Origin of the sequence: Phenylobacterium sp. LH3H17, assembly GCF_024298925.1 — a bacterium.
Lineage (GTDB): Bacteria > Pseudomonadota > Alphaproteobacteria > Caulobacterales > Caulobacteraceae > Phenylobacterium.
Genome location: NZ_CP101283.1, coordinates 1,937,222 through 1,992,319, shown reverse-complemented (window position 1 = coordinate 1,992,319; position 55,098 = coordinate 1,937,222). Strand labels below are relative to the sequence as shown.

Here is a 55,098-nt window from a genome sequence, read left to right as displayed (position 1 = left end):
CCCAGGTTGGCGACGTGCTGTTTCAGGGCTCGATCGGCCGCACCGACTTCCCGCGCGGCAATCACCAACAGCTGATCGAGTCCATCACCGGCCGGCTGTGGCCGCTGGGCGACGACGTCGCCTTCGTGCCGGGCCACGGCCCGATGTCGACGTTCGGAGCCGAACGGCGCACCAATCCCTTCGTCGCCGACGAGGTGCTGGCCGAGGCATGATGCTTTCAAGCGTGAAATCCGCGCGTTACGGGAGGACGTAAGGATGACGCGAATGGACACCTCGACAGACCAGCCGCACCAGGCCGCGCGCATCCTGATGGTCGACGACGACCCGGGCATCCGCGACGTCGTTTCGGACTTCCTCGGCAAGCACGGCTACGCCGTGGATACGGCCGGCGACGCGCGCGAGATGGAACAGGCCCTGGAACGCGGCCCGGTCGACCTCATCGTGCTGGACGTCATGCTGCCCGGAGAGGACGGCCTGGCCATCTGCCGCCGCCTGGCGGTGGGCGACGGGCCGCCGATCATCATGCTGTCGGCCATGGGCGAGGACACCGACCGCATCGTCGGTCTCGAACTGGGCGCCGACGACTACCTCTCCAAGCCCTGCAATCCGCGGGAACTACTGGCCCGGGTGCGCGCGGTGCTGCGCCGCGCCGAGCAGCGCGGCCAGGCCTCCAGCGCCACCGCCGGCTGCGAGTTCGCCGGCTGGCGTCTCGACCTGGTGCGCCGCGAACTTCGATCGCCCCAGGGCGTGGTGGTCAACCTGTCGTCCGGCGAGTTCTCGCTGCTCCGCACCTTCGTGGAGCGGCCCCAACGGGTCCTGACCCGCGACCAGCTGCTGGAATTCGCACGCGGGCCGGATTCCGAGGCCTTCGACCGTGCCATCGACGTCCAGATCAGCCGGCTGCGGCGCAAGCTGGACGATGGCGGCGGCCAGGACCTGATCCGCACGATCCGCAACGAGGGCTACATGTTCACCGCCAAGGTGAAACGGGGATGAGACTTCCCTGGTCGGGACGGCCGACGGCCTCGCTGTTCGCCCAGCTCCTGGCCCTGATCGGCATCAGCCTGGTGGCCGCCCAGACCATCAGCCTGGTCATGCTGTTCAATCTTCCGCCGCCCGCGCCGGACTTCTACCGGGTGAGCGAGCTCATCGCGACGTTCCGAGGCGCCCCGCCCACCTTTACCGAGCGCAGGCCGCTGACCGTCAAGCTGGTCGACGACCCACCCCAACAGCCGATGGAAGGCCGCATGGCGCCGATCATCCGCCATCAGTTGGCCGCGGCGCTCGGCGTCCCGGACGAGCGCGTGGTGATCGCCGCGACATCGCGCTTCCCGGTCTCCGATCGGCGGGTGTTCCGCATCGTCCGCGACCGCATGGCGCGTGAGGGCGGCGCCGCGGAGCGCGAGGAGCACTTCCTGATCGCGCCCTTCGACGTGGCGGTCCGCCAGCCGGACGGCAGGTGGATGGTCGTACGGCCCGAGCCCGCGATCGGGCTCGATCCCTGGCAGCAGCGGATCATCCTGTGGTTCCTGCTCTCTGGCCTGGCCATGGCGCCCGTGGCCTATGTGTTCGCGCGCCGGCTGTCGGCGCCCATCGGCCTGTTCGCCGACGCCGCCGAGCGGCTGGGGCGCGATCCGCGCGCCGCGCCGCTGTCGTTGAAGGGCCCGGCCGAGGTGGCCATCGCCGCGCGGGCCTTCAACGACATGCAGGAGCGCCTGCGCCGGTATGTGGAGGACCGCACCGCCATGGTCGGCGCCATCGCCCATGACCTGCGCACGCCGCTCACCCGCCTGCGGTTCCGTATCGAGAGCGCGCCCGAGGACAGCCGCGCCAAGATGGCCGCCGACATCGACCAGATGGAGGAGATGATCTCCGCGGCCCTGACCTTCGTGCGCGACGCCACCCGCGCCGGCGAGCGTACGCCCCTGGAGCTCTCCTCGCTGCTGGAGAGCGTCTGCGACGAGATGGCCGAGACCGGCGCCGACACCGAGGTCGAGCGGGGTGAGAAGGTGGTCCTGCACGGCGATCCGGTGGCCCTGCGCCGTATGTTCACCAACCTGCTGGACAACGCCGTGAAATATGGCGGCCGGGCCCGGGCGCGGGTCTTCCTCGACGCCGCGAGCGCCGTGGTCGAGATCGAGGACGACGGTCCCGGTATCCCGAACGAGGATCGCGAACGGGTCTTCGAACCCTTCTACCGCCGCGAACCCTCGCGCAGCCGCCAGACCGGCGGGATAGGTCTCGGCCTCGCCGTCGTGCGCTCCGTGGCCCGCGGTCACGGCGGGGACGTCTCGCTGATCAACCGCGGCGGCGGCGGACTGACCGCCCGGGTCCAGCTGCCGCTCTAGGCGATTGTTGCCACGCCGACATTGCCGCGTAACGCCGGTTTGCTCTTGAGGCGCCAGCCTGCGCGGCCCCTGAACCGACGGTTGCCTGCGGTTCAGGTAGGGCGGGCTAAGCCATTGGGCGAAATTCGGAGATCCCCCGTCGCATGAGCCGCTCCCCCGTCCGTTCCGCCAAGCGCCTGCCTCGCGCCGCCTGGATCGCGCTGGCCGTCGTGGCCCTGTTGGCCGCGGTGCTGGTCGGCTGGCAGGTGATGAAGCCCAAGGCCCCGAAGGATCCCTACCGGACGGCGGCGGTGGAGACCGGCGCGATCACCAGGGCGGTCTCGGCCTCCGGAACACTGGAGGCCCTGGTGACGGTCGACGTGGGCTCGCAGATCTCGGGCCAGATCACCCGGGTGATGGTCGACTTCAACGACGAGGTGAAGCGGGGCCAGGTGATGGCCGTGCTCGATCCTCAGACCTATGAGAGCCGGGTCCAGCAGGGCCAGGCCGACGTGGTGGCCGGCCAGGCGGCCCTGCGCCAGGCCCAGGCGGGGCTGGCCTCGGCCCAAGCCGACTACAATCGCAAAAGGTCCCTGGTGAGCCAGGGCATCTATGCGCCCTCGACCCTGGACGTTTCCCAGGCCGCCTTCCGCCAGGCCCAGGCCGGGGTGGACAGCGCCCGCGCCCGCATCGCCCAGAGCCAGGCCGCCCTGCGCAGCCAGCGCGTGGACCTGGGCCGCACGACCATCGTCGCGCCCATTGATGGGGTGATCGTCGACCGCCAGATCGAGCCCGGCCAGACCGTCGCCGCCAGCCTGCAGGCCCCGATCCTGTTCCGCATCGCCCAGGACCTGTCGAAGGTGGAGGTGAAGATCTCCGTGGACGAGGCCGACATCGGCCAGGTGCAGGAGGGCCAGTCGGTGAAGTTCACCGTCGACGCCTTCCCGGACGAGAACTTCACCGGGATCGTCACCCAGGTCCGCAAGCAGCCGGTCACCGAGCAGAACGTGGTGGCCTACGTCGTCATGGCCGAGGCCGACAATCCACGCGGCAACCTGCTGCCCGGCATGACCGCCAACGCCGACATCGTCATCCAGCAGAAGCCCAATGTCATGAAGGTCCCGGTCGCGGCCCTGCGCTGGACCCCGGCCAGCGAGAACGGCCAGACCGTGCGCGCGCCGGCCTTCGGGCCGCCCGGCGTGGGCGCCCCTGGAGGGGGTCAGCGCCAGCAAGGCGCCGGCGGCCGGCGCCAGGGCGGCGGGATGGGCGCTCAGCGGATCATCGCCCAGCTCGACCTCGACGCCGAGCAGCAGAAGAAATGGGAAGCCATCCAGACCGAGCTGCGCCAGAAGTCGGCGGCGGCGTTCGCCTCGGCCGGCGGCGACCGCGCCGCCGCGCGCGAGGCCATGCGCAAGAACATGACCGAGGCCCTCGCCAAGCTGGAACCCTCGCTGATGCCAGGCCAGAAAACCAAGCTCGTCGCCCTGCGCGCCACCATCGGCCAGGGCGGCCGCGGCGACCGATCGGGCTTCACGGGCGGGGTGGTCTATGTGCTGCGCGACGACAAGCCGGTTCCGATTCCGGTGCGGGTGGGCGCCACCGACGGCTCGTTCACCGAGATCCGCGGCGCGCTCAAGGCCGGCGATCAGGTGATCACCGGCGGCGGACCGAAGGCCAAGATCAAGGCGACCTCGCCCATGGCCGGCCCCTCGGGCGGCGGTGGCGGCGGCCGGGTGCGGATGTGACGCCGTGATCGAGATCTCCGATCTCCGGAAGCTCTATGTAATGGGCGAGGAACAGGTTGCGGCCCTGGCGGGCGTCACCCTCTCCATCGGCCGCGGAGAGAACGTGGCGATCATCGGGCCGTCGGGGTCGGGCAAGTCGTCCCTGATGAACATCCTGGGCGGCCTCGATCGTCCTTCCTCCGGCGTCTACCGCTTCGAAGGCGAGGACGTGGGGGCGTTCAGCGACGACGAACTGGCCGAGTTCCGCCGCCGGCGGATCGGTTTCGTGTTCCAGTCCTTCCAGCTCCTGCCGCGGCTGACCGCTCTGCAGAATGTCGAACTGCCCATGATCTATGCGGGCCTGGCCCCTCGCGAGCGCCGCGAGCGCGCCGCCGAGATGCTGGAACGCGTCGGCCTGGGTCCGCGCATGGGCCACAAACCGACCCAGCTCTCCGGCGGTCAGCAGCAGCGGGTGGCCATCGCCCGATCCCTGGCCAACTCCCCCGACCTGCTGCTCGCCGACGAGCCCACCGGGGCGCTTGACACCCAGACCGGTCAGGATGTGCTGGCCCTGTTCAAGCAGCTCAACAGCGAAGGTCTGACCCTGATCCTGGTCACGCACGACCACGATGTGGCGGCCTCCACCGATCGGCGCATCTCGTTCCGCGACGGCCTGGTGGTCTCCGACGAGCGGGGAGCCTGACCATGCGCTCCATCGAGATACTGCGCTTCGCCATCGGCGCCATCGTCGCCCACCCCATGCGTTCGGCCCTCACCTCGCTGGGCGTGGTGATCGGGGTGGCCGCCGTGGTGATGATGACCTCCATCGGCCTGGGCGCGCAGCAGCGGGTGACCTCGACCATCGCCGGCCTGGGCTCCAACCTGATCATCGTCTCGCCTGGCGCCTCGCGCGGCGGCGGCGGAGGCGGTGGCGGAGGCTTCGTCATGGGGGCCGCCGGTTCGGGTCAGTCCCTGAAGGACGCCGACGCCGAAGCCATCGCCAAGCAAGTGGAGAACGTCGCAGCCGTCGCCCCCGTGGTGCGCGGCCAGGCCCAGCTCACCGCCGACGGCGCCAACTGGAACAGCCGCATCGAGGGCGTGACCCCGGACTATCTTGTCGCCCGTGACCTCGCCATCGCCTCGGGCCGCATGTTCGACGAGCGGGAGGCGCGCCAGGGCCGCAAGGTGGTGGTGATCGGCCAGACCGTGGCCCGCGAGCTGTGGGGCGATCTCGACCCCGTCGGCCGCCGGGTGCGGGTGCGCAGCGTGCCCTTCGAAGTGATTGGGGTGCTGGAGAGCAAGGGCCAGTCCAGCTTCGGTCAGGACCAGGACGACGTCCTGCTGGGCCCGCTGGAGGCCGTGCGCTCGCGCATCGTCGGCCGCCGGGCCCGCGGCGACACCGTCCAGACCATCTACGTGAAGGCCGTCGACGCCGACAGCCTGGACCGGGTGCAGGAGGACGTCGTCAACGTGCTGCGCGAGCAGCATCGCATCCGGGCCGGCGACGACGACGACTTCCAGACCCAGAACATGGCCTCGATCCTCCAGGCCTCCCAGGCGGCCGTGGCCACCTTCACCATCCTGCTGGCCGCGGTGGCCGGGGTGTCGCTCGTGGTGGGCGGGGTCGGGATCATGAACATCATGCTGGTGGCCGTCACCGAGCGGACCCGGGAGATCGGCCTGCGTATGGCGGTCGGGGCGAAGCGCTCCCAGGTCCTGATTCAATTCGCGCTCGAGGCGATCACGCTTTCGTTGGCAGGCGGCCTGATCGGCCTGCTGATCGGGGTGCTGGGCGCCATCGCGGTCGCCAGGCTGGGCTCCTGGCCAGTGGCGATTCCCCCGTGGGCGGGCCCTATTGCACTAGGGTTTTCCAGCATCGTGGGCCTGGTGTTCGGAGCCTATCCGTCCTGGCGAGCGGCGCGCCTCGACCCCATCGAGGCGCTGAGGCGCGAATAGGTCGCAGGCGACGACTGCACTTTCCTCGCAACCTCAGCCGCATCTGGCGAGTTTGCTTGACCGTAACGGAAGTCGTGGCGTCGCCGCTCCCCCCCAACGGTCGACGCATTAGAGGAGTCGCTCATGGACCTTGATCCGAACGCCAAGCCGAAATCCCGCCGAGGGTTCGCCGCTATGAATCCCGAACGCCGACGCGAGATCGCCCGCAAGGGCGGCGCCAGCGTCCCGGGTGAGAAACGTAGTTTTGCCAAGGACCGCGACCTCGCGGCTTCGGCGGGTCGTAAGGGCGGTGAATCGTCGCGCGGGGGCGGACGAACGCGCGGCGATCGCCTGGAGAGCTAGGCTCTCAGCAGGACCACCGCGAAGCTCGGAGCGGGGCTTTCCCAGCGCCGCTCCAGCTTCCATCCCGCCTGTTCCGCCAGCCTCTCGAAGCCGTCCACGGTGAACTTGTAAGAGTTCTCCGTATGGATGGTCTCGCCGGCCCTGAAGTGGAACCTGGCCCCAGCCGCGCGGACGCTTTGGTCTCGCAGGCTCACCAGATGCATTTCCATCCGGCTCTCCTCCGCGTTCCACACCGCGCGGTGTGCGAAGGCCGAGAGATCGAAGTCCCCCTCCAGCTCCCGATTGATCCGCGCCAGCAGGTTCAGGTTGAAGGCGGCCGTGACTCCCTGGGCGTCGTCATAGGCGGCCACCAGGGTGGCGGCTTCCTTGACCAGGTCGATCCCCACCAGGAAGCCCGCGCCTTCGCCCAGCAGATGCTTGGCCGCGGTGAGGAAGGCGACCACCTCCTGCGGCCGGAAGTTGCCGATGGTCGAGCCTGGGAAGAAGCCGACCCGCGGCCGAGCCCCCACTTCGCCCGGCAGGTCCAGCGCCGTGGTGAAGTCGTCCACGAGCGGCGCCACCTCCAGGCCCGGATAGGCGCGGCCGATGGCCTCGGCGGCGGCGTCCAGGGCCGAGCGGCTGATGTCGATGGGGACATAGACCCCGGTCTGCGGGGCCGCGTCGAGCAGGATGCGTGTCTTGGTGCTGGCGCCGCTGCCGAACTCCACCAGGGCCGCGCCGTCCGGAATGTGGGCGGCCATGTCCGCCGCCGTCTCGCGCAGCAGGGCGATTTCGGTGCGGGTCGGATAGTACTCCGGCAGGTCGGTGATCGCCTCGAACAGCGCCGACCCCTCGGCGTCGTAGAAGTACTTGGCCGGCAGTTCCTTGCGGCGCTTGGACAGGCCCCGGCGCACGTCGTCGGCGAAGGCGCTCCCTTCTTCCTCGACCCTGACCACGGCGTCCCAGGCCAGGCGCAGGCCTGAGAACATCCAGCGCTGCTGCGGCTGGAAGAAGTTGCGATAGCTGGCCCGCGCGTGGCCCTGCGGCGTCACGCAGCTGCCGCCGCGCAGCACGATCTGGCCGATCATGAACTTGCCGTTGTACTCGCCCACCGCCCCGTCGGCCGGATGGAATCCGGGATAGGGGGCATAGGCGCTGCGGGTCCACTCCCAGGCGTCGCCGAACATCTGCCGCAGGCCGGACGTCCCGGCGAGCGTCGCGGCCGGGCCGAACTGGCCGCTGCCCAGGAAGTTGCCGTACGCCGGCAGATCGCGGGCGGCGTGCTCCCACTCCGCCTCTGTGGGCAGGCGCGCCCCGGCCCAAGTGGCGTAGGCGTCGGCCTCGTAGAAACTGATGTGGGTCACCGGGGCGTGCGGGGCGATGGCGCGCAGACCCTGCAGGGTCATGGCCCGCCAGCCGGACTGCGCTTCCTCCCAATAGAGCGGCGCGGTCCAGCCCTCGGCCTGGACCTTCGCCCAACCTTCCGAGAGCCAGAGTTCGGGGCGCGCGTAGCCGCCGTCGGCCATGAAGGCCAGCCACTCGCTGTTCGTCACCAGCCGGTCGGCCAGGCGATAGGGCTGCAGATAGACCTTGTGGCGCGGCCCCTCGTTGTCGAAAGCGAAACCCGCGCCCGAGTGGCCGATCTCCACCAGGCCGCCGGCGAAATCGACGGGCCGCGCGGGACCGGGATCGGCGCCGACCGGCAGGGCCGGAGCGGGGGCGTAGGCCGGTTTCAGCGGCGATTGGGCGAACAGGTGCAGGATGTCCATCAGGATCAGCTCCTGATGCTGCTCTTCATGGGCCAGGCCCAGGTCCAGCAGGTCGGCGCACGCGTCCTGGCGCAGCACGCGGGCCATGCCGTCATCCACATGGGCGCGATAGGCCTTGACCTCGTCCAGCGACGGACGGGTCAGCAGTCCCCGCTCCGGCCGCGGCTGACGGGGCCCCAGCGCTTCGTAATACGAATTGAACAGGTAGGCGAAGCTGGGGTTGAACGGTCGATAGCCGGCCAGCCTCGGGATCAGCAGGAACGTCTCGAAGAACCAGGTCGTATGGGCCAGGTGCCACTTGGTCGGGCTGGCGTCGGGCATCGACTGGGCCAGCTGGTCCTCGGCCGACAGATGCGCGGTCATGGCCAGGCTGGCCTGGCGCACCCGCCGGTAGCGCGCGGCGGCCTCCGCCTGGGCGGCCCGATGGAGGGCAGGCGCGGCGGCAGTCTCGTCGGTTGGCGCCATGGGACTGCTCCTGTCACCGCGTCGAAGGGAGGGCTGCGGCGGACCGAGTCGCCAAACGCCGCCGCCCCTGGGGAGTTCCGGTAACGTGGGTATTCGTCGGCCATCCGCAAGGCGGAACACGCGGAACACATGGAGTCCGGACGCGTTCACCTGCCACGAGAAGTCGGCCCCTGGCCGCGCTCGATGGCCCGGGGCGTTTCGAGGACATCATGAGCGGAGAGAGCGACTGGCGTGATGACGTCGTCGGCATGATCCCGGCGCTGCGGGCGTTCGCCTGGTCACTGAGCCACAACGGTTCGGACGCCGACGACCTGGTTCAGGATACGCTGATCAAGGCCTGGACCAATCGCGAGAAGTTCGAACCCGGCACCAACCTGCGGGCCTGGCTGTTCACGATCCTACGCAACACCTACTACACCCAGGTGATCCGCCGCCGCCGCGAGGTGCGCGACGAGACTGGGGAATATGCCGGCGCCCTACGCAGCCCACCGACCCAGGACTGGAGCGTGGCCATGCACGCCCTGCAGGACGCCCTGGCCCAACTGCCCCCCGAACACCGCGAGGCCCTGGTGCTGGTGGGCGCCGCGGGCCTCTCCTACGAGGAGGCCGCGGAGATCTGCGGTTGCGCGCTCGGCACCATCAAGAGCCGGGTCAACCGCGCCCGCGCCCGGCTGCTGAAGATCATGGACGCCGAGGACGCCACCGACGTCATGGCCCTGGAACATACGGCCGGCGCCAACCGCGCCTAGGCGGGGCGTGTCGGGCCGCTAGTATGGCGCCGACTCGCAGCCACGACCGGATCTTCCATGCGCCGCATCTGCCTCTCCGCCGCCCTCTCCGTCCTGGTCGCCGGCCCCGCTCTCGCCGCCCCCAAGGACGACGTGATCAGGATCGTGGGGAGCACGGCCTTCAAGACGGCCGCCGCGACCTTGGCAGCCGACCACGACCGCACGGTCGCCGACATCATCACCCTGACGGAAATCCCCGCGCCGCCCTTCAAGGAAGCCGACCGGGCCAGGGCCTATCGCGCCATGTTCGAGGCCCATGGTCTGAAGGACGTGGAGATCGATCCCGAGGGCAATGTCCTGGGCCTGCGCAAGGGGACCAAGGCCGGGCCGGTCCTGGTGGTCTCGGCCCACCTGGACACCGTCTTCCCGGAGGGCACGAACGTGAAGGTTCGCCGCGAGGGAACCAAGCTCTACGCCCCGGGGGTCGCCGATGACTCCCGCAGCCTGGCCGTGCTGCTGGCCTGGATCCGCGCCCTGGACGCCGCCAAGATCAAGACCCGCAGCGACATCCTGTTCGTCGGCACGGTGGGCGAGGAAGGCGCGGGCGACCTGCGCGGGGTCCGCTATTTCTTCGGCACTGGGAAGTACAAGGACCGGACCAAGGCCTTCTTCTCGGTCGACGGGATCGACCCGGCCCACGTCACCCATGTCGGCGTCGGCTCGAAGCGCTACCGGGTCACCTTCAAGGGACCGGGCGGCCACAGCTACGGCGCTTTCGGGATCGTCAATCCGATGGCGGCCATGGGCAAGGCCATCGCCGACCTCTACGCGATCCAGCCGCCTGTCGAGCCCAAGGTCACCTATTCGGCCTCGGTCACCGGCGGGGGAACCTCGGTCAACGCCATCCCCGCCAAGGTCTTCACCGAGTTCGACATGCGCTCGGCCGACGCCGCCGAACTCGCCAAGCTGGAAGCCCAGTTCAAGGCGGTGATTGAAGGCGCCGTCACCGCCGAGAACGCCGCCCGTTCCACCCGGGTCGGCGCGGTCAGCGCTGAGCTGACGCCCATTGGCGACCGCCCGGCCGGCAATACGCCCAAGGACGCCGCCATCGTGGCCAACACCATCGCCGCCATCACCGCCTTCGGCTACACGCCCAGTTTCGAGGCCTCATCCACCGACGCCAACGCGCCGATGGCCAAGGGCGTCCCGGCCATCACCATCGGCTCGGGCGGGACCGGCGGCCGCGCCCATTCCACCGATGAGTGGATCGACGTGGAGAAGGGTCCCAGCGTGCGCGGCATGACCGTCGGCCTGGCCGCGATCCTGGCCACCGCGGGCGTCGACTGACGAGCCGAGGTTATTTCCTCCTCTCCCCCCGAAAGGCGGGTGGAGAGGAGCAAGTGGGTCACAGCACTGATCAAGCCCTCAGGCCTCAGTCCTCCGGATAGATCACCGGCAGCACCAGGGCCGAGGGGTGGGCGGCGTCGTGATAGACGCTGTTGACCGCCACGCGAGGCTTCAGCCTGGCCCCCTTCGGCGCCTCGCCGGTATTGGGGTTCACCTCGAAGCGCGGGCTGTTGGACGAGGTGATGTGCAGGGCGATGCGGTGTCCCTTCTCGAAGGTGATCGCCGTCCCCCACAGGTCGATGACCAGCTCTTCCGGCGCGTTCGGCGTCATCGGCTTGATGTCGTCGGTCATGCGCCCGTTGCGGAACCGGGCGCGGACCGGGGCGTCCAGAACAATGGCCTCGTAGCCGTCGGGATAGACGTCGACCAGCTTGGCCATGAAGTCGGTGTCGGCGCCGTCGGTGGCGGCGTTGAGTTCCACCCTCACGGGCCCGGCGATCACCAGGTCCTTGTCCAGCACGGGGGTCTGGAAGCGCAGATAGTCCTGGCGCTCCGGGATGGCCCGCTGGTCCATCGGGCCGCGGTCGAAGGTCAGATTTGCGCCGCCCACGGTCTCGACAGGCTTGGCGGGATCGAAGCGATAGGTGGTCTTCGAGGCCTCCGCGGTCGGCGGCGCAGGGCTCAGGCCCTTGTCGGCGGTGAGGTAGTAGCGGATCTCGCGGTGGGCCGGCGGCCAGTTGGCCGAGGTCATCATCCGGTTCTTCGGCGAGGGAGCGCCCTTCCGGGCCGAGGCCATCATGAAGTAGCTGACCGGGGGCTCGTCCATGATCCCGTTCGGCGCGCCCTTCAGCCAATGGTCGAACCAGCGGAGTTCCTGGTCGCCGGCGCTCTTGAGCGCCTGCTCATAGGCCGGATAGGCAAGGTCGCCGGAGAGCTCGCCGTGACCGAAGGGGCCCATCAGGACCTTCTGATTGCCCCGGGCGCCCTTGGCGCCATGGTTCTGCAGCCAGGCGAAGTTGCCCGTCGCGCCTTCGCTGAAGATGTCGTACCAGCCGCCGACATTGAACATCGGGATGCGGATGTACTTGCGTTTGGCGCTCATCGAACCGCGGTTCCAGAACACGTCGTCGCCGATCCGCGCGCGGCTGGCCTCGATGACCTTGTCCTCGACGCCCTGCTCCCTCAGCCAGCCGCTGGTGTCCTTCTCCTTCGGGACGCCGCCCGGCGCGCGGTACTCGCCCAGGTCGCTCGGCGCGACCACGACATAGGCCGCCTTGAGGGCCGGGTGCGCCGCCATGGCGGCGGCGTTGCCGGTGATGCCGAGCGCCGAGCCGCCGGTGATCCCCACCTTGCCGTTGCTCCAGGGCTGGGCGGCGATCCACTCCAGGGTGTCGTAGCCGTCCTCGATGTCGTTCTCGAAGGCGAGATACGCGCCTTCCGAACGTCCCTTGCCGCGCGTGTCCTGGACGACGAACACGTAGCCGGCGTCGGTGTAGCGCTTGGCCTGGCTGGCCAGTTGGGCTGGGGCGTTCTCGCGATCCTTGGGGCCGTCCTTCAGATACGGCGTGCGCGAGATGATCACCGGCCAGGGTCCCTTCCCCGTCGGCTTGAACACATTGGCCGCCAGCTTCACGCCGTCGCGCATGGCGGCGAACTCCTCCACCGCACCGGAAATCGCGGAGGGTCCGGACTGGGCGGCCACAGGCCCCGCGGCCAACGCCAGGGCAAGCGCCGTCGTCAGCGCCAAGTGCTTGAATTTCATCGTGATCGTTCCCCCGCGGGCGTCGTGGCGTCCGCAAAATCGATTGGTTTGCAATATAGAATCTATATTGGCGCCGGTCCTAGAGACCCGCCACCCGCTTGAGCCATGCCAGCAGTTCGGCGATGACCTCGTCGCGGTTGATCTCGTTCAGCATCTCATGCCGCCCGTCCGGATAAATCTTGACGGTGACGTCGGTCAGGCCCGCGGCGGCGTAGCGGTCGGTGAGCGGCTTGAGGAGCGCCAGGTCCTGGTTGATGGGATCCTTATCGCCGACGAACACATAGATTGGGAGGTCCTTGGGAATCTTGGCGATCTCCGCCTCGTCGCGCAGCCGCGCCGAAACCCGGGCGAAGCTCGCCTCCGAGCCCGGCTTCCGAGAGAACCCGCAAAGGGGGTCGGCGATATAGGCGTCCACCTCCGCCTCGTCGCGCGACAGCCAGTCGTAGGGCGTGCGCGGCTTGGCGCCTTCGATCGCGATCTCATCCAATCGCTTGGGCGCCGAGGTGCGGTCCCCGAAGGCCGCGGTTCCGGAGAGCACCAAGCCGTCGATCCAACGGGCGTGATCGAAGACATAGGCCTGGGCGAAGAACGAACCCAGGCTGTGGCCGAGCAGGATGGTCGGCAGATCCTCCCCCTCCGACTTCCGGGCCCTTGAGGTCAGGAGCATCAGGTCGGTGATGATCTCCTCCGCTCCGTTCTCGCCGAAGTCGCCCAAGGCTTCGGGCGAGCCGGCCGTCTGCCCGTGCCCCCGGTGGTCGTCGGCATAGACGACAAATCCCGCGGCCATCATGGGCTCAAGGGGGAGTTTGTAACGCCCGGCATGCTCGCCCATGCCGTGAGCGACCTGGAGAATGGCCCGCGGCGTTGCGCCCTTAGCCGCCCAGCGAAAGGCGGCGATGTTCGCACCATCGCCGCCCGCATAGTTGAAGCGTTCCTCGTCGATTTCCATCGGACCCTCCCGCGCTCTGGCGGCGCGCCAGTCCGGCATAGCGCGGTGAGGATGCGAGGACTAGGCGAGCCGCGCCGAACGGCGCAGGCCCATGAACTGGAGCTCGGCGAAGACGGCGACCGCCAGGGCTTGGCCGATGACGAAGGCGTAGCCGACCGGCGTCGGTTTCGCCCAGCCCAGCGCCAGCAGCATCAGGCTCTCGAAAGCCCAGATGGCGTTGCCGACGATCACCAGCCAGGCCACGGCGCCGGGAAGGCTGGCGCGCGCGGCCAGGAAGCCGACGAAGGCCGCATAGGCGATCAGGAAGTATCCCGCCGGCTCCGTCAGGGCGGCTTGCAGGCCAGTGAGGCTCTCGAGCGTGGCGCCGCCGAAGGCAAGCAGGACGCCGACCGCTCCGCTGGCGACGGCGTCGGCGGCGAAAGCGCGGCGGAGGAACGGGGACGAGGCGATCATGGGTGGCTCCCTTGGCTTGGCCCGGGGGGCGTCCCAGGCGTGAGCCGAAAGTGCCGATCTCCACGAGCAGGGTCGATTACGCCCCAGGTAATGGCGCTGATGTCGCAGGCCGGCAGGGTCGGCTCGCTGTCGAGCGCCGTCAGGAAGCCGATGAGGCGGTCCGCTCGCGGCTTGGAAAGTGGCGGTGACGCAGGGATTCGAACCCTGGATACGCTTTCACGTATGACGATTTAGCAAACCGTTGCCTTCAGCCACTCGGCCACGTCACCATTTTGATTTCGTTGGGGTTTTCTCCCCACCCGCCGGTCAGTTTACAGCCGGTTTACAGCGGCCGTGCCTGACGTGTTCCAAGCGGGACGCCTTCCATAGCGAAAGAGGCGCGGCAGGGCAACGCGGTCATGCCTAAAGCCGGACATTCCGAATGGCCCCAATGGGTGGAATGCGGCCATCGGCTCCACGCCCGAGAGGAGACGTCGGTAATTCAGCCCGTGTGCGGACGCAGCCGACGTCGGCAATGGGTGGGGAGCGGAACCTCCTCCTCGCCCGCGCACCATGTTCCGAGGCTGTGGGCCAAGTGTGCTTGAACGACAGCTGTCCCGCCCTGCTCAGGCTGAACAGATGAAAGAGGATTGAGGTGTTCCAGGCTAACTTTGGACCCCCGCAAGGGAAGGGGGAATGCGCCCGACGACGCCCGGCCCATCAGCAGAGCTTCCAACGGTCGCAGGAGGGTGGATTGCCGCACTCGACGCGGGCGGCCCAGGGAAGACGACCTCGATGCCGAGACATATCGGCACAGTATTGCACTCCGGTTTGACAGCTAAGCCAATCTTAAGTCTTTCAGCCTCAAGTCTGGCAAAGTTCTCGGGGGAACAAGAGCCATGGCTCGAACAGAGTCGGCAGGACTTGCGCCGCGCAGAAAGCTGGACTCCGAGATCCATCTCTTCGTGGTCTCGAACCGCAACTTCACTAACCGGGCGATCCATTTCGCCGCCACGGCCATCGGCGCACTGGCGTTCGCACCGGCGACCTGGGTGGCGCTGTGGCTGGGCGCGATCATCGGCGCGATGGTGACGGGCGGTTGGCTCAGCCGAAAGGTCGAGACCTGGACTCCGCAAACGCGAGCTGAAGTGGCCTTCCCGTCGCTGTTGGCGGTCACGACGGTGAATTCCGCCTTCTACTGCGTCGGCGCCGTCGCGTTGTGGCACTCGGGAAGCGAATTCGCGCGCATGTTCGCGGTGGTCATCCTGACCATCTGCCTCGTCTACGCACTGATGCAATACTATGCCAGCCCGCGGCTGTTCTACATCGTCTCGACGCCGTACATGGCGGGCCTAGCCTACATCCTGGCGGGCGCCGTCATCGAACACGCGCCGAGTGGTGGGATGCTGGTCGTGCTGGCGGCGGCCTGTGCGGCGGCGGCGATGGGCAACCTGATCCTCACCTCCCGGCGAAACCTCTCCAGCTCGCGGGCGGCGCTGCGGGAAGCGCGGCGGCTGGCCACGGAGCGCGAGCACGCCGCGGCCACAGCCAACCAGGCTAAGTCGACGTTCCTGGCGACGATGAGCCACGAAATTCGGACGCCGCTGAACGGCGTTCTGGGAATGGCCCAGGCGATGGCGGCTGGCCCCCTGGCGGAGGAGCAGCGCGAACGCCTGAAGGTCATCACCCTCTCGGGGACCACGCTGCTGGCGGTCCTCAACGACATCCTCGACTTCTCGAAGATGGAGGCGGGCAAGCTGGAGCTGGAGTCCTCCGAGTTCGACCTGGCCCAGCAGGTGGAAGCGGTGCGCGCCACCTTCGCCGCCCTCGCTGAAGGCAAGGGCGTCAGCTTGACCTGTGAGGTCGCGCCGCAAACGCAGGGCATCTATCTAGGCGATGCCGTACGGGTGCGTCAGATCCTCTCGAACCTCGTCTCCAACGCCATCAAGTTCACCCGCGAGGGCAGCGTCACCGTCACCGCCGAAGCGGCAGGCGAGGGCGCCCTGCGGCTGAAAGTGTGCGACACGGGCATCGGCGTCGCGCCGGAGGCGTTGGAGCGGTTGTTCGAAGAGTTCGTGCAGGCCGACGCCTCCACCACGCGGCGGTTCGGTGGGACGGGCCTCGGCCTCTCGATCAGCCGACGGCTGGCGCAGGGCATGGGGGGCGGCATCGAGGCGACCAGCACCCCTGCACACGGGACCACCTTCGTCGTCACGTTGGCCCTGCCGCGCCTGCGCGACGCCGAGACCGAAGCCGAGGAGGCCACCGTTCCGGTCGAGGCCGAGCTCTCGGCGGTGCGGGTGCTCGCGGCCGAGGACAACGTGGTCAACCAACTGGTGCTGACGACGTTGCTGGGCCAGGTGGGCGTCGAGGTAACCGTCGTCGGCAATGGCCGCGAGGCCGTGGCGGCCTGGGCGAACGGGGCCTGGGACGTGATCCTGATGGACGTGCAGATGCCGGAGATGGACGGACTGGAGGCGACGCGTACGATCCGCTCCCGCGAGGCCGCCGAGGGCCGCGCCCGCACACCGATCATCGCGCTGACGGCAGACGCGATGACCCATCATGTCGACAGCTATCGACATGCCGGCATGGACGCTTTCGTCCCCAAACCGATCGAGGCGATGCGGCTCTTCACAGCGCTGCAGGAGGCGCTAGCGTCGCCTGCGGAGGCGCCCTTGGCGGCCACGGGCTGATCAAGCTCCTTGGCTTGCCCGGTCTGAGGACGCTGTCGAGGGTGCGGCCTGACGTTTTCGCGAAGCGGGACTGGGCAGCGCTGAAAATATCGGGTCGCAAGGTGGCCGACCTCCCATCCGCGTTGGGTCGAGGCTGTGTGAAAACGCAACTGACCCGCTTTTCCGCGCAATGATTTACCCGATGACGGGACGTGAGAGCCCAGCTCGGCAAGATGGCATCGCTTCACCCCCCGCGAGCGGTCGGATGTTCTGCGGGGTTGACGATCACGCCCTGTATTTCTTGAAATTGAGACTGCGACGTAGCGCCGTCTTTCTATTGCGAGGAGCAAGCCTGAACTCGATCCGCAAAGCGGACCTACCGAACGCCCGCAATGGGTCGAAACCGGTCGCAGTTGGTTTCCAACCTCCGCTTTCGACCCTTAGCGGACGGCCAATCGGTCCGCTTGTCGCCCACAGGTATCGGGCTAGGTTGTTCGGATGATCGGTCTTGAGGAAAGGATGGAGATGATGACCCGCAACGTCATCATGGCGGCCATCCATCACGATCTCTGGTCGCTCCACATTCATAAAACGACGTGGGACGCCACAGAAACTTATCGCGAAACGATGATTGACCTATGGGCAGCTAACAGCTTGGCCCATCGCTACTCGTTCTATGTGAGGGCTGCGGCCGCCTATGCGCAGGGCCCTAAGGTCAACGGCATTCCCAGGCTGATGCGGGAGTGCCGGGGGAAGCTGTCGCCAGAGGCTGCAGTCCGGCTAACTGCGCTGTTCGCCGAAGCCAAGCCTCTCGCCGATAAGATCGAAGGACTGCGGAACACTGTATACGCCCATCAGTCAGCGCGCATGCGGGTTGAGGAGGCGTATGCCGAAGCGCGGATCAGCTTGGATATGGCTCAACGGCTGATGGTGATTTCCATCGACATCATGAACGAGATGCGCGCGGCTGTAGGCCTGGGCGCAACCGAAGTCAGCAGGTCGCACATCGATCAGTTCGAGCGCACGATGGCGGCCATCGCCAAATTCTGAAGTACCGCTCCCCACCCACATCAGCGGTTCGCCTCGTCTGATCTCGGGCTCGAAGTCAACATGATGGTCGAACGGCTGATTGGCGCCATCAGCGGACCTTGGCTCTGGGCCGACGAGCAGACATTCCACCTATCGCACACCGGCGTACGGTCCTCGGCTCCGCCCGGCGCTGGGCACGAGGCTACCGCCAACCAAACCAAGCTAGCCTGGGTCGCCACATACGGTCCTGACCACAGCCCGGGCACTCTCGGGGTGGCAACTCTTTCACCAGGTGTACTTTTGTGCGGCCCACTTGGAGAACTGGGATTCCACAAGTTCTGCAACGCAGCCAATCGGTTAACGAACACACCACTAGAAAACTGAAGAGCATAGTGGCCCTCAGCCACCACGAAAGGCCTTCGGTCCACAGCGCTCCCGTGGCCAGCATGGCTGCTACCAGCAAGAGACCGTATGCCCAGGCCATAGGTGAAGGATGCCACCAGCTAGGTGGCGCCGCAACGTCCGGATGCACCCCAGCCACCGCCATGGCGCGACGAATAGGGGGACCGGATTGCGCCACAAGCCGACCTTGCCTCCCGGCCGGAAAGCGGACCCTACCGAAGGTCGCCTTGCGGGCAGGATAGTGACGCCTGAATCCGACCCTTGGCGGACATTCGGGTCGTCGTTCCCAGGTCCGGTTCTTTTGATCAATATCATCGACGGGCCACTGCCATTCGGCGCATTGCCCAATGGTCGACTTCCGGTGGGAGGTAGAGTATGGCGGCTTATCGCATCGTGCTGCTGTCGCCCGATGAAACCGGACACGAAGAGCGCATGATCGAGTGCGCGCATGATGACGAAGCAATCGACAAGGCGGGCTGGCTTGATCACCCTCACGCCATCGACCTCTGGCAGCAAGATCGTCACGTCGCTCGATTTCCGCCATCGCCGCCGCCGCCGATACCCCCTGGTGGCCGGCTAAGGAGGTAGCAGAGAGGAACGTCGGCCGGATAGCGGCCGAACCTCTGCTGGCGGGCGATGTCCGCTTCCCACCCATCGCAGACGTTCGCGACGTCGCTCTCAGGAACTAAGGCCGAGCGTCGGCTGTCGGGTGTGGTGTCGGCGAAGCGGACCTACCGACGCAGCCTTTTAAGGGCGCGGTGGGTGTTGGCGGCATGCCAGCCGGCGCCGCCGGGCGATGGGATTCCCCGCTCGTTCAAGGCGGCGGCTATGCCGCGCACGCTCAAGCCCTCGTCCCTAAGGGCATTAAGGTCAGCCGCGATGGGCTGGAGGCGTTCCGCCGCGACTGCCTTGTTGCGCAGCGCTAGGTTCGCACCGTTGCGGCCAAGCACCTGTCCCCTGGCCTTCGCTGCTGCAAGCGCTGCCTTGGTCCGCTCTGAGATCATTTCGCGTTCGTGCTCGGCGACCGCCGCAAGGATGTGCAGTGTCAGGCGATTGGCCGTCGGGTTGTCCACGGCGATGAAGTCCACCCCCGCCTCCATAAGCTGAGCAATAAAGGCCACGTTCCGGGCAAGCCGGTCGAGCTTGGCGATGACAAGCGTCGCCTTGTGCTTTTTGGCGTGCTCCAGCGCTGCTCGCAGTTGAGGCCGCTTCGCTAGAGCGTTCGAGCCCTTGCCGGTTTCGGTCTCCGTGAACTCGGCTAGCAGCTGCCAATGCCCGCCATTGAGGTAGGTGGCCACTGCCTCGCGCTGCGCGTCGAGACCGAGCCCCGAGCGGCCCTGCTTTTCCGTGCTCACCCGGTAGTAGGCGACGAACCGACCCTCTGCCACTGTGTGCTCCGTTCACAAGTATACGCTCCTTTACCTGTGAACGGCCCACTTTGCATCGGTTATTTTTCCCGCAGCGATGGCTATGGCGCTTTGCGAACAAAACGGATACATTTCCAACGGGTTAACGCGCCCGCACTACCGCCAATGAGTGGAGGCTCTATCCTTTAGTGGCCCAAACCGCAGTAGATGCCGCCAACAACGCCCCCCAACGCCCGCTGACAGGCACAAAACCACGAGGTCGCCCCCCGTCCGTGGTCGGCGCACCAACCCACCGAAAACGCCATGAACATATCCAGACCAACGACGCCGACAACCTTGCGGCCGCGCTAAACTTCACACGCCAGCTCGAACGGGAACCCAACCTGTTCATCACGATCCAATGGAAGCATGCCGAGTGCCCGATCCCCGTCGCGACGCGCACCCAACGGTTCCTCAACCTTGCAGGCACTTGGCTAAAGCGCGCGACAGGCGCTCCCGCCGTTTGGGCCTACGCCCGTGAGGTAGGAAGGCTAAAAGGCGAGCACCTGCATCTCGTGATCCACGTCCCGCCGCGCCATTCGGCCGCCTTCAAGCGAGCCGCGTTCGGCTGGATCGAAATGGAAGCCACAGGTGAAGTGCGGGCTTCCGCGGCCCGCATAATGCCCATTACCAAAGGCACCCTCAGCAGCGACCTGAAGAGATACTTGCTGAAAGAGGGTACGGACGAGGTCCGAACGGCTCACTGGGTACCCAACACCGCCAAGTATCGACGCACGGGCGGCGTGGTGCTCGGGAAACGCATCAAAGTGAGCCATTCCATTGGTCCAACGGCCCGCCGCCGCCCCCTGGATGACTCAGGACACCCCTGAATGCCAACCCGCTACCCCGGGTAGCCCGGAGGCACGATTCGAGACTCCACAGGCCCGCTAGGGCCTCGATTGGCCCCACCCCAACGGCCACGCCCCCCCGTTTGAATTAACGCGAGTTAGCCAAAGGATTTCGGAAAATATGGGAGGGCACAGCTCTGGACGCCCACGGGAACGAAACCGAGGAACGGTAAACGCCGCACTCCGCCTCGATATCAGAATGATGCGTCGCCAAGGACGCCTACGGCCGGGAGCTATTACCGCCGGCCCGCAAAGCTGGTCATGGGCGGCGACCGGCGAAGAAAGCGGGAGCGTCAACATCTCCGTTGATCTCTCGAACCCCGACGCCGGGCTGGTCATCGTCACCTCTTGTCTGAACGGCGTTCCGCAGGAGCAGAGCATCCAGCTGGCGTGGCGCCCTATGACCTTTGGCGGCCGCAGGTACTATTTCATCTGCCCCAGGCAGAGCCGCTGGTGCGAAGTCTTGCCAATGTCAGGTGGCGTGTTTGCATCCCGGCAAGCCCATAAGCTGACCTACCAGTCTCAGTCGGAAGACCGGCTTGGACGACTGCGTGACCGTGCGCTGAGGCTTGAGCGGCGCGTGCTCGGCAAGGGCAGTCCCAAACCACGCGGCCAAAATCGGCGGCGGCTGTTGGATGAATGGTGCCGGGCTGACAGCGCATTCGAGACGCTGTTTGCGACGACCGTAACGCGCCGGTGGGGCCACCTTCTGTAGCGACACCCACTGCTCAAGGCTTACGCGCGTCCGTGTTTAGACGGCTAGGCGCGCCCGCAATAAAACGGGGAACAACGGGGAAAATGGCGGGACGGCCGACCTGTGCCTTGCAAGTCACGCGGTATAATATCTGTGGGAAATCAATAGCTAAGCCTTGCTAGCGGGCAGTAAGGCGTTAGACTCAACGACGTGAAAGCACAAAATACTGTCGGCACTTCAAGTATCTGCCCTCGGCTTTTGACCACCATCGAGGCCCGCCTCTATCTCGGCGGCTGCAATCCAGCGTCTTTCATTAGCCCGACCAAGATCGGGGGCCGAGTCCGCTGGGACCGACTCCTACTCGACCACAAACTTGACCGCTCATCGTGTTTGGAGTCCAAGATTCCGACAGATGATGACCCAGACACCGCGTTCCTCGACTGGAAAGGCCGTGATGGCACCCCTGCCCGGCGTCCATAGGGTTCGCAAGGTCCTGGCCGATGGGGTGGCCGAGTACTGGTACGCATGGCGCGGCGGGCCACGCATCCTCTCAGCGCGGGCACTGACCGAGAGAGCGCTGAGCCTACGCGTAGCGGCCGCCAGCATTGAAGCATCGCGCCTCTTTCACGAGCACACTGAACGGCGCAGCCCGAACGCTGACGGCTTTGTCGCGGGGCTGATCTACGCCTGGCAAGAGAGTGCCGAGTTCGCGCTTTTTTCGCCGCGCACGAAAAAGGATCTCCGAAAGCACCTCGGCACCGTCCGCGACAAATTTGGAGGCATGCCTGTTCGAGCAATGGCGTCTCGCCACTTCCGACGCGAAGTCATGGAGTGGCGTGGGGAACATGCGCGGACACCATGCACGGCCGACCAGCTTGTCAGTGCTCTTGTGCAGCTGATGAAATGGGCCCGCGAAGCTGGGAAAAGCGACGCGGAGTTCGGCCCGTGGACCCGCCTCTACCGGGTGGATAGGTCGAGCATAATCTGGGAGCCCCACGAGCTTGAGGCGCTATGCAAACACGCCACGCCGGAACTCAAGCGCGCGGCGCTTCTCGCCGCTTTCACCGGTCTCCGAAAAGGCGATCTTCTCAAGCTGACCTGGGCGGACGTAGGCACCGAAGCGATCACGCGCACCACCGCGAAGCGTAGGCGCGTTGTTCACATACCCCTGACGACTGAGGTGAAATCAATCCTTGCAAGCTGTCCGCGTGTCTCGCCGGTGGTGCTTACTGACCGAACCGGCAAGCCTTGGAAGGCACCTACGCTGGAAAAGCAGTTCGGACTCGCGCGCAATGCCGCCGGTGTTGTCGGAAAGCGCTGGCATGACCTGCGAGGCACCTACGCGACATCGCTCGTCCGCGCCGGGGTAGAGACACCCCAATTGGCTCGGATAATGGGGTGGGGCAAGGAAACCGCAGAGGCCGTGGCGACCCGCTACGTGGGTAGTGAGACGGTAGCGCTAGCAGCGCTTGAGCGCCTAAAGGCTGGATCATCGAAATGAAATAAGGCCCAAGAAATCATCTACGATCGGTCTTGCAAACTAGCAAGCCGCTGTACTGTGCCCTCCGCGTGCACTTATATCCACACTGGTAATCTGGAATAGGCGCGGAGGAATCTTCCTCGCTTCCCTCGGGCGGTGTCCAGTTTTGAGTAAGGCGTTCCATCTCTGCTATTGCAGCAGATTGGCACTGCTCAAAGGTGCTGAAGTGTCCGATGATGTTGCCTGCTACCTCGTCGGGGATGTTTTCTCTGTCGGGGTAGACAAAAGCGGCCCAGTTCGACTGCTGGGAGCAGCTCGCTACCAAAACGAGGGTTAGAACAACGGCCCAGGGACGTCGCATCGGCGCACTCTGTGGAACCACGCACTCAGAACGGCTCAGTTTACCGCCGCGAGCTAAGGCCTTGAAATGCATAGGGCCAATTCGGCAGCGGTTTACAGGACATGTCATTGAAAAAACGACTGTTCAGCCGGTTTAGCAAACCGTTGCCTTCAGCCACTCGGCCACGTCACCATCTGATTTGGTTCGGGTTTTCTCCCGACCCGGCGGCGGAGCGGCGAGCGGCTGGAACGTCCCGCCCGCATGCCCTTCCGAAGGGACGGTTCTAATAGCCGAAGCTTTCCGGGCGGGCAACGCGGGGATGGGAAAATCCCCGCCAAGCGTGGCATTGCGCCGACTCTCGCGCGAGGCGACAATCTCGTGTGACGCGTGCATCCGCCACCGCCCGCGAGGGGGCCGAGGCCCTCAGCGACAGACTGAACGCCCGCCTGGACGAGCTCGCCTTGGCCGGGCGCTCGGCGCTGAAGATCGACGCCTCCATCGAGGACATCGCGCGACTGTTCGTCGAGTTGGGCGAGGATGCGATCCTGATGGATTGCGACCCCAAGCGCGACGTGGCCTGGTACCGCGATTGCGAGCTGCGCGCCTCGGCGGTCCCGGGCGTTCGGGTGGTGGCGGACGACGGCCGGGATCCCAGCCGCTTCGAGGTCTGAGCTCCACCAGACACGAAAACGCCGCCGGTCATCGACCGGCGGCGCGTCCCTAAGCAAACGAACGGGATCTAGGCGAAGGCCAGGGCCTGACGACGACGCTGGTTGCGCACGGCGCCCCCGACGGCGCCGAAGCCGATGATCATCATCGCCCAGGTGGCCGGTTCCGGCACGGCCGAGACGTCGTAGCGGACCTGGCCGAACGCGAAGTTGGTGGTCGAGGAGACCACGGCCTTGTCGAACGTGCCCGAGGCCGCCATCAGGCGAGCGCCGGCGCTGCCGTTGGCCACACGGTTGACGGTGCCCTGCAGCACGCCGCCCAGATAGTAGTCGATCTGGAAATTGTGGGCCGAGAAGGGGTTGGGCTCAGCTTCGAAGCCGAACACCGACAGCACCTTGTCCGATTGGAAGGTGATGGTGGTCAGACCGCCGGTGTAGACGATCTTCGGATTGGCGCCTTCGGTGTCCGGCGGCGAGCCCCAGGTCGACCAGCTGCCGCTGACGCTGCGGACTTCGCCCGCGTCGAAGGTCAGGCTGACGATGCCGTCGGTCAGGCCCGAGATGGGCGTGAAGTCGCCGCCAGTGATGGCCAGCAGGGTCGTGCCGGAGGTGTAGGCCAGATCCGGCGTGGTGATTTGAGTCACCGCAGCAGAGGCCGGTTGGGCGGCGAGGATGACCAGGCCGGCGGTAAGCAAGGCGAACTGTTTCATTGCGGCACTCCGTTGTTCGTTGACGATCGGCCTCCGCAAGTGAGGCGCCACGTCGCCGCATTTCGGCCACGTTCCTACCCGGGATGCGCGCCTCTCACACGCTATACGCGCGAATTGATTGAGTAATTGCGGTGAATTCGTTTACCGAACCGCGTTATGCTGGCCTCATGTCACGGTTGCCGGTCACCTATGAGCCGCCGACGAAGCCCCCCAGTTCCGGGCTGACCCCCACGCGCCTGTTCCTGGCGCTGCTGCTCGCGGCGTCCTTCGTCCTCCTCGGCTGGGTCCTGACGGCCACTTGAGAGAACGCGCAGCGTTAACCGGTCGCTGAGGCGTGGCGTGGCAAGCTAAAGCCTGATCCCGCCGCTTCCGCTGGTAAGCCATGTCCTCCGTCGTCAAACTCGAACGCGCGCCCGCTCCGGATGAGCCCGTGGACGACACGATCAGCCCTGCCGACGACATGTGGGGCGAGCGCCGCGGTCCCTTGCGGCCTGAACGCCTGTCGCCCACACGCACCCGACTCTCGGGCCGGATGCTGACCCGGTTCTTCCAGGCCGGCGACGGCCTGGCGTTGATCGGCGCGGCCCTGGTCGCCCAGTCGCTGTCAGGCGCACCGGGCGTCTCCATGCTCCACAGCGCCGCGGGCCTGGCGGTCTTCATCAGCCTGCAGTTGTTCGACACCTACCGCCTGGGTCGTACTGAAGACCTGGCCATGCACCTGATGCGGGTCACCGTCGCCGTCGCCGTAGGCGCGGCCGCCTGTTTCGCCGTCGCCGCCCCGTTCACCGCCCTGCCGGCGCTCGCCGAGGCGCTCGGCTTGTGGGCGCCGTTGGGCATACTGGCCATGGCGCTGGCCCACGCCATCTGGTGGCTAAACGTGCGCCGCTGGCGGGCCAACGGCCGGCTGACCCCCAATATCGTCATCGTCGGCGCCACCGGCGCGGCTGAACGCCTGATCAGCGCCGTGCTGAAGAACCGCGAAGCCAACGTGCTGGGCATCTTCGACGACCGCGCCGCGCGCGCGCCTAAGCGGCTGCGCGACGTGCCGGTGCTGGGCGACACGCAGGCCCTGCTGGACCACCGGATCATGCCCTATGTGGACCGGATCGTGGTCACCGTGCCGTCTGGCGCACGCGACCGGGTCCGGGCCTTGCTGGCCCGCCTGGAGGTCCTGCCCAACGAGATCACCCTGCTGCTCGACCGCAACGGCGCGGCTGACGAGGCCGTCGCCATCGGCCGCATCGCCGACCTGCCCCTGACCCGGATCTCCGGCGCCCAGGTGGATCACGGCAAGGCGCTCGCCAAGCGGGTGCAGGACCTGGTCATCGGAACCGTGGCCCTGCTCGTCTTCGGGCCCCTGATGGTGTTCGTGGCCGCCGCCGTGCGCATGGACAGCCCCGGCCCCGCCCTGTTCAGACAGCGCCGCCACGGCTTCAACAACGAAGAGATCGTGGTCTGGAAGTTCCGCTCCATGCGGGTCGAGGTCGCCGACGCCAAGGCCGCGCGCCAGATCACCGCCGACGACGACCGGGTCACCCGGGTGGGCCGCTTCATCCGCAAGACCAGCCTCGACGAGCTGCCGCAGATCTTCAACGTGCTGATGGGCGAGATGTCCCTGGTCGGCCCCCGGCCTCACGCCATCGGCATGAAGACCGGCGACGTGGAGAGCCATCGCCTGGTCGCCGAGTACGCCCATCGCCACCGTATGAAGCCCGGCATGACGGGCTGGGCGGCCATCCACGGTTCGCGCGGCGCCATCGACACGCCCGACCTGGTCAAGCAGCGGGTGTCGCTGGACGTGGAGTATATCGAGCGCCAGTCCTTCTGGCTCGACCTCTACATCATGATGATGACCGTGCCCTGCCTGCTGGGCGACTCCGAAACCGTTCGGTAGCGGGAGGCCAGGGCGATGTTCTGGCGCGGCGTGCTCGGCTACCTGCCGGTCAATATCGTCCAGGGGCTGGTGGGCCTGCTCACCATCGTCCTCTTCACCCGCGTCCTGACGCCGGGCCAGTTCGGCGACTATGCGCTGGGCCTCTCGGTCATGACCCTGGCCCACACTGCGATATTCACCTGGAATGAGGCGGCGGTCGGCAGGTTCTGGGCCGGCGAGTCCCTGCGCAACGGCGGGGCGGACCACGCGGCCACCGTTCATCGCGCCTGGCTGGGCCTGCTGGCCGTCGTTCCGCTGGCGGTGCTGGCCGCGGTTCTCTGGCCGATGGGCCCGTCCCTCAAGCTCGCGGTGATCGCGGGTCTCGTCGCCCTGGTCCCTCGCACCTTCGCCAAGCTCGGCCAGGAACGCCGCCGGGCGGCGGGGGAGGTCGGCGGCTCGGCCCGCCTCGAACTGATCCAGACCCTCGGCGGCTTCGGTTTCGGCGCGGCGCTTGCCTATGCCGGATTCGGCGGCGCGGCCCCCCTGATGGGCTTCGGCCTCGCCGCCCTCGTGGCCGCGGCGATCTGCGCCCGACCGGAATTGGCCAAGGCCAAGGGCGGCCGCTTCGAGTCCGCCCGGCTGCGCGAGCACGTGGCCTATGGGGTTCCCCTGGCGGCCTCGTTGATCCTGACCGTGGTTCTGTCGACCACCGACCGCTTCCTGCTGGCGGCCTTCCTCGATAACGCCGCCGTGGCCGTCTATCACGCAGGCTACAGTCTCTCGAACCGCACCCTCGACGTGGCCTTCATCTGGCTGGGCGCGGCCGGCGCCCCGGCCATGGTGATGGCCCTGGAGCGCGGCGGGCGCGAGGCGCTGGCGAGCGCCGCCCGCGAACAGTTCTCGGTCATGCTCCTGCTCACCCTGCCGGCCGCCGTGGGCCTGGCCCTGGTGGCGCGTCCCCTGGCCGAGTTGATGATCGGTCCGGCCATGGCGGCGGGCGCGGCCCAGGTAACGCCGTTGATCGCGCTCGGCGGGCTGCTGGCGGGCCTCAACACCTACTACTTCTCGGAGGCCTTCGTCCTGGGACGGCGCAGCGGCCTGGCCCTGTGGGCGATGGCGGTTCCGGCGGTGGCCAATCTCGGCCTCAACCTGCTGCTCATCCCCCGGTTCGGGATCGAAGGCGCGCTGTGGTCCACGGTGCTCAGCTACGCCCTCGGCGTGGCCGTGGCGATCGTCATGGCCCGCAAGGTCATGCCCCTGCCCGTTCCCTGGCGCGTCCTGGGCGAGGCCCTCGGCGCCGCGGCCGTCATGGCCCTGGTCGTGAGCCGCATCCCGGACCTGGGCGGATTGCCGGAACTGACGCTGAAGGCCGCGGCCGGCGGCGCCACCTATGGCGCGATCGTCTTCGCCCTCGACGCAGGCCGTTTGCGCAGCCGCGCCCTGGCGATCCTCCAGGCCCGACGAGCCGGGAGCGCGGCATGACCGCCCCAGACGAAACCGTGCACGACAACGCCACCTGGGCCACGCGCTCAACTGAGCTGTCGATCCTGATCCCGTTCAAGGGCGACGACCCGACACCGCTGCTCGCGGCGCTGGGCCGCGAGGCCTGTGACGTCGAGCTGGTGGTTCTGGACGACGGCACCGGCGACGACGTCCTGGCGGCGCGGGTCACCGAGGCGATTACGGCCCTGCCCTTCCCCGCACGCTTCGTGCGCCTGGCGCGCAATGTCGGCCGCGCCAAGGGCCGCAACCGCCTGGTCGCTCATGCCCGCGCCGGCCGCTTCCTGTTCCTGGACAGCGACATGCTGCCCGACGGCCGGCATTTCCTTCGCGATTGGCTGGGCGTGGTCGCCCGCCAGAACCCGCCGGTGGCGTTCGGCGGCTTTTCCCTGCACCAGACCCCGCTGAAGCCCCTCCACGCCCTGCACCGGGCCATGGCCTCGCACTCGGACTGCCTGACCGCCGACTGCCGGGCGCGCAATCCCGCCAAGCACGTCTTCACCTCGAACCTGCTGGTCCGCCGCGACGTCTTCGAGAGCGAGGCCTTCGACGAAGGTTTCGCCGGCTGGGGCTGGGAGGACGTGGAATGGGGCATGCGGGTGGCCCGCCGCTGGCCGATCCTGCACGTCGACAACACCGCCACGCACCTGGGCCTCGACACCGCCCCGGCCATGGCCGCCAAGTACGAGCAGTCGGCAGCCAACTTCGCCCGCGTCATCGCCGCCCACCCGGCGGTGGTCTCCACCTATCCCAGCTACAAGGTGGCCAAGGTGCTGAAATACGCACCCCTGCGCGGCCTTTGGCGGCCGGCGCTCAAGCTCTACGCCCTGATCGAGGGCGCGCCGATCAAGACCCGGGCCTTCGCCATGCGGCTCTATCGCGCGGCGCTGTACGTAGAGGCGGTCTAGGGCAGGATCGCCTTCAGGAAAGCCGGGCGCTCCACGGTGCCACGGTTGAAGAACAGGCCGGCGACATTGCCGCCTGCCCCATTGATCGCATCGCGCAATTTGGCCGGCGCTCGAACGTCGGGCTCGTCGGCGGCCACCACCAGCACCGTCTGGTCCATGAACGGCGCCACGGTCAGCACCGCCTGGGAGCGCTCGGGTGACGGAGCGTCGACGATGATCACGTCGGCGAACTTCCGCAGGGCGTTCCAATAGTCGCCGGTGGGCAGGACGTGGACCGTCTGGCCGCCCTTCAGCGCATCGCGACGGAACCGGGTCACCCAGAACCTCGCGGCGCCGACCCGGTGGGCGACTAGGTAGCGGGCGTTGGGCCAAGGCTGGCCGTCGGCCTGGCGCAGCGGCGGCTGGACGGTGAAGAAGATCGATCCGTCGGGGGTGGCCGCGGCGGGCTCGCTCAGCTTGCCATAGCGCTCCGCGCCCTGGGCGATGGACACGTGCTGCGGCGAGGCCAGGAGGTCGAGATCCACCAGCCAGACCGAGCGTCCGGCGCGTTTGGCGGCGTGCAGGGCCAACTCCCGGGCGACGGTGGAGGCGCCCTCGCCGCGCCGGGCGGCGGTGACCTGGATCACCCGCGCACGGCCGGCCGCTGGAGCGCCAAGCGACGCCCAGAGTTCAGCCATCTCGGCGCTAAGGTCCAACATTTCTCGAATCGCCGCACGCGCAGTTTGCCGAAGCTAACCCAAACTCAGGCCGAACATACCACGGGCTCTACCGGGCCTTGAGCGGGGCCGCGGCCAGGACCGGCAGGTCCAGGGTGCGCGAGGCCGATTGGGCGGTCGGCAGGCCCGGGCGCGTGAACATCCGCAGCAGGCCGGCGCTCAGGGCCGTGAAGCCCGCGAACAGGAAGGCCAGGATCACGGCGGGCTTGCGCAGGCTCTTGCCCTTGGTCGGCGGGGTGGCGCGGGCGACGATGCGGATGTTGTCGTTGGTCCGCGAGGCGATCTCCTGCGCCGCGCGGCTCTGCTCTTCCTTGACCGAGAAGTCGCGCACATTGGCCTGCAGCACGTCACGGTCGAGGCTGAGCTCCTGGAACTTGGGCTCCAGTTCGGCGAACTTGAGCCGCCGCTGGGTGACCTGCTCGATCTGAGAGATCAGCTCGGCCTGGGACTGGCGCAGGGCGTTGACCTCGGCGGTGAGCTGGATCTTCTCGGTCTGCACCGTTTGATAGACCGGATTGACCCCGAAGCGGCGCGCGCCCTCGGCAAGGGTGCGGCCGGCGGCGATGCCGGCCTCGAGTTGAGCTATCTGGGCGTCCAGTTCCTGCACCGGCCGGGCGTCGGCGCGGTAGCGCGACAGCAGGTCCTCGCGCTGGATCTTCAGGGCGACAAGCTTCTCGCCCGGCGCGCTGGAGACGTCGCGATAGAGCCCGACCTCCGGGGCGATCTGACCGAACTGGCTCGATAGGGTCGCCAGGCGGCCGATGCGGTCCTGAAGCTGGGCGTCGGTCTGGTATTTCTGCTGCTCGATCTGAGCCTGGAGCTGCGACAGCGAGGCCTTCTCGGCCACGAAGTCCCCGATCCGGTTGTTGTTGAGGAAGTCCTCATAGGCCACGTCGGCCTGGGCCAGCCGGGTTTCGAAGTTGCGGCGCTGCTGCTCCAGGGCCGGTGAGTTGGGATCGCTCAGCACCGCACGGCGGTAGATCAGGTATTCCTCGAGCAGGGTGTTGAGGATCAGGGCCGCGGCCTCGGGATCTTCATGGGTGAAGCTCACCCGGATGATCGGGGTTTGGGGCGCGGTCTCGATCTTCAGGCTGGATTCGATGCTGCGCACCGCCGAGCTCATGATCTTGCGCTTCTCCTCGGGCCCGGCGGAAGCATACTTGGCCGCCAGCTTGGGATAGGTGCGCGACAGGCCCAGCTTCTCGACGACCCGCAGCTTCAGCTGGCTGGCGCCGAGGATGGCGGTTTCCGACTGGATCACCTGGTCGGAGTCGAGCACGGCGCCGCGGCCGGCGTCGCCGGCCCGGGGCTCGTAGACATATTCCTGTCCCAGGCGGACCAGCACGCTGGACTGGGCCGGATAGGTGGTCTTCAGGGTGAGCGCGGCCCCGACCCCGACGATGAAGATGATCAGGAAGATCGCCGCCATCAGATAGCGCTCGCGCCACAGCAGGGTCGCGAAGTCCGACATGGCGTAGCGAGGCCGCGCGGCCCAGTCGGCCCGCGGCGGCACGTCGTGCGACCTAGCTGTCCAAGAGCCCGGCGCGGCCATAGAATCCCGTTCCCACCAACTGTTGTGGACCCTGGCGGCGCGCGATTAACACTCCGTTACCCATTCTCCTTAACCTTTAGGCCATGCGCTCCCGAACGCCCCTCGCGCTCGCCCTGATCGCCGCCACGAGCCTCGCGCTCGGCGGTTGCGGCATGCCGCGTATTCCCAGGATGGACCTGCTCGGAAGGACCGACGAGCCCGCGCCGGCGCGTGGCCAGGCCTTCAGTGACATCCCCTACGCCAATTGGAGCGATTACGAGCCGGACTACCGGTTCTATCCCGGCGACGAGATCGAGGTCTCGCTCCCCTCGGCGCCGGAGCTGAACAAGACGGTGACGGTGCAGCCCGACGGGCGGATCGCCCTGCCCTTGATCTCGACGGTAATGGCCGCGGACCGTACGATTCCCGAACTGCAGGCCACGCTCACCGAGGCCTATTCGCGTCAGTTGCTACGGCCCGAGGTCGATGTGGTCGCCAGGGCCGCGCCGCTGAAGGTGTTCGTGGGCGGCGAGGTGGGCACGCCGGGAATGTTCGACCTGACCGGCGATTCCGACGCCCTGCGCGCGGTTATCCAGGCCGGGGACTTCAAGACCAGCGCCGACCGCAGCCGGGTGATCATCATCCGTCGCGGCCCGGACGGCCGGGCCATGATGCGGCGGGCGAATCTGTATCGGGGTCTGAAAAGCGGCGACTCGGACGTCGTCCCCCTGCGCCGGTTCGACATCGTCTATGTGCCGCGCAGCGGTGTGGCCGAGGCCTCGCTGTTCATCCAGCAGTACTTCCGGGACCTGTCGCCGGTGCAGTTCGGCTTCAACTACGCCCTGGGCGACCGGGTCATAAACTGACGCGCGGCGCCGGCGGAACGGCCCGCCGGCCCGAAACTCGGCTCGCGCGGACGGCGATCAGCCGTGGGCGAGCCATTCGCGGGCCTGGCGCTGGGCCTCGGCGACCTCGTCGGAAGCCATCTCCTGGCTCAGTTCCTTGCGGTAGACCTTGGCTTCGATCGAGCCGCGCATGGCCGCCAGATTGAACAGCATGTGGGCCGACACGTAGTCCAGCGGCGCGCCGCCTTGGCCGGTCGAATAGAGCAGCCCCATCTTGAACAGTTCGTCGCCCGAGGCGTCCGCGCTCGGCAACGGCAGGCCTTCGGTGCATTCCACGCTCGCAAGCATGAGTTCGATTCCCTCTCCCCGACCGGCGCGGATCCATTCTGGAACCGCATCCGATCATCCTGAGAGGTAGGAAAGTCGATGCGCGCTAAACATAAGGTTAATTGCAGCGATTGTGAGATTCTGTCGCGCTCATTTGTACTATTCGTAGGTTTTACTGATGGGAAAATTTCATATCCGGAACCTTAATCCGGCCAGCCGTCCGGCCGCCGACTATTCCAGCGACTTGCCCATCCGCACCAGGGGGACGACCACGCCGTTGACCGGCGCCGAGGCGGTGCGCTCGATCTCCTTGAAACCGGAGGCCTTGTAGAGCGGCTCGCCCGCCAGTGTCGCCATGAGCTCGGCCCGGCCATAGCCCTCTGCCCGGGCGGCGGCCTCGCAAAGGCCCAGGATCATCCGCCCCACCCCGCGCCGGGCGAAGGCGGGATGGGTATACATGGCCCGCACCCGGGCGGCGTCACAGGCGGGGTCCAGCAGGGCCGAGTCGCGCAAGGACTCGCTGTGGTCCCCGCCATAGAGGGTGGCGCGGCGGCTCCAGCCGCCGCAGCCGGCCAGGACGCCGTCCTCCTCAACGATGAAATAGGTGCGATCGGCGATCAGTTGGGTGTCCAGGCCCATGACCGCCCGGCTGGCGACGATCTCGGCGGGACCGAGGAAACTCCGCTGCAGATCGTCGATCGCCAGGGCCATGAGGGCCCGCAGCGCCGGCAGGTCCGCCTCGGTGGCCAGCCGGCTGGTCAGCATGGCTAGCGCGCCCGCTGCCCGAACAACACCTTGCGGGCCTCCTCAGCCTCCTTGGTCGGGGCGCCCAGGTTGCGGCTGGTGATGGCCTTTCCGGCCTCAGCGCTTCGCTGCACGGCCTCACGCGCGGCGATGCGGTCGTACCAGGCGTTCACGTTCGGGAACTGGTCCAGGACGATCCCCTGCATCTTCCAGGGCGCGACCCAGGGAAAGGCGGCCATGTCGGCTATGGAATAGTCTCCGGCCACGAAGTCGCGGCCTTCCAGGCGCTTGTCCAGCACGCCGTAGAGTCGCTCAGTCTCGTTGGTGTAGCGGATCGCGCCATAGGCCACCTGTCGCTGGTCGGCGATCATCGAGGGCGCATAGCCGCGGAAGTGGTGGGTTTGGCCCGCCATCGGCCCCAGGCCCGCCATCTGCCACATCAGCCATTCCTCGACCTCGGCGCGGTTGCGCTCGTCGCGGCCGTAGAACATGCCGGTCTTGCGGCCGAGATACTGCAGGATGGCGCCCGACTCGAAGACCGAGATCGGCTTGCCGTCCGGTCCCTCGGGATCGACGATGGCCGGCATGCGGTTGTTGGGGCTGATGGCCAGGAACTCGGGCTTGAACTGCGCGCCGGCCCCGATGTTGATCGGGATGAGCTTGTAAGGGAGTCCCATCTCCTCCAGGGCGATGGTGATCTTGTAGCCGTTGGGCGTCGGCCAGAAGTAGACGTCGATCGGTTCGGCCATGTGTTCTCTCCCTGGCGCCTGCACGGGTTCATACATGGCCGATGCGGCGGCGAGCGCAACCGTGAGCCTGACAGTTCCGTTCAGGTCGAGTTCAGGCAGCGTTAGTCATGGTTAGCGCCTGGGACACCAAACCTTCCGACAGGAGGTCATCGCCATGAAGCGCCTTTTACTCAGCCTAGCGGTCGCCGCCGCCGTCGCAGGCCCCATCGCGGCCAGCGCCACCTCCGCCTATGCGGATGACCGTGGGCGGCGCGATCACCGCGAGGACCGTTGGGACAACCGCCGTGACGGCGGCCGCTGGGACCGCCGTGACGACCGCTGGGATCGGCGCGACGATCGCAGGGACCACCGCCAAGGCGGCTACAGCAACTGGGATCGCGGTCGCCACAACGGCTACTACTACAACAACCGCTGGTACTACGGCCCCCCGCCCCAGGCCTATTACGGCAACCCCTATTATCGCCCGGGCTACGCCGCCTGGCGCCGGGGTTCGCACCTGCCACCGTACTATCGGACCTATGTCATCCAGGACTATCACCGCTACCACCTGCGCCAGCCGCCACGCGGCTATGCCTGGTACCGAGTCGGCGACGATTACCTACTGGCCGCCCTGGCCAGCGGCGTGATCTTCGACATCATCGCCAACAACTAAGTCGAACCCCAGCCCCGGAGCCCCGCTCCGGGGCGCCTCGCTGCGGCGGGCGCCGTGGGGTCAGGCTTTCGGCCGTCGGAAAAGCCGATATCCTTGCGTGATCGAGACGCCGGGAGCATCGCCGTGGATCTCATCAGCAACACCTATCTGGAAGGCCGCATCGGCCCGACCCATCCGGTCGTCTATCCGCCGCTGCCCGGCGTGGACCTGGCCGACGCCCGAACCTTCACCGGCGGTCAGCCCTTCGACGCCTATGCGCGCCTGCGCCGCGACGCGCCGGTGATGTGGCACCCCGAGCCAAGAGGCGGCCCCGGGTTCTGGGTGGTGTCCCGCCACGCCGACGTGATGACCGTGGACGCGGACCCGCTGACCTTCTCGTCCCAGCGCGGCGGCATCCTGATGGGATACGGCGAGCCGGGGGGCCGCCACGGCCAGCTTCACCGCGCCAGTCTCGACGCCATGATCAACCTGGACGGCCCGCCGCACATGGCCCTGCGCCGCGAGCACATGCCTTACTTCACGCCGGCCTATCTGCGCGGCCTGACCGACAGGGTTTCAGCTGAAGTGACCCGGCTGCTGAACGACATGGCGAAGAAGGGCCGCTGCGACCTGGTCTCGAACTTCTCGGCCCAGCTGCCGCTCTACACCCTGTGCGAGATCCTGGGCGTGCCCGAGGCTGACCGCCCGAAGTTCCTCGGCTGGATGCATTTCCTGGAACTGGCCCAGAACATCGCCGGCGAGCAGTCCGGCGAAGCTTCGTTCGACCCGGACAACCTGCCGCCGGAGGTCCAGGCCTTCATCGACGCCTTCAACGCCAACGTCTCGGAGATGTTCGAGTACGGACGGGTCATGCTGCACAAGCGTCGGCTCGACCCGCAGCCGGACCTGATGTCCGCCATCGCCCGCGCCCAGGTGGACGGGGAATTGCTCTCCGACGAGTTCCTGGATGGCTCCTGGCTGCTGATCGTCTTCGCGGGCAACGACACCACCCGCAACACGCTCTCGGGCGCCATGAAGCTGCTGACCGAGTTCCCGGACCAGAAGGCCCGGCTGATCGCCGATCCGTCGTTGCTCCCGAACGCGGCCAACGAGTTCATCCGCATGGTGAGCCCGGTGATCTACATGCGGCGCACCGCCACCCGCGACGTCGAGCTGGCCGGCCAGACAATCGCCGAAGGTGAGAAGGTCATCATGTACTACGGCGCGGCCAACCGCGACGACGCAGTGTTCGCCGACCCCGACCGCCTCGACGTCGGGCGCGCCAACGCCGACAAGCACATCGCCTTCGGCTATGGCCCCCACGTCTGCATCGGCAAGCGGGTGGCGCAGATCCAGCTCGAGGAGGCCTACCGCCAGATCCTGGCGCGCTTCCCCGACATCAGGTGGACGGGCGAGATCGACATTGCGCCCAACAACTTCGTCCACGCCATCCGGCAGTTGGGGGTGGAGTTTACGCCGGAGCGGTAGCGCCTAGATCCTCCCCTTCTGGGGGAGGTGGCGCGTCGCCCCCTTCGGCGACGTGACGGAGGGGGCTGAGGACCGCAAACGAGAGTCAAAGTCCCCCTCACCCGGCCATGTGGCCGGGAGCTCCCCCAAAGGGGGAGCATCGAGGGGCCTATATCCCGAGCTTCGCCTTCAGGAGCTGATTGACGGTCCCCGGATTGGCCTTGCCGCCCGTGGCCTTCATGACCTGGCCGACGAACCAGCCGATGGCCTGGGGCTTTTCCTTCACCGACTCGGCCTGGCCCGGATTGGCGGCGATCAGATCCTCGATGATCTTCTCCAGCGCCCCGGTGTCGGAGACCTGCTGCAGGCCCTGCTTCTCGACGATCTCGCGCGGGCGGCCTTCGCCGGCCCACATCCGCTCGAAGACATCCTTGGCGATCTTGGAGGAGATGACATCCTCTTCGATCAGGGCCACCAGCTCGGCGATGACGTCCGGCTTCAGCGGGCTGTCGCCGATCTCGAGGTTGGCGGCGGCCAGGCGGGCGGCAAGTTCGTTGGTCACCCAGTTGGCGGTCAGCTTGGCGTCGCGGCCCTTGGCGGCTTCCTCGAAGAAGTCCGACCTGGCCTGTTCGATGATCAACACCCCGGCGTCATAGGCAGACAGGCCGTACTGCGACTGCAGGCGCGCCTTCTTGGCGTCCGGCAGCTCCGGCAGGCTTTCCTCGATCCGCTTCACCCAGGCCGGATCGAGGTCCAGCGGCAGCAGGTCGGGATCGGGGAAGTAGCGATAGTCGTGCGCTTCTTCCTTGGACCGCATCGAGCGGGTCTCCAGCTTGTTCGGGTCGAACAGCCGGGTCTCCTGGTCGATCTTGCCGCCGTCCTCCAGGATCTCGATCTGGCGGCGGGCCTCATACTCGATGGCCTGCTGGATGTAGCGGTAGGAATTGACGTTCTTGATCTCGCAGCGGGTGCCCAGGTGGCTGAAGCTGCCGGTCTCGCGGAACTTCTCGTAGTCGCCGGGGCGGCAGACCGAGACGTTCACATCGGCGCGCAGGTTGCCCTTCTCCATGTCACCGTCGCAGGTGCCCAGATAGACCAGGATGGTGCGAACCTTCTTCACATAGGCCGCTGCCTCGGCGGACGAGCGCATGTCGGGCATCGACACGATCTCCATCAGCGCCGTGCCGGCCCGGTTCAGGTCCAGATAGCTGGCGTTGGGGTCCTGGTCGTGCAGCATCTTGCCGGCGTCCTGCTCCAGGTGCAGCCGCTCGATCCGGACATTGAAGGTCGAGCCGTCGTCATGCTCGACGATCACAACGCCCTCTCCGACGATAGGGTGCTTGTACTGGCTGATCTGATAGCCCTGCGGCAGGTCCGGATAGAAGTAGTTCTTCCGGTCGAAGTGGCTCTTCAGATTGATCTGCGCGTTGAGCCCGAGCCCCGTCTTCACCGCCTGCTCGACGCAGTGTCGATTGATCACCGGCAGCATGCCGGGCATGGCGGCGTCCACCAGGCTGACCTGCTGGTTGGGCCCCGCGCCGAAACCCACGGCCGCGCCGGAGAACAGCTTGGCGTTCGAGGCCACCTGGGCGTGGATCTCCAGGCCCAGAACCACTTCCCACGGGCCGGTGCGGCCCTCGATCAACTTGGAGGTCTCAGTCATGGGCTGTCATTAGCGCCGGTCGCCCGGAAGCGGAAGCCGGCTATGCGATATCCCTTGCGCGCGGATGGAAACGGAGGCGAAATCCGCGCTCAAGACCATTCGGGGATAGGAAACCACCCATGAACAAGATGCTCGCCGCAGGCCTCGCCGGCCTTGCCATGTCGTTCGGCGCGCTCGCCGCCGCGCCCGTCCTGGCCCAGGACGCGGCCGCCGCGCCTGCCCCCGCCTCCGTGGACGCCACTCCAGTCATGCAGCTCGTCGACAATCCGGCCACCAAGGCCGTGGTCGACAAGCACATCCCGCAGCTCGCCAGCCATCCGGCCTATGACCAGTTCAAGGAAATGACCCTGAAGCAGCTCCAGCCGCTGTCCCAGGGCGCGATCACCGACGAGATGCTGGTCGCCCTGCAGGCCGATCTCGACAAGGTCAAGTAGGACGAAACGCCGTCACGAAACGAGAAACCCCCGCCTCACCGGCGGGGGTTTTGCGTTTCAAGTGTTCACCACCACCGGGCCGGCTTGGCGCGGAAGTCGGCGGCCTTCTCGATGGCGCCGCCCAGGGAGAACAGCGTGCCCTCGTCCAGCGCCTTGCCGATCAGCTGCAGACCAAGCGGCAGGCCCTTGGCGTCCAGGCCGGCGGGGATGCTCATGCCGGGCAGGCCCGCCAGGTTCACCGTCACCGTGAAGATGTCGTTCAGGTACATGGCCACCGGATCGTCGGCGTTCTCGCCGAGGCCGAAGGCGGCCGACGGGGCCGTGGGCGTCAGCAGGGCGTCGACCTTCTGGAAAGCCTGGTCGAAGTCGTCGGCGATGCGGCGGCGGACCTTGAGCGCCTTCAGGTAGTACGCGTCATAGTAGCCGGCCGAGAGCACATAGGTGCCGATCAGGATGCGGCGCTTGACCTCGGCGCCGAAGCCCGCGGCGCGGGTCTTCTCATAGGTCTCGGTGAGATTGGCGCCGTCCTCGCGCAGCCCGAACCGCATGCCGTCGTAGCGGGCGAGGTTCGAGGAGGCCTCGGCCGGCGCCACGATGTAGTAGGCCGGCAGGGCGTACTTGGTATGCGGCAGGGAGACCTCGACGATCTCGCAGCCGGCCTCCTTCAGCCACGCGATCCCCTGCTCCCACAGCTTCTCGATCTCGGCGGGCATGCCGTCGACCCGGTACTCCTTCGGGATACCGATCCGCAGGCCCTTCACCGACTTGCCGACGAAGCTGGCGAAGTCCGGGACCTCGACGTCCAGGCTGGTGGAATCCTTCACGTCGTGGCCCGACATGGACTTCAGCAGGATCGCCGCGTCCTCGACGGTCTTGGCGATCGGTCCGGCCTGGTCCAGCGACGAGGCGAAGGCCACCACGCCCCAGCGCGAGCAGCGGCCATAGGTCGGCTTGATGCCCACCGTGCCGGTGAACGAGGCCGGCTGACGGATCGAGCCGCCGGTGTCGGTGGCCGTCGCGCCTAGGCACAGCTCGGCCGCCACCGCCGCGGCCGATCCGCCCGACGAGCCGCCCGGCGTCAACTTGGCGTTGCCCCCCTCGGCGCGCCAGGGATTGACCACCGGACCGAAAGCCGAGGTCTCGTTGGACGAGCCCATGGCGAACTCGTCCAGGTTCAGCTTGCCCAGCATCACCGCCCCGTCGCGCCACAGATTGGCGGTGACGGTGGACTCATAGGTCGGCACGAAGTTGCCCAGGATGTTCGAACCGGCGGTCGAGCGGACCCCCTCCGTGCAGAATAGGTCCTTGATCCCGAGCGGCGCGCCGTCCAGCGCCCCGGCCTCTCCCTTCGCCCGGCGGGCGTCGGAGGCCTTGGCCATCTCGATGGCCTTCTCGGGCGTCTCAAGGATGAAGGCGTTGAGCGGACGAGCGGCTTCCACCGCGGCCACGTGGGCGGCGGTGAGTTCCTCCGACGAGAACGACTTGTCGGCGAGGCCGGTCAGTGCGGCCTTCAGAGTCAGCGAGGTGAGCGCGGTCATCTATTCCACCACCTTCGGCACGACGAAGAAGCCGTCGATGGTCTTGGGCGCGTTGGACAGCACCTTTGAGACGTCGCCGCCCTCGGTGACCACGTCCTCGCGCATCGGCGCGGGCATGTGGACGGCCGAGGTCATCGGCTCGACGCCGTCCGTGTCGACCTCGGCGAGTTGCTCGATCCAGGTCATGATGCCGGTCAGCTCCTTGGCCAGAGCCTCCAGCTTTTCCTCGGGCTCGGCGATCCGCGCGAGCCTCGCGACCTTACGGACGGTCGCGGCGTCGATGGCCATGGGGCCCTCCTCAATCTCAGAGGCTTGCCCTAGCCGTGCGCGCCCGCCTTTGACAAGTGATCCCTCGCCTCAGCCGGACGCCAGGCGGCCTTCCAGCTCCTCCAGGCTCGCCACGAACCACACGTGACGGCCGCGATTGGACTCGTAGACGAAGTCGCGCAGCGCCGTGCTGTTGGCCAGGTGGGGCGATATATCGCCTACCACCGCCAGCCTGGTCCGGTAGTTCACGAACTTCTGGATCACCTCGCCCGCGATGCGAGTCGAGAGCACGAAGAAGTCGTCGCCCAGCCTCTCGACGGGAACCGCCACCCAGTCGGCGGCTTGCTCCAGGCCCAGCGCCACGAGGTCCATGGCGTCGCGGTCCGTGCGCACCGGCCCGCCCTCGGGTGCGCAGACCAGGACCTTGGCACCGTGCATGTGTCGATGATCGGTCATCTGGCCAGTCTAGGCAATCATTGCGTCCATCGTCACGACCGCTATGGAAGCCCATGGCCGTCGTCGATCTCACCGAACTGCCCGCCCTCCTCCCCCGCTACGGGGCGCTGGTGGGCCTGGACCTGGGCGAGAAGACCGTCGGCGTGGCGGTCTCCGATCCCACCCGCACGGTGGCGAGCCCGCTGACCCTGATCCGCAAGAGCAAGTTCACCGACGATGCAAAGGCGCTGTTCAAGGTGATGGACGGCCGCGAGGTGGCAGGGATCGTCATCGGCCTGCCGGTCAACATGGATGGGACGGAAGGCGTCCGCTGCCAGTCCAACCGCGCCTTCGCCCGCAACCTGCTGCGGCTGCGGCCTGAGCTCGTCATCGCCTTCTGGGACGAGCGGATGTCGACCATGGCCGTCAACCGCTTCCTGATCGACGAGGCCGACATCAACCGCGCTCGCCGCGCCGAGCTGGTCGACAAGATGGCGGCGGGTTGGATCCTGCAAGGCGCCTTGGAGCGCCTGCGATCTGTGGAGCAATGACGACGCCGCTTGGCGCCCCCGCATAAGCCGCCTAAGACGCGACTTTAATGAGCGCCGCCCTAACCGGTCTGAACGAGGTCCTTGGTCGGACCTTCCCCTTCCCCAAGCGGCATTTCCTGTCCGTGGTGGATCTGAACCCCGTGGAAGTCGCGGGGCTGCTGGATCTCGCCGACAGTTTCGTGGCCCTCAACCGCCAGACCTCGAAAAAGCTCGACCTGCTCAAGGGTCGGACTCTGATGAACCTATTCTTCGAGAACTCGACCCGGACCCAGAGCTCCTTCGAGCTGGCCGGCAAGCGGCTGGGCGCCGACGTGGTCAATATGAGCCCGCGCTCGTCCTCGATCTCCAAGGGCGAGACCCTGATCGACACCGCCGTCACCCTGAACGCCATGCAGCCCGACCTGCTGGTGGTGCGCCACGCCTCGTCCGGCGCGGCCTCCCTGCTGGCGCAGAAGGTCACCTGCTCGGTGATCAATGCGGGCGACGGCCAGCATGAGCATCCGACCCAGGCCCTGCTGGACGCGCTGTCCATGCGCCGCGCCTTCGGGCGGATCGCGGGTCTGCGGGTGGCGATCTGCGGCGACGTCCTGCACAGCCGCGTGGCCCGCTCCAATGTCGGCCTGCTGCAGATGATGGGCGCCGAGGTGCGTCTGGTGGGTCCGCCGACCCTGATGCCCGCCGAGGCCGACCGTTGGGGCGTCGCGGTCCACCACGACATGCGCACCGGCATCGCCGACTGCGACGTGGTCATGATGCTGCGCCTGCAGCTCGAGCGGATGGACGGGGTGCTGGCGCCGTCGCAGCGCGAATATTTCCGCTTCTACGGCCTGGACCGCGAGAAGCTGGCCTATGCCTCGCCCGGCGTGCGGGTCATGCATCCCGGCCCGATGAACCGCGGCGTAGAGATCGATTCCGACGTGGCCGACGACTTGGCCGTCTCGCTGATCCAGGACCAGGTGGAGATGGGCGTGGCCGCGCGCATGGCGGTCCTCACCTCGTTGGCCGCGCGACTGCACAACGACTGATGGGCAAGATCGCCTCCGTCTGCGTCTTCTGCGGGTCGAGCCCCGGCGGGGACCCGGCCTATCGCGTCGCCGCCGAGGCCCTCGGCCGGGCGATCGCCAACCGCGGCCACCGCTTGGTCTATGGCGGCGCCAAGGTCGGGTTGATGGGCGCGCTGGCCGACGCCGCCCTGGACGCCGGCGGCGAGGTGGTGGGCGTCATGCCCGCGGCGCTGGCCGACAAGGAGATCGCCCACAACGGCCTGTCGCGGCTGGAGATCGTCGCCTCCATGCACGAACGCAAGGCGCGGATGGCCGAGCTGGCCGACGGCTTCATCGCCCTGCCCGGCGGAGTCGGCACCCTGGAGGAGATCTTCGAGATCTGGACCTGGGGCCAGCTCGGCTTCCACGCCAAGCCGGCGGGATTTCTCAACGCGCTCGGCTACTTCAACGCCCTGCGCAATTTCGTCGACCACGCGGTGGGCGAGGCGTTCCTGCAGGCGCCCCACCGCGACATGATCATCTTCCGCGAGGACGCTGGTCCGATGCTGGATGCGCTCGACGCCTATGTTCCCCCGGTGGTCGAGAAATGGATCGGACGGCCCGAACTATGACCCAGCGCCCGACCGCCTTCGTCAACACCCGCCTGGTCGACCCTGCCAGCGGCTGGGACGGCCCCGGCGCCCTGCTGGTCCGCGACGGCAAGATCGCCGACGTCGTCCAGGGCGGCGACCTGGGATCCCTGTCCGCCGACATCGAGGTCATCGACGCGGGCGGCGCCATGCTGGCCCCCGGCCTGGTCGACCTGAGGGTCAAGACCGGTGAACCGGGCGCGGAGACCAAGGAGACCCTGAAATCGGCCGCGCTCGCCGCGGCGGCCGGCGGCGTGACTTCCATCGTCCTGCAGCCCGACACCGATCCGGTGGTGGACGAGGCCTCCGTGGTCGACTTCATCCTGCGCCGCTCGCGCGACATCGAATTGGTCCACGTCTACCCGGCCGGCGCCGCCACCAAGGGCTGCCGCGGCGAGCGGATGGCGGAGATCGGGCTGATGGCCGAGGCCGGCTGCGTCTATGTCACCGACGCCGATCGGCCCATCGTCGATTCCAAGGTGCTGCGCCGGGTGCTGGCCTACGCCAAGAGTTTCAATGTCCTGGTCGCCCACCGGCCTTCCGACCCGTGGCTGGCCAAGGGCTCGGCGGCCACCGAGGGCGAGTTCGCCGGCCGCATGGGCCTGCCCAGTGTCCCGCCGATCGCCGAGAAGATCATGCTGGAGCGGGACATGGCCCTGGTGGAGCTGACCGGGGCGCGCCTGCTGGTCGACCAGGTCACCACCGCCTGCGCCCTGGAGAGCCTGGCGCGGGGCAAGGCCAAGGGCCTGCCGGTCACCGCCACCACCTCGATCAACCACCTGTCGTTCAACGAGATCGATATCGGCGACTACCGCACCTTCCTGAAGTTCGATCCGCCAGTGCGCGGCGAGGACGACCGCCAGGCGACCATCGAGGCCCTGGCGAGCGGCCTGATCGACATCGTGGTCTCCGCCCACGCCCCGGCTCCCGCCGAGGACAAGCGCCTGCCCTATGACGAGGCCGCCCCCGGCGCGGTGGGCCTGCAAACCCTGCTGGCCGCCCTGCTGGCCTTCCACCACGAAGGCCGCATCCCGCTGATCGACCTGATGCGTACGGTGACCAGCCGCCCGGCCGACCTGTTGGGCCTCGCCGCCGGCCGCCTGGCCAAGGGCGCGCCCGCCGACCTGGTGCTCTGCGACCTCAACGCCCCCATTGTCATCGACCTGGAAAAGCTGAAGTCCAAGTCGCGCAACTCACCGTTCGATGGGCGCAGGCTGCAGGGCGAGGTGATGATGACCCTTGTCGACGGGCGGGTTGTCTACCGGGCCTGAGCGCGGTCGCTCACTAGCAGAACCAGCCTAAGCAAGACAAAGACCGCAAGCACCGGCAGCGTAATCCCAATCGTGACGCCGAGGGCGATCCCCAGGGGCACCACAAACAGCATGCTCCAGCCCATCGCTTCGGCGGCGCCGGCGGCGATTGCTCCGCCAAAGTTACCGCCCACGACGAAGCCGGGTAGCAGGACAAGAATTGCAGCCACGCCCGTCGCGACATTTACGATTGCGACTGCGCCCTTGAACCGCGGGGCACGGTGTCGAGTGTGGACGCGAATCAACCAGCCCAGCAGACCCGTGCCGAGCAGAACGCCAAGCGCAATCGCAGCGAAAACCACCAATGCACCTCGAAGGTTAGCTCGCTCACGAGCCGCCTTTTACGACCAAGCACCAATAAGGCGGACCCAATCTCGACTGTCAAAGGGCCCGCGAAGAACAATTGACGAACACGGCCAGGTTGCGCCAAGCTTGGCCTTGGGCGCGAACGGATGACGTTCCGCGCGGGCGCGGCTACCACTGGGCCGTTACGAGGAAACGCCGATGCCTGAGTCCCTCAGCCCCATCCTGATCGCGGCCGCCGTCGTGGGCGGCTATCTGCTGGGCTCGATCCCCTTCGGCCTGATCGCCGCCAAGCTGGGCGGCCAGGGCGACATCCGCAACATCGGCTCGGGCAACATCGGGGCGACCAATGTGCTGCGCACGGGCCGCAAGGATCTGGCGGCGCTGACCCTGCTGGGCGACGGCGGCAAGGGCGCGGTGGCCGTGCTGCTGGCCTGGCTGGCCACCCGCGACAAGGGCGTGGACGCCCAGGCGACCCTGACCGCCATCGCCGCCAGCGCGGCCTTCCTGGGCCACCTGTTCCCCGTCTGGCTGAAGTTCAAGGGCGGCAAGGGCGTGGCGACCTTCTTCGGCACCCTGCTGGCGGCGGCCTGGCCGGTAGGGCTGGCGGCGGGCGCCACCTGGATCGCCATGGCCCTGCTGTTCCGGATGTCGTCCCTGGCGGCCCTGACCGCCGCGGCGCTCGCGCCGCTCTATGTGGTCCTGGTCTTCGACCGGCCCTATCCGATCGCGGCCATGGCCCTGTTCATGGCGGTGCTGATCTACATCCGCCACAAGGACAACATCTCCCGGCTGCTGAAGGGCCAGGAGCCCAGGATCGGCGGCAAGAAAGACAAAGAGGCCGCGTGATCGCGGCGCTGACGCAGGCCGGGCGCCGCGACTGGCTGCGGCTGGCGCGCACGGAGAACGTCGGGCCCGTCACGTTCCAGCAGCTCCTCGGCCGCTATGGCGAAGCGTCGCTGGCGCTCGCCGCCCTGCCCGACCTGGCGCGGCGCGGCGGACGGGTTTCGCCGCTCGACATCCCCGCCCTCTCCGAGATCGAGGCCGAACTGGAGGCCGGAGCCGCCCTGGGCGCGCGGCTGATCGCCGCGTGCGAGGCCGATTTCCCGGCGCCCCTGGCGGCCCTCGATCCCCCGCCGCCGGTGATCTGGGCGCGCGGCGAGCCCCGCCTGCTGTCGCGGCCGGCCGTGGCGATCGTCGGCGCGCGCGTCGCCTCGGCCGGCGGCCAGAGGTTCGCCCGCGGCTTGGCCGCCGACCTGGGCGCGGCGGGATTGATCGTCGTCTCGGGCATGGCGCGCGGGGTGGACGGCGCGGCGCACGAGGGCTCTCTCGCCACCGGAACCGTCGCCGTCCTGGGCGGCGGGATCGACGACATCTATCCGCGGGAGCACCGGGACCTGTACGAGCGCATCGTCGAGCAGGGCTGCGTAGTCTCGGAGAGCGCGCCCGGCCGCACCGCCACGGCCAAGGACTTCCCCCGCCGCAACCGGCTGATCTCCGGCCTCAGCCAGGCGGTGGTGGTGGTGGAGGCCGAACTTCGCTCGGGCTCGCTGATCACCGCACGCCTCGCCGCCGAGCAGGGCCGCGAGGTCCTGGCGGTGCCCGGCTCGCCGCTGGATCCTCGCGCCAAGGGGACGAACGACCTGATCCGGCAAGGCGCGGCCCTGTGCGAAGGCGTCGACGACGTGCTGCGCGCCCTGGAGGGTTTCGGCGGCTTCCGCGCTCCGGATCGCGCCTTCGAACCGGCGCCTCCGCCGAGGCCCGACGCCGAGGTGGCGGCCGTGCGCGAACGGGTCGCGGCCCTGTTGTCGCCGACACCGGTCTCGCGGGACGAGCTGATCCGCGCCGCGGGCGCGCCGGCGGCCATCGTGCTGGCCGCCCTGGTGGAACTCGCCCTGGCCGGCCGCGCGGACCTCACTGCCGGGGGGCTGGTCTCGAGCCTTTAGTGATCCGAAGCCTTGTCTCGGGTCTTGTCGGACGCGCGATCGATCGCTTGATCCGGCGGACCGGCGGCGGCTCGGGCGGCATCGAGGGCGGCCATCATCAGGGTGGAGGCGAGCGCCCGGTAACCCTTCAAGGCCGCCAGTTCGGCGAGTTGGTTCAGGACCTCTTCGATAAAGGTCGCGGAGGCCTGCGGCGAAGCGTTGCGGTTCCACGGTTCCATTGTGCTGGAAAACGCCGGTATCAGATTCTCGTTGCAATTGCGCGCGGAGGTTGTTCGCCAACCTCTAATTGCACATATTGATGATCGCGCGACCCCCGTTGACAGGGCATAGGCGCCTCGCCCACCTTTCGCGCCCTTGAATTTCGGGCCTTCCGCCCGGGACGCCTATATAGAGCGCCCATGAACCTCGTCGTCGTCGAAAGCCCCGCCAAGGCAAAGACCATCAATAAATACCTTGGGTCCGGCTATATCGTGCTGGCCTCGTACGGACACGTGCGCGACCTTCCAGCCAAGGACGGATCGGTGAAGCCCGACGAGGACTTCGCCATGCTCTGGGACGTGGACGCCAAGTCCGCCAAGCGCCTCAGTGACATTGCCGAGGCCGCCAAGGGCGCTGAACGCATCATCCTGGCCACCGACCCCGACCGTGAGGGAGAAGCCATCTCCTGGCACGTTCTGGAGGTGCTTCGGAAGAAGAAGGTCCTCAAGGACGCCAAGGTCGAGCGCGTCGTCTTCAACGCCATCACCAAGACCGCGGTGACCGAGGCGATGAAGAACCCCCGCGATATCGACATGGAACTGGTGGACGCCTACCTGGCCCGCCGCGCCCTGGACTATCTGGTGGGCTTCACCCTTTCGCCCGTCCTGTGGCGCAAGCTGCCGGGCTCGCGCTCGGCCGGCCGCGTCCAGTCGGTGGCCCTGCGCCTGGTGGTCGATCGCGAGATCGAGATCGAGCGCTTCAAGACCCAGGAATACTGGACCGTCGAGGCCGACGTCTCCTCCGGAAGCGATCCGTTCCTGGCCCGACTGGTCAAGCACGACGGCAAGCGGCTGACCAAGTTCGATCTTGGCGACGAGGCCTCGGCCCACGCCGCCCAGGCGGCGGTGAAGGCCGCGACCTTCAAGATCGCCGCGGTCGAGAAGAAGCCCGGCCGGCGCTCACCCGCCCCGCCCTTCACCACCTCGACCCTGCAGCAGGAGGCCTCGCGCAAGCTCGGCTTCTCCGCCCAGCGCACCATGCAGGCGGCCCAGAAGCTGTACGAGGGCATCGATATCGGCGGCGAGACCGTGGGTCTCATCACCTATATGCGGACCGACGGCATCCAGAGCGCACCCGAGGCCATCGACGAGGCCCGCCAGGTGATCGGCGGCCTCTACGGCAAGGAATACGTCCCCGAGAGCGCGCGGATCTACAAGACCAAGGCCAAGAACGCCCAGGAGGCCCACGAAGCCATCCGCCCTACGGCGCTGGCCCGCAACCCCGGCTCCCTGCGCCTGGAGAGCGACCTCGGGCGGCTCTATGAGCTGATCTGGAAGCGGATGATCGCCTCCCAGATGGAGGCCGCCCGTATCGAGCGGACCAGCATCGATCTGGAGAGCGCCGACGGGAAGACCGGCCTGCGCGCCACCGGCCAGGTGGTGTTGTTCGACGGTTATCTCGCCGTCTACGAGGAAGGCCGCGACGACGCGGATGACGAGGAAGGCGGTCGCCTGCCCCAGGTCCGCGAAGGCGCCGACGCCAAGGTGGTCGACGCCCGCGCTGACCAGCACTTCACCGAGCCGCCGCCGCGCTATTCGGAAGCCAGCCTGGTGAAGAAGATGGAGGAGCTCGGCATCGGCCGGCCCTCGACCTACGCCTCGGTCCTGACCGTGCTGCGCGACCGCGAATACGTCCGCATGGACAAGAACCGGTTCGTGCCCGAAGACAAGGGACGGCTGGTCACCGCCTTCCTGGAGCAGTTCTTCGCCCGCTACGTGGAGTACGACTTCACCGCCGCCCTCGAGGAGAAGCTCGACCTGGTCTCGGCCGGCGAGCTCAACTGGAAAGCCTTGCTGAGGGAGTTCTGGGAGTCTTTCCACGCCGCGGTCGGCGAAATCGCCGAACTGCGCGTCACCCACGTGCTGGACGCGCTCAACGAGGCGCTCGGCCCGCACATCTTCCCGGAAAAGGCCGACGGCTCCGATCCGCGCGGCTGCCCCACCTGCGGCACCGGCCGGCTGTCGCTGAAGACCGGCAAGTTCGGGGCCTTCATCGGCTGTTCGAACTATCCCGAATGCCGCCACACCCGCCCGATCGCCCAGACCAGCGACGACAACGCCGCCGAGAGCGGCGACCGCGAACTGGGTGTCGACCCCGTGACGGGCGAGACGGTGTTCCTGAAGGCCGGCCGCTTCGGCCCCTATGTGCAACTGGGCGAGGCCGACAAGCCCAAGCGCTCCAGCCTGCCAAAGGGTTGGTCGGCGGCGGCCATGGATCTGGAAAAGGGACTGCGGCTGCTGCGGCTGCCCCGCGAGGTCGGCGCCCACCCCGAGGACGGCGGCATGATCACCGCCGGCATCGGCCGGTTCGGGCCCTTTGTCCTGCACAACGGCACCTACGCCAACCTGCCGGGCGTCGACGAAGTGTTTGAGGTCGGCCTGAACCGCGCCGTCACCCTGCTGGCCGAAAAGCGTGCCGGGGGCGGACGCCCCGGACGCGGTGAGTCCGCGGCGCTGAAGGATCTCGGCCCCCACCCCACCGACGGGGCGCCGGTGAAGATCCTGTCGGGCCGCTATGGCCCCTACATCAAGCACGGCTCGACCAACGCCAACGTACCCAAGGGCAAGGAGCCGCAGGACCTCACGATGGAAGAGGCCGTGGCGTTGATCGCCGAGCGCGAAGCCAAGGGCGGCGGCAAGAAGAAGCCGGCCCGCGCCAAGGCCCCCGCCAAGCCCGCGGCCGCGAAGAAGGCGCCCGCCAAGAAAACCGCGGCGAAGAAGCCCGCCGCCAAGAAGGCCGTGACCGCCTAGGGGTCACGGCCCGAGTTCCCGCGAGCCGAATGTCGATTCCCGCGTTAGAAGTGCGGGATGCCCAAGACACGTACGCCGAAATCCGCACGCTTCGCCCCCAAGGGACCGGGGAGGCCCGTCCAGGGCCTGCCTGATCGCGACACCCTGCTCCAGTACGTTCGCGAAGCCCGTGAGACCGGCAAGGCCGATATCGCCAAGGCCTTCGGGCTGAAGGGCGCCGATCGCCGCGCCCTGCGCGACATGCTCAAGGAACTCGAAGAATCCGGAGCGCTGGGCAAGCGTGGCCGCAAGGCATTCGCCGAGTCCGGCGCCCTGCCCGAGGTCGGGGTGGTCGATGTGGTCGAGAAGGATGCCGACGGCGAGCTGATGGTCCGCCTGACCAAGGGCGAGGACGCACCCAGCGTCCGCCTTGCCCCTGACCGCCGCGAGGCCGTCGGCGGCGCGCCCGGCCTGGGCGACCGCCTGCTCGTCCGCTTCACGGTCTTGGAGAACGGCGAGACCGAGGCGCGGATGATCAAGCGCCTGGGTCAGAGCGCCCACCGCATCCTGGGCGTGGTCCGCAAGGCCAACCGCCAGGTCCGCGTCGAGCCCGTGGACCGCAAGTCCAAGGAAAGCCTGCTGCTGGTCCCGGCCGAGGCCGAGAACCTCAGCGACGGCGACCTGGTCCTGGCCCAGGTCAGCGGTGCGGACGGCCGCTACGGGCCCAAGCGCGGCAAGGTGCTGGAGGTGGTCGGCCGGGTCGACCAGCCGCGCGCGGCCTCGCTGATCGCCATCCATTCGCACGGCATCCCCACGGGATTCACCCAGGCCGCCGAAGCGGAGGCCGAGGCCGCTCAAGCCCCGACCCTCTCGGGCCGCGAGGACCTGCGCGCCGTGCCGCTGCTGACCATCGACCCGCCCGACGCCCGGGACCACGACGACGCGGTCTATGCCGAGCCCGACACCGATCCCAAGAACGAAGACGGCTGGATCGTCTGGGTGGCCATCGCCGATGTCGCCGCCTATGTGCGGCCGGGCTCGGCCCTGGACAAGGAAGCCCACGACAAGGGCAACAGCGTCTATTTCCCCGACCGGGTGGAGCCCATGCTGCCCGAGCGGCTGTCCGCCGGCCTCTGCTCTCTGCGCCAGGGTGAGAACCGCGCCTGCATCGCCGTGCGGATGGTGTTCGGCAGGGACGGTCGCAAGCGCTCCCACAAGTTCGTGCGCGGCCTGATGCGCTCGGCCGCCAAGCTCTCCTACGAACAGGCCCAGCGGGCCATCGACGGTTTCCCGGACGATCACACCAACCCGCTGCTCGAGCCGGTCCTGAAGCCGCTGTGGGCGGCCTATCACACCATGCTGAAGGGCCGGATCGCCCGCTCGCCCCTGGCCATCGAGAGCTCGGAGCGGAAGATCGTCATCAGCGCGGAGGGAGAGATCACCTCGATCACCGCCCGGCCCTCGCTCGAAGCCCACAGGCTGATCGAGGAAATGATGGTCCAGGCCAATGTCTGCGCCGCCGAGACCCTGGAGCAGAAGAAGACCCCGCTGATCTACCGGATCCACGACACCCCCAGCCAGGAGAAGGTCCAGTCCCTGGCGGAGTTCCTGCAGACCCTCGGGATCAACTGGGCCAAGGGCGAAGCCCCGCGCACCGATCGGTTCAACAAGTTGCTGGTCGAGACCCGCGAGGGGCCGCACGCCCAGATCGTCAACGAGGTGGTGCTACGCACCCAGATGCAGGCGATCTACGCCACCGAGAACATCGGCCACTTCGGCCTCAACCTCGACCGCTACGCCCACTTCACCTCGCCGATCCGGCGCTATGCCGACCTGATCGTGCACCGGGCGCTGATCAAGGCCCTGGGCCTGGGCTCCGACGGTCTGACCGACCGCGACATCGCCCAGATGAAGGACACCGCCGAGCGGATCACCTTCGCCGAGCGCCGGGCCATGGCCGCCGAGCGCGACGCCACCGACCGCTATGTGGCCGCCTTCCTGTCCGACCGGATCGGGGCGACCTTCACCGGCCGCATCACCGGGGTTACGCGTTTCGGCCTGTTCATCCGCCTGGACGAGACCGGCGCGGACGGGCTCATCCCGGTCTCCACCCTGGGCGGCGAGTACTTCGTCCATGACGACCGGACGCACGCCCTGGTCGGCGAACGCACCGGCGCCCGCTGGCCCCTGGGCATGACTGTGGAGGTGCGGTTGCGCGAGGCCACGCCGGTCACCGGCGGCCTGTTGTTCGACATGCTGAGCGAGCCGGCGGCGGCCGATCCCAATGCGCCGCGCCCCAGGCTCGGCATGCGCGACCGCCAGTTCTCCGGCCCCAAGCGCGGAGGCGGCGCCGGCAAGAGCGCCCTGCCCAAGGGCGTCAAGCGCAAGGCCGGCAAGAAGGCTAAGCGCTAGATGGGCCTTCGCGGCCGGGTCAACCCCAGGACGACCCAGGCCACCAAGGCCCAGCTCGCACCCAAGGCCCATCCTGCCAGGACATCGGTAGGCCAGTGGACGCCCAGATAAACCCGGCTGACCCCGACCGTCACCACGAACAGGATCGCCAGACCGAAGATAAGCACCTTGGTGCGCTTCTTCGTCTCCACGCTCGCAACCACCGCGGCCAGGGTGAAGAATGTGGCCGCCGACAAGGTCGAATGCCCGCTAGGGAAGCTCTGCGAGTAGACGATGCTGCCATGGGTCACCAGCGAGGGCCGCGGCCGATCGTAGAGCGCCTTCAGCAGCTCGCTCGAGGCCTGGGCCAGGACCACCGTCGCTCCGAAGATCAAGGCCTCCCGCCGCCGGTCGTGGAAGACCAGCAGCAGCACCGCGACGATGGTGGTGATGGTCAGGAGGGTGAAGCCGCCGAGCGCGGTGATGTCGCGCATCGCCTCCTCGAACCAGCGCGGCCCGATCGGATCTCCGGGCAGGCCCGGGGTCCGCAAGGCGAGGAGCAGGCTGCGGTCGACCAGGTCGGTCTCCCCCTCGCCCACCTCGTCGGCGATGGCGAGAAAGAACCAGGGAGCGCCGACAACGGCGATCCACACCGCGAGTGTCCGGGCCTCTAGGCGGCCGATGAGGGACTTCAGCCGTTCAATCATGCGACGCACAGTATAGGTTGACGCGGGAAATCCGAATGACGAGGTCGGCCATGCTCTCTTCCTGGCAAATGTGGGCGATGCTCTCGGCGGGCTTCGCGGCCCTGACGGCCGTGTTCGCCAAGGTCGGCGTCGACAACATCAACTCCGACTACGCGACTCTGATCCGAACCCTGGTGATTCTGGGGGTCGCGGCCCTGATCGTCACGGCCACTGGCCAGTGGCGCTCGCCCGGCTCGGTCTCGCCGCGGACCTACCTGTTCCTGGTGCTGTCGGGCCTGGCGACCGGAGCCTCCTGGCTCTGCTATTTCCGCGCCCTGAAGCTGGGCGACGCCGCGCGTGTGGCGCCCGTCGACAAGCTGAGCGTGGTGTTGGTGGCCGTGTTCGCCGCGATCTTCCTGGGTGAGAAGCTATCGGCGGCCAACTGGGCCGGCGTGGCGCTGATCGCCGTGGGCGCGGTGCTGGTCGCCCTGTGAAGTTGACGTAAGGGCGCCGTTCCCAGGCCCCGAGTCGGCCCATACAATTGTTTCATGAGCCAGACCGCACCTGTCCGGCGTCCTGAGGGACGCCTGCGCGCCGAGGGATCGCGCGCCGTCAAACCCCGCAACGCCGCCACCTTGATTATCGTGCGGCGCGACCGCAAGACGCCGCAAGTCCTGATGGGCAAACGCAACAGCGGTCACGACTTCATGCCCGACCTCTGGGTCTTCCCCGGCGGACGTATAGACCGCAGCGACTTCCGCGCGCCCTTCGCCACGGACCTGACCCCCGACGTCGCCGCCCGGTTCGAGGCCCATGTCCCGAAGGCCCGCGGCCGGGCCCTGGCGCTGGCCGCCGTGCGCGAGACCTTCGAGGAAGCCGGCCTGCTGCTCGCCAAGAAGGCGCCGGTCCGGCCGCTGGCCGGGCCCTGGCGCGAGTTCGCCGCCCATGGCGCGGCGCCGGACCTTGAGGCGCTGGACATCGTCGCCCGCGCCATCACCCCGCCGATGCTGGCCAAGCGGTTCGACACCTGGTTCCTCATGGCCGACGCAGAGCGACTGGTCAGCCTGGACCGCGAACCTGACTGCGGGGAGTTGGAGGAGATCGCCTGGGTCGACTTCGACGACGCCATCGCCCTGCCCCTGCCCGCGGTCACCCGCACCATGATCGGCGAGGCGGTGAGCCGGATGGCCGACCCCAGCCGGCCACGGCCCTTCATGCGGTTCGGCAGCGCCAGGACGAAGTTCAGCCACCTGTAGGGCTTTCGCCTCCCCCTCAAGGGTTCGGCAAGGGTCGGCCGCGATGCGGACCCCGCAGGGTCTTCAGGGCGCCATCCTGCGTTCGCGAGCCGCCAGCCCGCGCCAAGGCTGGGCCGCGCCGCCTTCGTGCCGTCGGGAGCGCATAGTTGCGTGGCCCGCATTGACTTTAGGTTCGGGATTCGTATTGTCCGCGGCTCTTTCGAACACCTGCCGGTCTTGCCGGCCCCGCGAGGACCGACCATGGCGAAGCCCGCCTCCATCAAGATCCGCCTGAACTCGTCGGCGGACACCGGCTACTTCTACGTGACGAAGAAGAACGCCCGCACCAAGACCGACAAGCTGGTCATGAAGAAGTATGACCCGGTCGTGCGCAAGCACGTCGAATTCAAGGAAGGCAAGATCAAGTAGGCCAGCGCCTCGATCTGCCGACCTCATGAAAACGCCCGGTCTCGCGACCGGGCGTTTTTCGTTGTGATTTGAGACTGGGTGGCGTGCAGCCCCGCCTTGGCCGCTACGCCGCCCGTGCGATGACCTTGTTGCGCCCTGAAGCCTTGGCTTCGTAGACGGCCTCGTCGGCGCGCTTGAGAAGGTGCTCGGGCGTGTCCGCCGAGCCGATGGTCGCCGCGACGCCGATCGAGATGGTCACCGTCAGGAGCTCCGAGCCGCCCATGACGCGGAACGGCGAACCGGCCACGTGCAGGCGGATGCGTTCGGCGATCCGCTCGGCGTCCTCGATCTTGGTGTCGGGCATGACCACCACGAACTCCTCGCCGCCGTAGCGGCACGGCAGGTCGATGGCGCGCACGTTGGAGGCCAGGCGCACGGCGAACTCGCGCAGCACCTCGTCGCCGACATCGTGGCCGTAGCCGTCGTTGATCTTCTTGAAGTGGTCGATGTCGATCAGCAGGCAGGCGACCTCGTCGCCGCCCAGCGCCGCGCGCTTAACCAGAGCCTCGAGTTGCCCCACCATGTAGCGGCGATTGTGCAGGCCGGTGAGTTGGTCGGTGACCGCCAACTCCAGCGAATGATCGAGATTGTCGCGCAGATAGTCGGTGTAGCGCTTGCGGCGGATCTGGGTGCGCGCCCGGGCGGCCAGCTCCTGCGGGTCGATCGGCTTGGAGAGCACGTCGTTGACGCCGATCTCCAGGGCCTTCACTAGCCGCGAACGCTCGTCGAAGTCCACCACCGCCAGGATCGGCAGATGACGCGTGGCCTCGTCCGACCGCAGTTGAGCGGCGAAGCGCAGGCCGTCAAAGGACCGCGCCGTCGCATTGATGATGATCAGGTCGACCGGCCCCTTGGCGGTCATCATGGCCTTTTCCGGCGAGGTTTCGATCACCGGGCGATGCTCGATGGCCAGTTCGGCGGCCACCCGCTGGGCCTGGCGCTCATGGTCGTCGACAATGAGCACCCGACCGCCCGTGCCGCCCAGGCGCGAGGAGGCGCCGGCGATCACGCCCATCCGGCGGCCCGAGGCCTCCCGGTCGCGCAGCTCGTCGATCACCATCTTCAGCCGGGTCAGGCTGCGCACCCGGGCGAACAGCATGACGTCGTCGATGGGTTTGGTGAGGAATTCGTCGGCTCCGGCCTCGAGGCCGGCGATGCGGTCGGCGCGGCCGTCCAGCGCCGTCACCAGCACCACGGGCACGTGGCGGGTCTCGGGATCGTCCTTCAGCCGGCGGCAGACCTGGAATCCGTCCATGCCGGGCATCATCACGTCCAGCAGCACGATGTCGGGCTTCTCGGCCGCGGCGATAGCCAGCGCCGTCGGGCCGTCATAGGCCGTCAGCACCTCGTAGTACTCGGCGGTCAGCTTGGCTTCCAGCAGGCGGACGTTGGCCTCGATGTCATCGACCACGAGGATACGGGCGGACATGGCGACTAGCCCAGCAAGCGGCGGATCGTGTCGAGGAAGTGCGACACCGATATGGGTTTGGAGATGTAGGCCTCGCAGCCGCCTTCGCGAATGCGCTCCTCATCGCCCTTCATGGCGAAGGCGGTGACGGCCACGACCGGGATATGGGCGAGCTCGTCGTCTTCCTTCAGCCACTTGGTGACTTCGAGTCCCGAGATCTCCGGGAGCTGGATGTCCATGAGAATCAGGTCGGGGCGATGCTCTCGCGCCAAGGCGAGCGCCTGCAATCCCTCGCGGGTCTGCAGGGTTTCGTAGCCCTGGGCGTCGAGCAGATCATGAAACAGCTTCATGTTCAGCTCGTTATCCTCGACGATGAGGACTTTCTTGGCCATTGACGTCCCGACGATGCCGTCGAGGCTGCGCGAATCGAGCACCGCCCCCACCATTGAGACCTTGATCACACGGATATCCTTAAACTCGCGTTAGTCGCGATGGAGAGCCCGCTGACCGACACCCCGCC

Annotated in this window: 56 protein-coding genes and 1 tRNA gene (2 of these 57 only partly in view); 36 read left to right on the top strand and 21 right to left on the bottom strand. The window is 67.6% G+C overall.

Features of this window, described 5'->3' with window-relative positions; translation table 11 throughout:
- The 7 genes from M9M90_RS09840 to M9M90_RS09810 all read left to right on the top strand — a co-directional run.
- A protein-coding gene (locus M9M90_RS09840) for an MBL fold metallo-hydrolase (protein ID WP_254836978.1) crosses the window boundary here: on the top strand, positions 1–212 show its 3' portion. The gene continues 457 nt to the left of window position 1, outside the view; the window shows 212 of its 669 coding nt (coding positions 458–669); its start codon lies off the left edge, out of view; it ends in the stop codon at positions 210–212.
- 52 nt (positions 213–264) lie between these two features.
- Positions 265–996 (top strand): response regulator, encoded by a 732-nt coding sequence (locus tag M9M90_RS09835; protein WP_371876918.1) that lies wholly within the window; start codon positions 265–267, stop codon positions 994–996.
- Entirely contained in the window at positions 993–2,348 is a 1,356-nt protein-coding gene (locus M9M90_RS09830; protein ID WP_254836976.1) for a cell wall metabolism sensor histidine kinase WalK, read from the top strand. The genes M9M90_RS09835 and M9M90_RS09830 overlap by 4 nt, the downstream gene beginning before the upstream one ends.
- A gap of 143 nt (positions 2,349–2,491) precedes the next feature.
- Positions 2,492–4,072: an efflux RND transporter periplasmic adaptor subunit gene (locus tag M9M90_RS09825; RefSeq protein ID WP_254836975.1), complete on the top strand. Its 1,581-nt coding sequence runs from the start codon at positions 2,492–2,494 to the stop codon at positions 4,070–4,072.
- Positions 4,073–4,076: 4 nt separating this feature from the next.
- Positions 4,077–4,754, top strand: a complete 678-nt coding sequence (locus tag M9M90_RS09820) for an ABC transporter ATP-binding protein (protein ID WP_254836974.1) — start codon at positions 4,077–4,079, stop codon at positions 4,752–4,754.
- 2 nt (positions 4,755–4,756) lie between these two features.
- Positions 4,757–6,007: an ABC transporter permease gene (locus tag M9M90_RS09815; RefSeq protein ID WP_254836973.1), complete on the top strand. Its 1,251-nt coding sequence runs from the start codon at positions 4,757–4,759 to the stop codon at positions 6,005–6,007.
- 123 nt (positions 6,008–6,130) lie between these two features.
- Entirely contained in the window at positions 6,131–6,349 is a 219-nt protein-coding gene (locus tag M9M90_RS09810; RefSeq protein ID WP_254836972.1) for a general stress protein, read from the top strand.
- Here M9M90_RS09810 and egtB read toward each other — a convergent pair.
- On the bottom strand, positions 6,346–8,562 hold the full coding sequence (gene egtB, locus M9M90_RS09805; RefSeq protein ID WP_256549246.1) for an ergothioneine biosynthesis protein EgtB: 2,217 nt from the start codon (positions 8,560–8,562) through the stop codon (positions 6,346–6,348). The genes M9M90_RS09810 and egtB overlap by 4 nt on opposite strands.
- Before the next feature lie 209 nt (positions 8,563–8,771).
- Here egtB and M9M90_RS09800 point away from each other — a divergent pair, with 209 nt between their 5' ends.
- Complete coding sequence (locus M9M90_RS09800) at positions 8,772–9,311, top strand: sigma-70 family RNA polymerase sigma factor (RefSeq protein WP_254836971.1); 540 nt, start codon at positions 8,772–8,774, stop codon at positions 9,309–9,311.
- Positions 9,312–9,368: 57 nt separating this feature from the next.
- On the top strand, positions 9,369–10,637 hold the full coding sequence (locus tag M9M90_RS09795) for a M20/M25/M40 family metallo-hydrolase (protein WP_254836970.1): 1,269 nt from the start codon (positions 9,369–9,371) through the stop codon (positions 10,635–10,637).
- Positions 10,638–10,722: 85 nt separating this feature from the next.
- Here the strand turns inward: M9M90_RS09795 and M9M90_RS09790 are convergent, their stop codons facing one another.
- From M9M90_RS09790 to M9M90_RS09775, 4 genes are all read right to left on the bottom strand, one after another.
- Entirely contained in the window at positions 10,723–12,399 is a 1,677-nt protein-coding gene (locus M9M90_RS09790) for a CocE/NonD family hydrolase (protein ID WP_254836969.1), read from the bottom strand.
- A gap of 79 nt (positions 12,400–12,478) precedes the next feature.
- Positions 12,479–13,348: an alpha/beta fold hydrolase gene (locus M9M90_RS09785; protein WP_254836968.1), complete on the bottom strand. Its 870-nt coding sequence runs from the start codon at positions 13,346–13,348 to the stop codon at positions 12,479–12,481.
- Positions 13,349–13,408: 60 nt separating this feature from the next.
- Positions 13,409–13,801 carry a hypothetical protein gene (locus M9M90_RS09780; protein WP_254836967.1) on the bottom strand — a complete coding sequence of 131 codons (393 nt, stop codon included), beginning with the start codon at positions 13,799–13,801 and terminating at the stop codon, positions 13,409–13,411.
- Positions 13,802–13,980: 179 nt separating this feature from the next.
- Positions 13,981–14,070, bottom strand: a tRNA-Ser gene (locus M9M90_RS09775).
- A 609-nt stretch (positions 14,071–14,679) separates the two neighbouring features.
- On the opposite strand from M9M90_RS09775, the gene M9M90_RS09770 reads away from it, so the two are divergent.
- The 3 genes from M9M90_RS09770 (at position 14,680) to M9M90_RS09760 (ending at position 18,474) form a co-directional block, all read left to right on the top strand.
- The gene (locus tag M9M90_RS09770; protein ID WP_254836966.1) at positions 14,680–16,476 is read left to right on the top strand and encodes an ATP-binding protein; all 1,797 of its coding nucleotides are present in this window, start codon (positions 14,680–14,682) and stop codon (positions 16,474–16,476) included.
- Between the two features lie 498 nt (positions 16,477–16,974).
- A complete protein-coding gene (locus M9M90_RS09765) occupies positions 16,975–17,505 on the top strand; it encodes a hypothetical protein (RefSeq protein ID WP_254836965.1) in 531 nt (176 codons plus the stop codon).
- Between the two features lie 756 nt (positions 17,506–18,261).
- Positions 18,262–18,474 carry a hypothetical protein gene (locus M9M90_RS09760; protein WP_254836964.1) on the top strand — a complete coding sequence of 71 codons (213 nt, stop codon included), beginning with the start codon at positions 18,262–18,264 and terminating at the stop codon, positions 18,472–18,474.
- Between the two features lie 143 nt (positions 18,475–18,617).
- Here M9M90_RS09760 and M9M90_RS09755 read toward each other — a convergent pair whose 3' ends face one another.
- Complete coding sequence (locus M9M90_RS09755) at positions 18,618–19,274, bottom strand: recombinase family protein (protein WP_254836963.1); 657 nt, start codon at positions 19,272–19,274, stop codon at positions 18,618–18,620.
- Positions 19,275–19,525: 251 nt separating this feature from the next.
- Between M9M90_RS09755 and M9M90_RS09750 the strand changes: the two genes are divergently transcribed.
- The 4 genes from M9M90_RS09750 (at position 19,526) to M9M90_RS09735 (ending at position 23,325) form a co-directional block, all read left to right on the top strand.
- A complete protein-coding gene (locus M9M90_RS09750; protein WP_254836962.1) occupies positions 19,526–20,122 on the top strand; it encodes a hypothetical protein in 597 nt (198 codons plus the stop codon).
- A gap of 217 nt (positions 20,123–20,339) precedes the next feature.
- Positions 20,340–20,855, top strand: coding sequence for a hypothetical protein (locus tag M9M90_RS09745; RefSeq protein WP_254836961.1), 516 nt, complete (start codon positions 20,340–20,342; stop codon positions 20,853–20,855).
- Positions 20,856–21,288: 433 nt separating this feature from the next.
- Positions 21,289–22,335, top strand: a complete 1,047-nt coding sequence (locus M9M90_RS09740; protein ID WP_254836960.1) for a tyrosine-type recombinase/integrase — start codon at positions 21,289–21,291, stop codon at positions 22,333–22,335.
- Between the two features lie 699 nt (positions 22,336–23,034).
- Entirely contained in the window at positions 23,035–23,325 is a 291-nt protein-coding gene (locus tag M9M90_RS09735; protein ID WP_254836959.1) for a hypothetical protein, read from the top strand.
- Positions 23,326–23,393: 68 nt separating this feature from the next.
- Here the strand turns inward: M9M90_RS09735 and M9M90_RS09730 are convergent, their stop codons facing one another.
- Positions 23,394–24,032 (bottom strand): PEPxxWA-CTERM sorting domain-containing protein, encoded by a 639-nt coding sequence (locus M9M90_RS09730; RefSeq protein ID WP_254836958.1) that lies wholly within the window; start codon positions 24,030–24,032, stop codon positions 23,394–23,396.
- A gap of 167 nt (positions 24,033–24,199) precedes the next feature.
- Here M9M90_RS09730 and M9M90_RS21145 point away from each other — a divergent pair, with 167 nt between their 5' ends.
- The 4 genes from M9M90_RS21145 to M9M90_RS09715 all read left to right on the top strand — a co-directional run bounded on the left by M9M90_RS21145 (position 24,200) and on the right by M9M90_RS09715 (position 28,313).
- Positions 24,200–24,334, top strand: a complete 135-nt coding sequence (locus M9M90_RS21145; RefSeq protein WP_256549245.1) for a hypothetical protein — start codon at positions 24,200–24,202, stop codon at positions 24,332–24,334.
- Between the two features lie 128 nt (positions 24,335–24,462).
- A complete protein-coding gene (locus M9M90_RS09725; protein ID WP_254836957.1) occupies positions 24,463–25,926 on the top strand; it encodes an exopolysaccharide biosynthesis polyprenyl glycosylphosphotransferase in 1,464 nt (487 codons plus the stop codon).
- A gap of 15 nt (positions 25,927–25,941) precedes the next feature.
- A complete protein-coding gene (locus tag M9M90_RS09720; protein WP_254836956.1) occupies positions 25,942–27,387 on the top strand; it encodes a polysaccharide biosynthesis C-terminal domain-containing protein in 1,446 nt (481 codons plus the stop codon).
- Positions 27,384–28,313, top strand: coding sequence for a glycosyltransferase family 2 protein (locus M9M90_RS09715; protein WP_254836955.1), 930 nt, complete (start codon positions 27,384–27,386; stop codon positions 28,311–28,313). The genes M9M90_RS09720 and M9M90_RS09715 overlap by 4 nt, the downstream gene beginning before the upstream one ends.
- Here M9M90_RS09715 and M9M90_RS09710 read toward each other — a convergent pair.
- Together M9M90_RS09710 and M9M90_RS09705 are read right to left on the bottom strand one after the other, a co-directional pair.
- Entirely contained in the window at positions 28,310–29,011 is a 702-nt protein-coding gene (locus M9M90_RS09710) for a sugar kinase (RefSeq protein WP_254836954.1), read from the bottom strand. The genes M9M90_RS09715 and M9M90_RS09710 overlap by 4 nt on opposite strands.
- Before the next feature lie 67 nt (positions 29,012–29,078).
- The gene (locus tag M9M90_RS09705; RefSeq protein WP_254836953.1) at positions 29,079–30,542 is read right to left on the bottom strand and encodes a lipopolysaccharide biosynthesis protein; all 1,464 of its coding nucleotides are present in this window, start codon (positions 30,540–30,542) and stop codon (positions 29,079–29,081) included.
- A gap of 122 nt (positions 30,543–30,664) precedes the next feature.
- On the opposite strand from M9M90_RS09705, the gene M9M90_RS09700 reads away from it, so the two are divergent.
- Positions 30,665–31,426, top strand: coding sequence for a polysaccharide biosynthesis/export family protein (locus tag M9M90_RS09700; RefSeq protein ID WP_254836952.1), 762 nt, complete (start codon positions 30,665–30,667; stop codon positions 31,424–31,426).
- A gap of 57 nt (positions 31,427–31,483) precedes the next feature.
- On the opposite strand, the gene M9M90_RS09695 is transcribed toward M9M90_RS09700, so the two are convergent.
- The 3 genes from M9M90_RS09695 to M9M90_RS09685 form a co-directional block, all read right to left on the bottom strand.
- A complete protein-coding gene (locus tag M9M90_RS09695) occupies positions 31,484–31,753 on the bottom strand; it encodes a sel1 repeat family protein (RefSeq protein WP_254836951.1) in 270 nt (89 codons plus the stop codon).
- 210 nt (positions 31,754–31,963) lie between these two features.
- Positions 31,964–32,497, bottom strand: coding sequence for a GNAT family N-acetyltransferase (locus M9M90_RS09690; protein WP_254836950.1), 534 nt, complete (start codon positions 32,495–32,497; stop codon positions 31,964–31,966).
- 2 nt (positions 32,498–32,499) lie between these two features.
- Positions 32,500–33,225 carry a glutathione S-transferase N-terminal domain-containing protein gene (locus M9M90_RS09685; protein WP_254836949.1) on the bottom strand — a complete coding sequence of 242 codons (726 nt, stop codon included), beginning with the start codon at positions 33,223–33,225 and terminating at the stop codon, positions 32,500–32,502.
- 154 nt (positions 33,226–33,379) lie between these two features.
- On the opposite strand from M9M90_RS09685, the gene M9M90_RS09680 reads away from it, so the two are divergent.
- Positions 33,380–33,877, top strand: coding sequence for an RcnB family protein (locus tag M9M90_RS09680; protein WP_254836948.1), 498 nt, complete (start codon positions 33,380–33,382; stop codon positions 33,875–33,877).
- 123 nt (positions 33,878–34,000) lie between these two features.
- Entirely contained in the window at positions 34,001–35,344 is a 1,344-nt protein-coding gene (locus tag M9M90_RS09675; protein WP_254836947.1) for a cytochrome P450, read from the top strand.
- Between the two features lie 148 nt (positions 35,345–35,492).
- Here the strand turns inward: M9M90_RS09675 and gatB are convergent, their stop codons facing one another.
- Positions 35,493–36,986, bottom strand: coding sequence for an Asp-tRNA(Asn)/Glu-tRNA(Gln) amidotransferase subunit GatB (gene gatB / locus M9M90_RS09670; protein WP_254836946.1), 1,494 nt, complete (start codon positions 36,984–36,986; stop codon positions 35,493–35,495).
- 119 nt (positions 36,987–37,105) lie between these two features.
- On the opposite strand from gatB, the gene M9M90_RS09665 reads away from it, so the two are divergent.
- On the top strand, positions 37,106–37,420 hold the full coding sequence (locus M9M90_RS09665) for a hypothetical protein (protein WP_254836945.1): 315 nt from the start codon (positions 37,106–37,108) through the stop codon (positions 37,418–37,420).
- Between the two features lie 65 nt (positions 37,421–37,485).
- Here M9M90_RS09665 and gatA read toward each other — a convergent pair whose 3' ends face one another.
- The 3 genes from gatA to M9M90_RS09650 all read right to left on the bottom strand — a co-directional run bounded on the left by gatA (position 37,486) and on the right by M9M90_RS09650 (position 39,681).
- Positions 37,486–38,958 carry an Asp-tRNA(Asn)/Glu-tRNA(Gln) amidotransferase subunit GatA gene (gatA, locus tag M9M90_RS09660; RefSeq protein ID WP_254836944.1) on the bottom strand — a complete coding sequence of 491 codons (1,473 nt, stop codon included), beginning with the start codon at positions 38,956–38,958 and terminating at the stop codon, positions 37,486–37,488.
- A complete protein-coding gene (gene gatC, locus M9M90_RS09655) occupies positions 38,959–39,246 on the bottom strand; it encodes an Asp-tRNA(Asn)/Glu-tRNA(Gln) amidotransferase subunit GatC (protein ID WP_254836943.1) in 288 nt (95 codons plus the stop codon).
- A gap of 69 nt (positions 39,247–39,315) precedes the next feature.
- A complete protein-coding gene (locus M9M90_RS09650) occupies positions 39,316–39,681 on the bottom strand; it encodes a DUF4180 domain-containing protein (protein WP_254836942.1) in 366 nt (121 codons plus the stop codon).
- 53 nt (positions 39,682–39,734) lie between these two features.
- Here M9M90_RS09650 and ruvX point away from each other — a divergent pair, with 53 nt between their 5' ends.
- The 4 genes from ruvX to pyrC are packed head-to-tail and all read left to right on the top strand — an operon-like array spanning position 39,735 to position 43,115.
- Entirely contained in the window at positions 39,735–40,211 is a 477-nt protein-coding gene (ruvX, locus tag M9M90_RS09645; RefSeq protein ID WP_254836941.1) for a Holliday junction resolvase RuvX, read from the top strand.
- Between the two features lie 47 nt (positions 40,212–40,258).
- Entirely contained in the window at positions 40,259–41,236 is a 978-nt protein-coding gene (locus M9M90_RS09640; RefSeq protein WP_254836939.1) for an aspartate carbamoyltransferase catalytic subunit, read from the top strand.
- Positions 41,236–41,826 carry a TIGR00730 family Rossman fold protein gene (locus M9M90_RS09635; protein ID WP_254836938.1) on the top strand — a complete coding sequence of 197 codons (591 nt, stop codon included), beginning with the start codon at positions 41,236–41,238 and terminating at the stop codon, positions 41,824–41,826. The genes M9M90_RS09640 and M9M90_RS09635 overlap by 1 nt, the downstream gene beginning before the upstream one ends.
- Positions 41,823–43,115, top strand: coding sequence for a dihydroorotase (gene pyrC / locus M9M90_RS09630; RefSeq protein ID WP_254836937.1), 1,293 nt, complete (start codon positions 41,823–41,825; stop codon positions 43,113–43,115). The genes M9M90_RS09635 and pyrC overlap by 4 nt, the downstream gene beginning before the upstream one ends.
- Here pyrC and M9M90_RS09625 read toward each other — a convergent pair.
- Positions 43,103–43,456, bottom strand: coding sequence for a hypothetical protein (locus M9M90_RS09625; protein WP_254836936.1), 354 nt, complete (start codon positions 43,454–43,456; stop codon positions 43,103–43,105). The two genes, pyrC and M9M90_RS09625, sit on opposite strands and share 13 nt — an antisense overlap.
- A 202-nt stretch (positions 43,457–43,658) precedes the next feature.
- Between M9M90_RS09625 and plsY the strand changes: the two genes are divergently transcribed.
- Together plsY and dprA are read left to right on the top strand one after the other, a co-directional pair.
- On the top strand, positions 43,659–44,306 hold the full coding sequence (gene plsY, locus M9M90_RS09620) for a glycerol-3-phosphate 1-O-acyltransferase PlsY (protein WP_254836934.1): 648 nt from the start codon (positions 43,659–43,661) through the stop codon (positions 44,304–44,306).
- Complete coding sequence (dprA, locus tag M9M90_RS09615) at positions 44,303–45,403, top strand: DNA-processing protein DprA (RefSeq protein WP_254836933.1); 1,101 nt, start codon at positions 44,303–44,305, stop codon at positions 45,401–45,403. The genes plsY and dprA overlap by 4 nt, the downstream gene beginning before the upstream one ends.
- On the opposite strand, the gene M9M90_RS09610 is transcribed toward dprA, so the two are convergent.
- Positions 45,400–45,621: a hypothetical protein gene (locus M9M90_RS09610; protein ID WP_254836932.1), complete on the bottom strand. Its 222-nt coding sequence runs from the start codon at positions 45,619–45,621 to the stop codon at positions 45,400–45,402. The genes dprA and M9M90_RS09610 overlap by 4 nt on opposite strands.
- Positions 45,622–45,801: 180 nt before the next feature.
- On the opposite strand from M9M90_RS09610, the gene topA reads away from it, so the two are divergent.
- Positions 45,802–48,411, top strand: a complete 2,610-nt coding sequence (gene topA / locus M9M90_RS09605) for a type I DNA topoisomerase (RefSeq protein WP_254836931.1) — start codon at positions 45,802–45,804, stop codon at positions 48,409–48,411.
- Positions 48,412–48,468: 57 nt separating this feature from the next.
- Complete coding sequence (gene rnr, locus M9M90_RS09600) at positions 48,469–50,802, top strand: ribonuclease R (protein ID WP_254836929.1); 2,334 nt, start codon at positions 48,469–48,471, stop codon at positions 50,800–50,802.
- Here the strand turns inward: rnr and M9M90_RS09595 are convergent.
- Positions 50,799–51,434, bottom strand: a complete 636-nt coding sequence (locus M9M90_RS09595) for a phosphatase PAP2 family protein (RefSeq protein WP_254836928.1) — start codon at positions 51,432–51,434, stop codon at positions 50,799–50,801. The two genes, rnr and M9M90_RS09595, sit on opposite strands and share 4 nt — an antisense overlap.
- An 89-nt stretch (positions 51,435–51,523) precedes the next feature.
- Here M9M90_RS09595 and M9M90_RS09590 point away from each other — a divergent pair, with 89 nt between their 5' ends.
- The 3 genes from M9M90_RS09590 to rpmG all read left to right on the top strand — a co-directional run bounded on the left by M9M90_RS09590 (position 51,524) and on the right by rpmG (position 53,131).
- A complete protein-coding gene (locus tag M9M90_RS09590) occupies positions 51,524–51,961 on the top strand; it encodes an EamA family transporter (protein WP_371876916.1) in 438 nt (145 codons plus the stop codon).
- A gap of 54 nt (positions 51,962–52,015) precedes the next feature.
- Positions 52,016–52,723: an NUDIX hydrolase gene (locus M9M90_RS09585; RefSeq protein WP_254836927.1), complete on the top strand. Its 708-nt coding sequence runs from the start codon at positions 52,016–52,018 to the stop codon at positions 52,721–52,723.
- 240 nt (positions 52,724–52,963) lie between these two features.
- The gene (gene rpmG / locus M9M90_RS09580) at positions 52,964–53,131 is read left to right on the top strand and encodes a 50S ribosomal protein L33 (RefSeq protein WP_254836926.1); all 168 of its coding nucleotides are present in this window, start codon (positions 52,964–52,966) and stop codon (positions 53,129–53,131) included.
- 103 nt (positions 53,132–53,234) lie between these two features.
- On the opposite strand, the gene M9M90_RS09575 is transcribed toward rpmG, so the two are convergent.
- Together M9M90_RS09575 and M9M90_RS09570 are read right to left on the bottom strand one after the other, a co-directional pair.
- Positions 53,235–54,599: a PleD family two-component system response regulator gene (locus M9M90_RS09575; RefSeq protein ID WP_254836925.1), complete on the bottom strand. Its 1,365-nt coding sequence runs from the start codon at positions 54,597–54,599 to the stop codon at positions 53,235–53,237.
- Positions 54,600–54,604: 5 nt separating this feature from the next.
- The gene (locus M9M90_RS09570; protein WP_215340030.1) at positions 54,605–54,970 is read right to left on the bottom strand and encodes a response regulator; all 366 of its coding nucleotides are present in this window, start codon (positions 54,968–54,970) and stop codon (positions 54,605–54,607) included.
- Between the two features lie 99 nt (positions 54,971–55,069).
- On the opposite strand from M9M90_RS09570, the gene M9M90_RS09565 reads away from it, so the two are divergent.
- On the top strand, positions 55,070–55,098 hold the 5' portion of the coding sequence (locus M9M90_RS09565; RefSeq protein WP_254836924.1) for a hypothetical protein. It continues 655 nt past the right edge of the window; 29 of the gene's 684 nt are visible here — the first part of the coding sequence; the start codon lies at positions 55,070–55,072; its stop codon lies beyond the right edge, outside the window.

Bases quoted from the DNA above. Each gene is read 5' to 3' on its own strand.
- M9M90_RS09835 (WP_371876918.1), top strand. From the start codon at position 265: ATGGACACCTCGACAGACCAGCCGCACCAGGCCGCGCGCATCCTGATG.
- M9M90_RS09830 (WP_254836976.1), top strand. From the start codon at position 993: ATGAGACTTCCCTGGTCGGGACGGCCGACGGCCTCGCTGTTCGCCCAG.
- M9M90_RS09825 (WP_254836975.1), top strand. From the start codon at position 2,492: ATGAGCCGCTCCCCCGTCCGTTCCGCCAAGCGCCTGCCTCGCGCCGCC.
- M9M90_RS09815 (WP_254836973.1), top strand. From the start codon at position 4,757: ATGCGCTCCATCGAGATACTGCGCTTCGCCATCGGCGCCATCGTCGCC.
- M9M90_RS09810 (WP_254836972.1), top strand. From the start codon at position 6,131: ATGGACCTTGATCCGAACGCCAAGCCGAAATCCCGCCGAGGGTTCGCC.
- egtB (WP_256549246.1), bottom strand. From the start codon at position 8,562: ATGGCGCCAACCGACGAGACTGCCGCCGCGCCTGCCCTCCATCGGGCC.
- M9M90_RS09800 (WP_254836971.1), top strand. From the start codon at position 8,772: ATGAGCGGAGAGAGCGACTGGCGTGATGACGTCGTCGGCATGATCCCG.
- M9M90_RS09795 (WP_254836970.1), top strand. From the start codon at position 9,369: ATGCGCCGCATCTGCCTCTCCGCCGCCCTCTCCGTCCTGGTCGCCGGC.
- M9M90_RS09790 (WP_254836969.1), bottom strand. From the start codon at position 12,399: ATGAAATTCAAGCACTTGGCGCTGACGACGGCGCTTGCCCTGGCGTTG.
- M9M90_RS09785 (WP_254836968.1), bottom strand. From the start codon at position 13,348: ATGGAAATCGACGAGGAACGCTTCAACTATGCGGGCGGCGATGGTGCG.
- M9M90_RS09780 (WP_254836967.1), bottom strand. From the start codon at position 13,801: ATGATCGCCTCGTCCCCGTTCCTCCGCCGCGCTTTCGCCGCCGACGCC.
- M9M90_RS09770 (WP_254836966.1), top strand. From the start codon at position 14,680: ATGGCTCGAACAGAGTCGGCAGGACTTGCGCCGCGCAGAAAGCTGGAC.
- M9M90_RS09765 (WP_254836965.1), top strand. From the start codon at position 16,975: ATGGAGATGATGACCCGCAACGTCATCATGGCGGCCATCCATCACGAT.
- M9M90_RS09760 (WP_254836964.1), top strand. From the start codon at position 18,262: ATGGCGGCTTATCGCATCGTGCTGCTGTCGCCCGATGAAACCGGACAC.
- M9M90_RS09745 (WP_254836961.1), top strand. From the start codon at position 20,340: ATGATGCGTCGCCAAGGACGCCTACGGCCGGGAGCTATTACCGCCGGC.
- M9M90_RS09740 (WP_254836960.1), top strand. From the start codon at position 21,289: ATGGCACCCCTGCCCGGCGTCCATAGGGTTCGCAAGGTCCTGGCCGAT.
- M9M90_RS09730 (WP_254836958.1), bottom strand. From the start codon at position 24,032: ATGAAACAGTTCGCCTTGCTTACCGCCGGCCTGGTCATCCTCGCCGCC.
- M9M90_RS21145 (WP_256549245.1), top strand. From the start codon at position 24,200: ATGTCACGGTTGCCGGTCACCTATGAGCCGCCGACGAAGCCCCCCAGT.
- M9M90_RS09720 (WP_254836956.1), top strand. From the start codon at position 25,942: ATGTTCTGGCGCGGCGTGCTCGGCTACCTGCCGGTCAATATCGTCCAG.
- M9M90_RS09715 (WP_254836955.1), top strand. From the start codon at position 27,384: ATGACCGCCCCAGACGAAACCGTGCACGACAACGCCACCTGGGCCACG.
- M9M90_RS09710 (WP_254836954.1), bottom strand. From the start codon at position 29,011: ATGTTGGACCTTAGCGCCGAGATGGCTGAACTCTGGGCGTCGCTTGGC.
- M9M90_RS09700 (WP_254836952.1), top strand. From the start codon at position 30,665: ATGCGCTCCCGAACGCCCCTCGCGCTCGCCCTGATCGCCGCCACGAGC.
- M9M90_RS09695 (WP_254836951.1), bottom strand. From the start codon at position 31,753: ATGCTTGCGAGCGTGGAATGCACCGAAGGCCTGCCGTTGCCGAGCGCG.
- M9M90_RS09690 (WP_254836950.1), bottom strand. From the start codon at position 32,497: ATGCTGACCAGCCGGCTGGCCACCGAGGCGGACCTGCCGGCGCTGCGG.
- M9M90_RS09685 (WP_254836949.1), bottom strand. From the start codon at position 33,225: ATGGCCGAACCGATCGACGTCTACTTCTGGCCGACGCCCAACGGCTAC.
- M9M90_RS09680 (WP_254836948.1), top strand. From the start codon at position 33,380: ATGAAGCGCCTTTTACTCAGCCTAGCGGTCGCCGCCGCCGTCGCAGGC.
- gatB (WP_254836946.1), bottom strand. From the start codon at position 36,986: ATGACTGAGACCTCCAAGTTGATCGAGGGCCGCACCGGCCCGTGGGAA.
- M9M90_RS09665 (WP_254836945.1), top strand. From the start codon at position 37,106: ATGAACAAGATGCTCGCCGCAGGCCTCGCCGGCCTTGCCATGTCGTTC.
- gatA (WP_254836944.1), bottom strand. From the start codon at position 38,958: ATGACCGCGCTCACCTCGCTGACTCTGAAGGCCGCACTGACCGGCCTC.
- gatC (WP_254836943.1), bottom strand. From the start codon at position 39,246: ATGGCCATCGACGCCGCGACCGTCCGTAAGGTCGCGAGGCTCGCGCGG.
- M9M90_RS09650 (WP_254836942.1), bottom strand. From the start codon at position 39,681: ATGACCGATCATCGACACATGCACGGTGCCAAGGTCCTGGTCTGCGCA.
- ruvX (WP_254836941.1), top strand. From the start codon at position 39,735: ATGGCCGTCGTCGATCTCACCGAACTGCCCGCCCTCCTCCCCCGCTAC.
- M9M90_RS09640 (WP_254836939.1), top strand. From the start codon at position 40,259: ATGAGCGCCGCCCTAACCGGTCTGAACGAGGTCCTTGGTCGGACCTTC.
- M9M90_RS09635 (WP_254836938.1), top strand. From the start codon at position 41,236: ATGGGCAAGATCGCCTCCGTCTGCGTCTTCTGCGGGTCGAGCCCCGGC.
- pyrC (WP_254836937.1), top strand. From the start codon at position 41,823: ATGACCCAGCGCCCGACCGCCTTCGTCAACACCCGCCTGGTCGACCCT.
- plsY (WP_254836934.1), top strand. From the start codon at position 43,659: ATGCCTGAGTCCCTCAGCCCCATCCTGATCGCGGCCGCCGTCGTGGGC.
- M9M90_RS09610 (WP_254836932.1), bottom strand. From the start codon at position 45,621: ATGGAACCGTGGAACCGCAACGCTTCGCCGCAGGCCTCCGCGACCTTT.
- topA (WP_254836931.1), top strand. From the start codon at position 45,802: ATGAACCTCGTCGTCGTCGAAAGCCCCGCCAAGGCAAAGACCATCAAT.
- rnr (WP_254836929.1), top strand. From the start codon at position 48,469: ATGCCCAAGACACGTACGCCGAAATCCGCACGCTTCGCCCCCAAGGGA.
- M9M90_RS09590 (WP_371876916.1), top strand. From the start codon at position 51,524: ATGACGAGGTCGGCCATGCTCTCTTCCTGGCAAATGTGGGCGATGCTC.
- M9M90_RS09585 (WP_254836927.1), top strand. From the start codon at position 52,016: ATGAGCCAGACCGCACCTGTCCGGCGTCCTGAGGGACGCCTGCGCGCC.
- rpmG (WP_254836926.1), top strand. From the start codon at position 52,964: ATGGCGAAGCCCGCCTCCATCAAGATCCGCCTGAACTCGTCGGCGGAC.
- M9M90_RS09575 (WP_254836925.1), bottom strand. From the start codon at position 54,599: ATGTCCGCCCGTATCCTCGTGGTCGATGACATCGAGGCCAACGTCCGC.
- M9M90_RS09570 (WP_215340030.1), bottom strand. From the start codon at position 54,970: ATGGCCAAGAAAGTCCTCATCGTCGAGGATAACGAGCTGAACATGAAG.